This window comes from Pseudomonas campi, from assembly GCF_013200955.2.
Lineage (GTDB): Bacteria > Pseudomonadota > Gammaproteobacteria > Pseudomonadales > Pseudomonadaceae > Aquipseudomonas > Aquipseudomonas campi.
This window is the reverse complement of the sequence record NZ_CP053697.2, coordinates 3,118,474-3,171,746: the sequence shown is the minus strand read 5'-3', so window position 1 is coordinate 3,171,746 and position 53,273 is coordinate 3,118,474. Positions and strand designations below refer to the sequence as shown.

Here is a 53,273-nt window from a genome sequence, read left to right as displayed (position 1 = left end):
TTACCGAGTGGCTGTTTGCCCAGGATCGCACGGGGGAGTCTGTCGAGCTGATGGGCCCGCTGGGTAACTTGCAGGTGCGCGATGATGACCGTCCCATGGTCTGTATCGCCGGTGGCAGTGGCCTGGCGCCGATCAAGGCCATGCTGGAAGAGCTGTGCGGCCGTGAACGCGCTCCGGACCTGACCCTGTTCCTGGCCGCGCGCAGCCAGCGCGACCTGTATTGCCAGGCTGAACTGGCTGATCTGCAAGGCCGCTGGCCGGGCCCCGGGCGTCTGCTGGTAGTACCGGTACTGTCGAGCGAGCCGGAGAGCTCCGGCTGGGATGGCCTTACCGGCTATTGCGGGGAACACCTGAGCAGCTTCTGCAGCCCCGCGGACAGCAGCTTCTACCTCTGCGGGCCGCCCGCGATGATCGACGCCATTCTGCGGCAATTGCAGGGCGAGGTCGCCGCCGAGCATGTGCACCATGACCGCTTCCTCGATCGCAGCAGCCTGCCGGCTGCCGCCCCCCAGACCACCACCCAATCCCTCACGGAGATGACTGTATGAAAGCCGTACTGATTACCGCCCTCGCGGCGCTGCTGGGCAGCCTGCAAGCCCATGCGCAAGGCCCGATTGAGGCGGCGAACTACGACCTACAGGTTGGCGCGGCCATCAAGTCCATGTCCGCGGTGGAAGTCGCGCCGGGAATCTCCAGCTTGAACATCATTGCCGAAGGTGCCGGCAGAATCGCGGCGGCGGGTGCGGTCCTGCGCTTCCATGCGCTGTGCGCCATAGTCGATACCCAGGAAGGCAAGCAGATCACCGCGGGCAGCGGTGACTGCGAGCTCACCTCGCTCGGCGGCGGCAAGCTCTATGCGCGTTTCCATACCCTGCCGGGCATGGGTGATCGCGGTCATCTGACCTTCAGCGGCGGCACCCAGGAGTTCGCGGCTGTCTCGGGCAAGCTGCCGGTGCAGGTGACGGTCAATCCGCTGCTGGTCGGCAAGCCGGTGTTTTTCTTGGAAACACTCCAGCCCGCTGACGCCGAGGCGCACTGATCATGGAAATCGGACTGAGCGTTTTCATGCTGTTGCTGCTGCTCGACTTCTTCGCCGGCGAATTCCGTAAGCCTCATGCCCTGAGCATGAACGAGCTGGGCGTCAACCTGATCAGCATGGCCATCGCCTTCACGATCCGCGCCGTGCCGTTTGCCGCCATCATGTTCGTGCTGGTGCATGGCCTGCCGGAGCTGCAAGGCATGCTGGCCGAGAGCAATGTCGGGCTGGTCTTCCTGCTGGTTCTGCTGCTCGATGACTACGGCAACTACTGGCTGCACCGCAGCGCGCACAAGGTGCCGTGGTTGTGGCGCCTGCACAAGCCGCATCACATCCCGACGCAGATGAACGTGCTGATGGGGGTGCGCGAGAACCTGTTCTACTACTTCCTGTTGCCGGTCAACATCATGGCGCCGCTGCTGGTGTTCATGGGGGCGGAAGAGGCCGGAGCGCTGATGCTGGCACTCAAGTTGACGGTGGTGTACCTGCAGCATGCCAGTTACCGCTGGGACCTCTGGCTGCGCCGCTCCTGGCTGGGAGGCGTGCTGCTCGACGGCCTGGAAAACCTGTTCGCCCTGCAGGACTTCCACCATGTGCACCACGGCATCGGTCGCTACGGCAATGCCTCGTCCAACTACGGCAATGTGCTGAATATTTGGGATGATTTGCATGGCACCAACAGCGGCCACCCCCGCCGGCCCCAGGACGCTTATGGCCTGCCGGTTGGGGTGAAGGTGGAGTCCTGGCCCGTGCAGTTGTTCTGGCCGCTGGTGCGCGAGAAACAGACCCAGCGCGCCGCCGCACCAGCGCTGACGCCGAGCTCAGCGGCCGAATTGGCCGAGGCCCGGGCGGTGATCTATACCGCCGATGGCGTCGCGGTAGCGGTGAGATAGCCAGGCGCGGCGACTCTTTCTTTACCCGCCTCAGTGTTCCGCACGCAGCCCCTGCTGGGCGCGCCACTGCCGTGGCGACAGGCCAGTCCAGCGTTTGAAGTGGCGGCTGAACACCGCGACCTCGGCATAGCCCAGGTTGAGGGCCAGGTCGGTGATGCTCATCTTCTGTTGCTGCAGGTGCTGGCGGGCGATACCGAGGCGGGTCTCCTGCAGCAGTTGGCTAAAGCTGCTGCCCTCCTGCTGCAGGCGCTTCTGCAGGGTGCGCGGGTGCAGGCCGAGGGCCGCGCCGACCCGTTCGACACTGCCTTCGCCGGCCGGCAGCAGGCTGCTGATGATGTGACAGACCTGGTCCTGCAGCTTGTCCGGGTAGCGGGCTGCGAGCATCTGCATGCGCTGCTGGAAATACTGGCGAGTCAGCGCTTCGTCGCGACTGGGCGGGCGCTCGCGCCAGTCGGCCGGGAAACTCACGCCATTGATAGGGCTGTCGAAAACCAGCCGGCCCGGCTGCCAATCGGCCAGCCAGGCGCAGTCGGACGGGCGCGCCTGCTGCAGATGCAGGCGCAGCTGGCGGCTGGTACTGCCGGTGAGAAAGCCCAGGGCGTTGAACAGCTGACCCACGCCCAGCTGGTTGAGCTGCCACAGGCCGCTGGCGTTGCTGAAGGCGAAGCTCAGGCTCAGCTCATAGTCATCCGCGGCCAGAGTGCCCTGCAGATTGACCCCCTGGGCGTGCAGGTGCAGGTAGCGCTTGGCGAACTCCAGGGCCTCGCCGAGGCTCGGCTGCTGGCTGCCTGGCAGCGCCATCTCGCCGATAGCCAGCAGGCTCTGCCCGGCCGCCAGGCGCAGACCGAACAGCGGTTCGTGACAGAGCAGCGCGCAGTCGTCCAGCAGGTCGGCCAGTTTCAGGTAGGAGAGGTAGCTGTTGGGTTCGCGCAACTGGGCGCTGCTAAGGCCGTGCTGGCGCAGCAGTTGGGCGGGATTCTGGCCCAGTTGGCCGAGCAATCGCTCGAAGCCATCGAGGGCACCGCTGCGGATCAGAAACATGCTGGTCGATTGCCTGTGCGGCGTGGCTGTTCGTGAATAGTCAAATTATGTTCGTGATTAGTCAAGTTTATAGACCGAAGCTTGATTAGGGTTGCACCTGTCCTTTTAACGCTTCACGGTCCATCGACATGAACGAGAAAACCAAGATCAGCGACATCTTCAGCCGCGACGAGATCAAGATGCTCGCCGCGCGCTCCGACGCCTGGGGTGCCTGGGCGGTGGGTTCGACCTGGGCGGTGCTGGCCCTGACCTTCGCCGCCCTGGCCTGGGCTCGCGAGCAGCTTCCGCTGTGGGCTTTCCTGCTGGCGCTGCTGGTGGGCCTGGTGATCATCGCCGGGCGTCAGCTGTGCCTGGGCATCCTGCAGCACGATGCGGCCCACGGCACCCTGTTCAAAAACAAGTGGGCCAACGACGTGCTGGTGGACTGGCTGTGCTCGCGGCCGATCTGGAACGAGCTGCACAAGTACCGTCCCTATCACCTGACTCACCATGCCAAGACCGCCACCGCGGCGGACCCGGACCTGTGCCTGGTGGCCGGTTTGCCGACCACCCGCGCCTCGCTGACGCGCAAGTTCCTGCGTGATTTGTCCGGCATCACCGGGCTCAAGTTTCTGATCGGTCGCCTGCTGATGGATGCCGGCGTGCTCGGCTGGTCGCTGACCAGCGACATTCGCCGCCTGCCGCAGGCTGGGCGACGCTGGTGGGACTATCCGCGGGACCTGCTGGGCAATGCCGCCGGCATGCTGATCAGCAACGGCGTGCTGCTGGGCCTGTTCTGGGCCTGCGGCGAGACCTGGCTGTATGGCGTCTGGGTGCTGGCCTACGTCACCCCCTTCCCGCTGTTTATCCGCATCCGCTCGATGGCCGAACACGCCGCCCTGGAGGACAGCCGCGACGTGCTGCGCAACACCCGCAGCACCCATGCCGGCTGGCTGGCCCGGGCCTGCGTGGCGCCGATTCGGGTCAACTACCATATCGAGCATCACCTGATGGCTTCGGTGCCGTACTTTCGCCTGCCGCTGATGCACCGCCTGCTGCGCGAACGTGGCCATGTACCGCCGCCGCCGAGCTACTGGCAGGTGTTGCGGCTGGTCAGCGGTGGCGCTGCTAAGGCCGCCGCGCGCTAATCGCGGCGGTAGGCCCGCTGTTCCAGTAACTGCCGCCGCCGCTCGCCAGGCGTCAGGGCGAACCAGCGGCGACAGGCGCGGTTGAACACGCTCTGCTCGCTGTAGCCGAGCATGCCGGCGATCTGCGACATGGGGATGTCGCGCTCGGCCAGGTAGAAGTCGGCGCGGTCGCGGCGAATGCCTTCCACCAGCTCATCGAAGCGCTGGCCCAGCTCGGCCAGCTGGCGCTGCAGTGCCCGCTCGTGCAGGCCGACCTGCTCGGCGATCAGCGGCAGGCGGCACTGCTGGGTCGGCAACATGCGCAGCACCAGACGGCGCACCTGATCGACCAGGTCCGAGGAACTGTGCAGGTGGATATGGTCGAGGTACTGCACCAGCATGCGGTGCAGGTGCGGGTCCTGCTGTTCTATGGGTTGCTGCAGTTGCTGCGCGGTCAGCACCAGGGCGTTGCAGGCCTGCCCGCTATACACCTGAGTCTGGAAATAGCGCCGGTAGCGCGCCGGCGGCAGCGGGCTGACGCCGCACAGCAGTACGCTTTGCGCGCTGAAGTGGGCACCGCACAGCAGCTTCATGGTGTTGTGCGCCACGCCCATGGCCAGCTCCACCATCTGCCGCTGCGGCACGGAACCGGGTAGCTGCAGGCCGATCACCACGCGCGGGGCCTGCGCCTCGCTGCGGTCCAGGTCGAGCTGCATGCCGGAGCTGTGGTAGCCGATAAAGCGCACGATCTCCGTCAGCGCGTGGCCGACGCTCGCCGAGCTGCGCGCCATTACCGCGATCGGGCCGAGCACGTGCAGGTTCTGGTACTCGGCCATGCGCAGGCCGAAGTCGGCGCAGTCCAGCTCCTGGGCGGCGCACTCCAACAGGCCGACCAGCGAGCGCAACGGCACCCGGGCGTCCTCTTCGTCGAGCAGTTCCGGCTTGATCCGAAAGCGCAGCAGCAGCGCCCAGGGATCGCCGCCGAGCTTGGCGACCAGCTCGCGAAAGCCGGCGAAGGAGGTGGTGCGGATAAAGGGTTCCATGTCGGCAAAGATCAAACATTTGTCAGCAAAGATCAATCTTTCAGCGGTGGCGAAACCAAGAATGCCAGGGCCCCCATCTCCCCTTCGGAGCCCCCATGGAATTCGACTACATCATCGTTGGTGCCGGCTCGGCCGGTTGTGTGCTGGCCAACCGTCTCAGCGCCGATCCGGCAGTTTCCGTGTGCCTGCTCGAGGCCGGCCCGCAGGACTGGTCGCCGCTGGTGCACGCGCCTGCCGGCGTGGCCGCCATCCTGCCGACCCGCCACGTCAACTGGGCCTTCGATACTGTGCCGCAACCCGGCCTGGACGGGCGCATTGGCTACCAGCCGCGCGGCAAGGTGCTCGGTGGCAGCAGCTCGATCAACGGCATGATTTATATCCGCGGCCACCACAGCGACTTCGATGACTGGGCCGCTCTGGGCAACCCCGGCTGGTCGTTCGCCGAGGTGCTGCCGTATTTTCGCAAGAGCGAGATGAGCCACCGCGGCGCCTGTGACCTGCATGGCGAGGACGGCGAGCTGTACGTCGGACAGATCGAGGCCCACGCCGCCACCCACGCTTTTATCGAGGCCGGGAAGCAGGCCGGGCATCGGCATAACCCCGACTTCAACGGCGTGGAGCAGGAAGGCGTCGGCCAGTACGACGTGACCATCCGTGACGGCCGGCGCTGGAGCACCGCCACCGCCTTCCTCAAGCCGGTGCGGGCGCGCCACAACCTGACTGTGCTGACCGGCGCCCATGCCGAGCGCATCCTGCTGCAGGGCAAGCAGGCCACTGGTGTGCAGGTGCGGATCAAGGGCCGCTCCAGCGCCCTCAAAGTGCGCAAGGAGGTGCTGCTCAGCGCCGGCGCCTTCGGCAGCCCGCAGCTGCTGCTGCTCTCCGGCATCGGCACGGAGGCCGAGCTCAAGCCCCATGGCATTGCCGTGCAGCACGAGCTGCCGGGCGTGGGCCAGAACCTGCAGGATCACCCGGATGTGGTGCAGTGCTACAAGGGCACCGACAACTCCCTGCTCGGCTACTCTCTGGGGGGCAGCCTGAAGATGGGCGCGGCACTGGCCCAGTACCTGGCGCGCCAGCGCGGCCCGCTGGCGAGCAACTTCGCCGAGGGCGGCGCCTTCCTCAAGACCGACGCGGCATTGGCCCGCCCGGACGTCCAGTTGCACTCGGTGGTCAGCATGCTCGACGACCATAATCGCAAGCTGCATTGGGGCCATGGCTTCAGCTGCCATATCTGCGTGCTGCGGCCGAAAAGCCTCGGTAGCGTCGGCCTGCAGTCGGCCGACCCCGCTGCGCCGCCGCGTATCGACCCGAACCTCCTCGGCCACGACGACGACGTGCAGACCCTGCTCAAGGGCTATCGCATGACGCGGGAAATAATGGCGCAGGCGCCCATGGCCCGCTTCGGTCTGAAGGATATCCACGCCGCCAATCTGCACAGCGACGAGCAACTGATCGAGCTGCTGCGCCAGCGCAGCGACACCATCTACCACCCGGTCGGCACCTGTCGCATGGGCCACGACGAGGGCGCGGTGGTCGACAGCCAGCTGCGCGTACACGGCATCCAGGGCCTGCGCGTGGTGGATGCCTCGATCATGCCGACCCTGGTCGGCGGTAACACCAACGCGCCGACCATCATGATCGCCGAGCGCGCTGCCGAATGGGTCGCCCAGGCCTGATGTTTTCCCCTACAACAACAATGAGGATGCACAGCATGCACCACTCCCTGAAATGCCTGACTGCCGCCGGCCTGGCCTGCGCCCTGCTGGCCAGCGCCATTGCCCAGGCCGCCCCGGCACCGACCAAACCGGCGACCGATATCACCAAGGCCGCCCAGCAGGCGGTGCTGGCGGCGCTGCCGTTCAACGATAAGCGCGAGTTCGACGATGCCCAGCGCGGCTTCATCGCCAAGCCGGATAGCCTGACCATCAAGGATGCCAACGGCAAGGTGGTGTGGGATCTGGAGAGCTACAAGCAGTTCATCGCCCTGGATAAGCCGGCCCCGGACAGCGTCAACCCGAGCCTGTGGCGCAATGCCCAGCTGAATATCCAGTACGGCCTGTTCAAGGTCACCGACGGCATCTACCAGGTGCGTGGCTATGACGTTTCCAACATTACCTTTATCGAGGGCAAGACTGGCTGGATCGTCTTCGACCCCTTGTTGAGCACGGAACCGGCCAAGGCCGCCTATGAGCTGGTCAGCCAGCACCTGGGCAAGAAGCCGGTGGTGGCCGTGGTCTACAGCCACTCGCATATCGACCACTTCGGCGGCGTGCGCGGCATAGTCGACGAGGCCGACGTCAAGGCAGGCAAGGTGCGCATCATCGCGCCAGAAGGTTTCAGTGAGCATGCGGTCAGCGAGAACGTGATCGCCGGCAATGCCATGGCCCGCCGCGCCATCTATATGTTTGGCGCCTTGCTTCCACGCAACGCCCAGGGCGGCGTCGGTTCCGGCCTGGGGCTGACCGTGTCCAACGGCACCATCACCCTGATCCAGCCCACCGAGTTCGTCCGCAAGACCGGCCAGGAGCTGGAGGTCGACGGCGTGAAGATGGTGTTCCAGATGACTCCGGGCACCGAGGCACCGGTGGAAATGCACACCTACTTCCCGGATCACAAGGCCATGTGGATGGCCGAGAACACCACCAGCACCATGCACAACGTCCTCACCCTGCGCGGTGCCCAAGTGCGTGACGCCCTGCAGTGGTCCAAATACATAGGCGAATCCATCGCCCTGTTCGGCGACAAGACCGAGGTGCGCTTCCAGAGCCACCACTGGCCGCAGTGGGGCCAGGCGCAGATAGACGACTACCTGAAGAAGCAGCGGGCCATCTACAAATACATCCATGACCAGTCCGTGCGCCTGATGAACCAGGGTTACACCGGCGAGGAAATTGCCGAAGCGATCAAGCTGCCGCCTGAGCTGGAAGCCTTCTGGCCAGGGCGCGGCTACTACGGCACCCTCAAGCACAACGCCAAGGCGGTGTACCAACGCTACATGGGCTGGTACGACGCCAACCCGGCCAACCTCGACAAGCTGCCGCCACAACCGGCGGCGAAGAAGTACGTCGAATACATGGGCGGCTCGGCCGCGGTGCTGGAGAAGGCCAAGGTCGACTTCGCCAAGGGTGAGTACCGCTGGGTGGCCGAGGCGGTCAAACAGGTGGTGTTCGCCGAACCGGACAACACGGCGGCGAAGAACCTGCTGGCCGACTCCTACGAGCAGCTCGGCTACCAGGCCGAATCCGGTCCCTGGCGTTCGATCTACCTGCAGGGTGCGTTCGAGCTGCGCAACGGCAAACCGGCCGTCGGCGCCGCCGCCACCGCCAGCCCCGATGTGATCCGCGCCATGACCCCGGAAATGCTCTTCGACTACCTGGCCGTACGCCTCAACGGCGAGCGCGCCGCGGGCAAGAAGCTGGTGCTCAACTACAACTTCACCGACCTGGGCAAGAGCTACGCCCTGACCGTGGAGAACGGTGTGCTGACCTATGAGGCCAAGGCCGACGCCAAGGCCGATGTCGGCCTGACCATGAGCAAGACGGCCCTGGAAGACATCCAGCTGGGCAAGGCCACTCTGGAGCAGAAGGTGGCGGCCGGCGAGCTGAAATTCGACGGTAACCCGCAGGCCTTCGGCGAGTTTATGGGCCTGCTCGACAAGTTCGACTTCTGGTTCGACATCGTCACCCCATGAGAGCTTCGGCGATAGTCGCGACTGGGCTGGCGCTGCTGCTCGGCAGCGCCAGCCCCATGACCCGGGGCTGCGGCTACGACGGCATGGCCGTGGACCTGACCACCGCGCACCCGGCATCGCTGTCGGTGGCGCTGGCCATCCATGACGCCTACCAGGCCAAGCTGCTGACCAAGCCGATTGCGCTGCAGGGCGGTTTCGGCATGCGCCGGGCGCAGATCATGCTGGAAAAGCTGCGCGTTGCCCTCGCCCCAATCGCCATGGGCGAGCGTTTTAGCCTGCTGCTGATCGAGCCGGGGCTGTGGGCGCACTTCGACGGCACGGGCGCGGAGCTGCGGGTAACCCTGCATGTCGCCGCACCCGCCGCTGACGAGCGCGTGGTCATCACCGGCGAAGGCGTGTTGCTGGCCCTGGTACAGGGCAAGCTGGGCGCCGATCAGGCGCTGCAGGCTGGTCTGATCCAGATGCAGGCGACGCTGGTGCAGCGCGAGCGATTGACCGCCAACTGGTCGCAGGCTTTTCCCCCCTATTCTGTTGTGGCCCGCTAGGGGCGCAGAGGGCATAGCAAGTGCGCAATTGAGGCGTTCCGGTGGTCGTGGGTGAACTGCGAGCGCAAGCTCAATACCAACCTGCAGTTCATCCACTGAGCCTTCCTTGTGCTGTTGCGCAAAAGATCGTGAGCTGGCTCTAAGAACCTGTTTACGATCTTTTGGACTAGAGCCAAACAAGGCAAAAACAGCCGAGGAAGCGGAGTTTACGAGCTGTAAATGAGCATTCCGAGGTTGTTTTTAACGCCGTATGGCCGACGGACAGGAGATCGTAAACAGGTTCTTAGGGCCAGCCTGCGACTGTTACTCCCTGATCTTTGGCAGCTAGCTCAAAAGATCCTAAACAAGTTCTAAAGCATTTCTTGCGTAGATGAAGTGGCCTGGCGCTGCCTGAACACCAGTGCCTTCAAGCCCCCCTCGGCCTGGCTGTCGGCGAACTCCGGCGGATTGTCCAGGCGCTCCACGAACACCAGGCCGGGCGCCTCGCTGGCAAAGCCCGCGAGCAGGAAGTCGACGCCAATCGCAGGGTCGTTCATGCAGGCCAGTACCGTGCCTTGTTCCGTGAGCAGGTCAGGCAGGCGGCGCAGGACTTTCTGGTAGTCCTGGGTCAGCACGAAGCTGCCTTTCTGGAACGACGGTGGGTCGATGATGATCAGGTCGTAGGGCCCTTCGCGCTTGAGCTTGCCCCAGGACTTGAACAGGTCATGGCCGAGGAAGCTGACCCGGCTCAGGTCATGCTGATTCAAGCGGTGGTTCTCGCGACCGCGGCTCAGGGCGGCCTTGGCCATGTCCAGGTTGACCACGTGCTCGGCGCCCCCGGCAATGGCGGCCACCGAGAAGCCGCAGGTGTAGGCGAACAGGTTCAGCACGCGCTGGCCTTGCGCCTGTTGCTGCACCCAGCGCCGGCCATGGCGCATGTCGAGAAACAGCCCGGTATTCTGCTTGCGGCCCAGGTCCAGCTTGAAGCGCAGGCCGTTTTCGCTGACCAGCCAGTGCTCGACCGGCTCGCCGCATAGCCACTCGGCAGGGCTGTCCGGGGCATAACGGTGCTGCAGCAGCAGGGTGTGCGCCGTGCTTTCCCGCCAGGCAGGCGACTGGCTGAAGTCCAGCAGCATGTTTTTCAGGGCGAGCAGTTCGTCCGCCGGCGGCTCGCGAAACAGCGCTACCAGGACCACGCCCTGCAGCCAGTCCACCGTCACATGCTCCAGCCCCGGCCAGCAGCGGCCACGGCCATGGAACAGGCGGCGGGCTTCGTCAGGCGCGGCGGCCAGGGCGGCGCTCAGGTGGTGCTGCAGGGTATTGATGGCGTCGGAATTCATGGCTCATGGGTCGGGTTGCGCGGTGGCATAGGGTAAACCGAGAGCGCTGAACCGTGTCGGCTGAGTCAATGACTCTATGGCTGGCGGCCTGTTCTTTCAGGGCACAGACTCAATGTGAGGTCATCGTGCGTTGCCTGTTTTCTTGGCCGCCAGCTTGTAGGCAACGTAGTACTTGTAGATGTTGCCCACATAATCGACGGTTTCCCGGCCCACTATGCGTGCGGCGGTGTGCTCGACATTGCCGAACCAGACATTCGGATTCAGCCCCGACTTCTCCGCCAGGCGCCTGAACTTGCGCAGGTTGCCCGGGCCGGCGTTGTAAGCGGCGAAGGTCATCAGGGTCTTGTTCAGGGGTGTCAGTTCGGGATCGTTGAGGTACTTGTCGGCGAGCAGGCGCATGTATTTGCTGCCGGCCTCAATATTCTTGTCCGCACTCTTGTCGACCCCGTGGATGCCGACGGCTGGGTCGGTAGCCGTGCTTGGCAACAGTTGCATCACGCCCACTGCGCCACGTGGGCTGCGGGCGCTCTGGTTCAGCTGGGACTCCTGAAAGCCCTGGGCCATCAGCATCAGGTGGTCGAAGGCGTAGGTGCCGGCATGCTTCTGGAACAGGCCGACCATAGCCTGGAATTTTTTCATCTCCTCTTCCGAAGTGGCATTGAGTACCCGCTTGCTGTTCTTCACATACTTGTTGCGCAGCGAGTTACCGAACCCGGTACCGACCTTGTGCAGTTTGACGAAGGCCGCCAGCTCTTTCTTCAGCAGTGGGCTGCCCTTGCGGATGGCCCAGGCGAACTGCGAGCCTTCGTGGATATAGAACTCGTCGTGGATCTGCATCTCGGTATACAGCGGGCTCCAGGCCTCGGCGATATAGCGATCGACCACTGTGGTGCCGATAAGACCGGCATTGACCATTTCCAGCAGATCCTCGGACTCCAGGTTTTCGTCCGCCGGAGTGACATTGATGGGCTCCAGCCCCCTTTCCTTGAAGGTCTTGTTGAGGTTGATCAGGTGCTCGAAGTAGCTGCTGGAGGCGCGCACCATGACTTCCCGGCCGGCTAGATCCTCGATCTTGCTCAGCGGCTTGCTGCCCGGCCCGGTGATCACCGCTTCACGAATACCTGAAGCGAAGGGCTCGGCAAAGTCCACCGTCTGCAGACGCCCTTCGGTGATGGTCAGGCCGCCAGCGGCGATATCGCCGACGCCTTCGAGCAGCTTGGGCATGAGCTCATTGCGCGCCACCGGGATGAACAGCACCCGCCACTGCAGCGATTTGCGCTCATAGGGGTGGGTCTTGTTCAGCCAGGTTTCCAGCGCCTTGCCAAATTCGTAGCTGATGCCCTGCTGGCGACCCCGATTGACCGAGAAGAAGGTGCGGCTGTATGGCACCAGTACGCGCACCAGGCGGTACTCGCGCATGCCATCGAAGTCGCCGATCCAGGCATCGGGTACAGGTAGCACCATGGCCTCGACTTCGGCCTCTTCCTGGGCGCTCAGTTCAACATCGGGCAGCGCCGCTTCGTCCGCCTGGGCCGCCATGCACAGAATCAGCAACAGAGTGCTGAATACGGCGACGGTGCATTCCTTGAACCTACGCATACTTGCTCCTACTCATGGGTATCGGTGATTTCAACTCTAGTCGCTCAGTCGCTCAGTCGCGCTAGTCTGCTGTGTTGGTCACCGTAGCCGCCTGCTAGAACTCAGAGGCTTGTCAGCTACATGGCACGAACAGGTGTGCTGAGCCGGGCGGCGGTCGGCAGGCGCTGCTTCAGCTCGGCGAAATGGCGCAGCGAGTCGTGGAAGAAGGTCGCTGGCAGGATGCCGTAGCGCTGCAGTGCCGCCTCCACCTGCGCCAGTCCCGCCTGCTCGGCCATCGCGTAGGCGCGCAGGCCTTTTTCGATGCGCTCGGCGGTCGAGGCGAAGTCGCTGAATTTCATCTCGCGGCTGCTGGCGAAATAGGCGAATTCGATCCGCGGGCGCAACGCCACATGGCGGATCAGCGGCCAGTCGAGCGCCGCCAGTGCCTGCTCGACTGCCGGGCCGACGATGAACGCCTGCTCCCACAAAAAAAACGCCTCGAACAGTTCACGGCGTTGTTCGGCGGGCAGCGGCCGCTGTTCGGCCTGGGCACGGTGGCACTGGTTCAATGCGTCGAGCAGCGGCTGCTGGACATAGGCGGCAGCACCCACGGCAGAGCCATGCCGCTTGCTGAAGTGATAGGCGCAGTAGGCTTCGATGCACACCCGCCGGTTGATGTCGCGAAAGGCATCGGCGAAGGCATGCAAGTGCCGCAGCTTGTCGCGGCGCACGGTGGGCTGGAACAGGTACTGGGCGGAGAGCAGTGCGCCGACCTGCATGCCCAGGGCGAAGTAGCCGGCGCCCCAGAGCGCACCGTGGGCGGCGATCAGCGGGAAGACATTGCGCCTGCCGGAGTCCTCATACAGGTGGTGGTAGACCGAGGCGCGCTGGCAGAGGTCGCTGAGTCCTCCGGCCAGTAGCGTCGCCTCTCGGTGGATCAACTGGTAGTCGCGTGCGAGTACAGCGTCTTCATCGTCCATTTCCTTGGCTCCCGGAGAAAATCTACTGATCTCACTCTAAGAGCCGGGGGCGCACTGCGCCGCGTGGCATATTGCCTCAGGACCTGTTCACGATCTTTTTTGCCAATGCCGAAACGGTGTGTAGGGCGGGTGCGGATCGCTTTTGCTCCCTCTCCCCCGGCCCCTCCTACAAGTGGGAGAGGGGAGTTTCCGAGAGCCGAGACAGGCTCTCAGGTTGCTGTCGTTACAGGCTGAAACCGCCGTCGATGGGAATGATATTGCCGGTCATGTAGGCGCCTGCCGCGCTGGCCAGGCTGATGGCCAGGGCGGCCATTTCCTCTTCGCGGCCCCAGCGCTGCATGGGGATATGCGCGACGTCTTCGGCCATGGCCGCTTCGTCCTGAGCGATGTGCTTGGTCATCTTGCTCGGGAAGCGTCCGGGGGCGATCACGTTGAGGTTGATGTGCTCACCGACCAGCTCCTTGGCCAGGATGCGCGACAGCTGGTGCAGCGCGGCCTTGCTCGGGCCGTAGGCGTAGGCCTGTTCACCGAAGGCGCTGATGCCGGCCACCGAGCCGATATTGATGATGCGCGCCGGGTTCTGTGCGCTGCCGGCCTTGCGCAGCAGTGGCAGCAGTTGCTGGATGCAGCTGAACACCGAGGTCACGTTGAGCTGCATGACTTTCTCCCAGCCTTTCACCGGGTAGGTCTCCAGCGGCCCGCCCCAGGTGGTGCCGGCGTTGTTGACCAGGATATCCAGTTGGCTGAGGCGGCCACTCAGCTCGGCAGCCAGCGCCCTGGCGCCTTCCTCGCTGGACAGGTCGGCAGCCAGGCCGATGCATTCGCCATGTACCGAAAGCTCTTCGGCTGTCTGCAGGCAGGCGGCGCCATCGCGGGCGCAGATGAACACCCGCGCGCCCGCTTCGAGGAAGCCCTGGGCGATCATCCGGCCGATACCACGGGTGCCGCCGGTAACCAGGGCGGTGCGGCCTTGCAGGCTGAAGTAGGGATGCATGGGGGAATCCTCGGGCAGGGCATAGGCACGGAGCAGCCGTAGGAGCGAGCTCTGCTCGCGAATCGGGCAGCGGAAGAAGCTTCGCGAGCAGAGCTCGCTCCTACATGGGCTGTGCAGGTCGTGAATACTGAGCCAACCCTAATCGCACTGGAGGGTACGGATGAAGCGGAAAGTCCTGTTATAGCGACGCGGAATGGTGCGCCATTGCGGTGACCTCAGCCCCGGCGTTGGCGCAGCGGGTCGAGCAGCGGCTTGAGGCCGTTGTGGTCGATCTCCTGCATCAGTGCCAGCAGGCGGCCGATCTCGCCCTTGGGGAAACCGGTGCGGGCAAACCAGTTGAGGTAGTGGCCGGGCAGGTCGGCGAGCAGGCGGTCCTTGTACTTGCCGAAGGGCATGGTACGGGTGACCAGCAGGAGGAGGTCTTCGGGGTTCATTACAGGCTCGAGATGGGCGGCGGGTGGTAGGGTGGATCACGTTTCACCGATCCACCGGGCGCAGATCTGGTGGATGAGAAAAGCGTCATCCACCCTACGGTAGCGGATCCGCTGCCTCACGATAACCGCCGGCCAAACAAAAAAGCGCAGGGCCCCTGGCGGAGCCCTGCGCTTTGGTTGTGACCAGGGTTGATCAGCTCTGGCGGATCAGGTGGTCGAAGGCGCTCAGCGAAGCTTTCGAGCCTTCACCCATGGCGATGACGATCTGCTTGTAGGGCACGGTGGTCACGTCGCCGGCAGCGAATACGCCGGGGATGTTGGTGCCGCCCTTGGCGTCGACGATGATCTCGCCGCGCGGGGTCAGCTCCACCACGCCTTTCAGCCAGTCGCTGTTGGGCAGCAGGCCGATCTGCACGAAGATGCCTTCCAGCTCGACGCTGTGCAGTTCATCGCTGTTGCGATCCTTGTACACCAGGCCACTGACCTTCTGCCCGTCGCCTTTGACCTCGGTGGTCAGGGCGCTGGTGATGACCTTGACGTTGGGCAGACTGTGCAGCTTCTTCTGCAGCACGGCATCGGCGCGCAGCTGGCTGTCGAACTCGATCAGGGTGACCTGGGCGACGATGCCGGCCAGGTCGATGGCCGCTTCCACGCCGGAGTTGCCACCGCCGATCACCGCCACGCGCTTGCCCTTGAACAGCGGGCCGTCGCAGTGCGGGCAGTAGGCCACGCCCTTGTTGCGGTACTCCTGTTCGCCCGGCACGTTCATCTCCCTCCAGCGTGCGCCGGTGGAGAGAATTACGGTCTTGGCCTTGAGGCTGGCACCGCTGTCGAACTTGACTTCGTGCAGACCGCCCTCGCTGCTGGCCGGGATCAGGGCGCTGGCGCGCTGCAGGTTCATGATGTCGACTTCGTATTGCTTGACGTGCTCTTCCAGGGCGCGGGCCAGCTTCGGCCCTTCGGTTTCCTGCACGGAGATGAAGTTCTCGATGGCCATGGTGTCCAGCACCTGGCCGCCGAAACGCTCGGCCGCCACGCCAGTGCGGATGCCTTTGCGCGCGGCATAGATGGCCGCCGCAGCGCCGGCCGGGCCGCCGCCGATGATCAGCACGTCGAAGGCAGCCTTGGCGCTCATCTTCTCGGCATCGCGGTTGGCGGCGCCAGTGTCGATCTTGGCGAGGATTTCCTTCACTTCCATGCGGCCCGAGGCGAACACCTCGCCGTTCAGGTAGATGCTCGGCACGGCCATCACCTGGCGGCGCTCGACTTCTTCCTGGAACAGCGCGCCGTCGATCGACACGTTACGGATATTGGGGTTGAGCACGGCCATCAGGTTCAGCGCCTGGACCACGTCCGGGCAGTTCTGGCAGGACAGCGAGAAATAGGTCTCGAACTCGAACTTGCCTTCGATGGCCTGGATCTGAGCGATGGTGTCTGCGTCCAGTTTGGACGGGTGACCACCGACCTGCAGCAGGGCCAGCACCAGCGAGGTGAACTCGTGGCCCATGGGAATACCGGCGAAGCTGACGCCGATATCGGCGCCCGGACGCACCAGGGCGAAGGATGGACGGCGAGCATCATTGCCGTCGGTCTTGAGGGTGATCTTGTCGGTCAAACCGACTATGTCTTGCAGCAGTCCGAGCAGTTCCTGGGACTTTTCGCCGTCATCGAGGGAGGCGACGATTTCGAACGGCTGGGTGACCTTTTCGAGGTAGGCCTTCAACTGGGTTTTAAGCGTGGCATCCAACATGACGAAGTTCCTTTTATACAAATTGCGGACAAACAAACGCCCGGGCGGATCGCGCCCGGGCGTTCGGGCGCCTGCGGAAGCCTGGTAAGGCTTCGTGAGGCGAAAATGGGATGGAGTGCGTCGCGAGCGACGGCAGTGCAAGGCGAACTAAGGCGAGGGCGCGGAGTTTACGAGCTGTAAATGAGCAGCCCGAGCCTTAGTTCAACGCAGCAATGCCTAGCGCAGCAGCACTACGCCCATTTTTAGATTTTGCCGACCAGGTCCAGGGACGGAGCCAGGGTCTTCTCGCCTTCTTTCCACTTGGCCGGGCAAACCTGACCCGGGTTGGCGGCGGTGTACTGGGCAGCTTTCAGCTTGCGCAGGGTTTCCGACACGTCACGAGCGATTTCGTTGGAGTGGATTTCCACGGTCTTGATCACGCCTTCCGGGTTGATCACGAAGGTGCCGCGCAGGGCCAGGCCTTCTTCCGGGATGTGCACGCCGAAAGCGTTGGTCAGGGCGTGGGTCGGGTCACCGATCAGCGGGAACTGAGCCTTGCCAACGGCCGGGGAAGTTTCGTGCCAGACCTTGTGCGAGAAGTGGGTGTCGGTGGTGACGATGTACACCTCGGTACCGGCCTTCTGGAACTCGGCGTAGTTGTTGGCGGCGTCTTCGATTTCGGTCGGGCAGTTGAAGGTGAAGGCTGCCGGCATGAAGATCAGCACCGACCATTTGCCCTTCAGCGATTGCTCGGTCACTTCGATGAATTCGCCGTTGTGGAAAGCGTTGGCTTTGAAAGGCTGAACTTGGGTGTTGATGAGGTTCATCAGTGAACTCCTTAGGGGGGTTGGTAATTTGATGGCGCCATCCTAACGGCGATGACGCCAATCTGTTAATTGATTGAAAGCATGATATCGATTGCTTCGGCCTATGGCAGCACCGGAAAACCGTTGTGCAGCCTATGGCGACTGGCAGTTTGACTGGCAGTCATGGCAGTTCATCGTCAGCGTGCTGCAGGGTATCAGCTGACTGCCTGCAATTGCGGGTTCTGCTGGCGATACTGCTCGAAGATGAACTGACGGATGCGTTCGGTATGTTCGCTATGGCGCAGCAGCAGGCTGTAGGCCGCTCGCTGTCCAGTCTGGCGGATGCGCCGGGCGTGCACCGGGATGGCTTCCTGGCCGGGGAGAGGGAGCCAGAGGCTGAAGTCCTCGGGCAGGGCTGTTTTACCGCGCGGCCCGATCAGCAGGCTGTCGGGGGCGATTTCGTGCACCAGCAGGCTGCTCGCTGCACCATCTTGTTCCCGCAGGGTCAGTGGCTTGTCCAGCACCAGACGCCATGGGCGGCGGATGGCGCCTTCTTCGTAGATGCTTGGTGCCCCCATTTCCAGCTGCAGGCTGTGCATTTCGTCTTCCACCATTTGCAGGGGGAAAGACATGCGGTAGTTGCCCATGCGCGCTTCCAGATTTAGCTGGGCGTGCTGCCCCAGCCGGCTGAACAGGGCATTGGCCAGTGCCCCACCATCGACCTTGAAGCTGGGAATGTGCAGGGGCTTGCCAATCAGCTGGCTGCTGAATACCTGGCGGAGGAAATCCAGCTCTTCGCTGGACAGTGCACTTTGCTCGGACATGCTGCCCTCCATGGGGCATGTAATGAAGGCCCGTCGCGATCGTTAACGGAACGGGCCCTAGCTAACCGCAAGCAAAAAATGCGCCCCTCTGACCGTTCGGGCTCTGCCGGTTATCGATCTGCTGGGTTCAACGGGCGCTGCAGTGCGCCCGGGCTGGACTCAGTGGGAGGCCTTGAGTGCCGCGAGTTCGTCCTTGAGACGGCTGACTTCGGCCTCAAGTTCCCGAACCCGCTCTTTGGCTTCCACTTCTTCGCTGACATCCTTCTGGATGCCGATGTAGTAGGTCAGCTGGTCGCCTTCGTTGAATACCGGAGTGATCGACAGTTCATTCCAGAATGCACTGCCATCGCGGCGGTAGTTGCGGATGATCTGCCGGCACGGTTTCTGGCTGCGGATCGCTTCGCGAATGACCTGCAGGCCAGGCTGGTCGCGGTCGCTGCCCTGCAGGAAGCGGCAATCCTGATAGAGGATGTCGTCGCTGCCATAGCCAGACAGGCGCTCGAAGGCCGGGTTGGCGTAGATCAGGATGTTGTCGTCGCCTTCCTGTTCGGCGACCACGATGCCGTCGTTGGAGGCATCGATCACCAGTTGCAGCAGCTTGGCATTGATCATGGGATGGGCTCTGGGTGCGCTATTGGCTGCATTCTATGCCATCCCGATGAGCTGTCTACTTGCGGCATAATGCCCGGCGTTTATCAGCATGTTTCGGAGTTCTGCATGAAAGTCGCCATTCTGTCCGGCTCGGTTTACGGTGCCGCCGAAGAAGTTGCCCGTCGCGCCGTCGAGTTGCTCAATGCCGCCGGTTTCGAGGCCTGGCACAAGGCCGGGGCCAGCCTCGCTGAGGTGCAGGCCCAAGCCCCCGAGGCGCTGCTGGCGGTGACCTCGACCACCGGCATGGGCGAGCTGCCGGGCAACCTGCAGGGCTTCTATTACGAGACCCGTGACGTTTTCCCCGCCTGGAGTGGCAAACCCTTTGCCGTGCTGGCCCTCGGTGATTCCAGCTACGACACCTTCTGCGGTGGCGGCGAGCTGATGCGCGAGCTGTTTGCCGAGCTGGGCATGCGCGAGGCGCTGCCGATGTTGCGTCTGGATGCCAGCGAAAGCGTGACCCCGGAAGACGACGCCGAGCCCTGGCTGGGCGAGCTGATCGCGGCCCTGCGCGCCTGATGCACCCGCGTGCCGCCGAGCTGATCCGCGAGCTGCAGCTGGTCGCCCATCCGGAGGGCGGCTATTACCGCCGTCTGTTCACCTCGGCGCAGCAGTCGGCCGACGGCCGCGCGGCGTCCAGCGCGATCCTCTTCCTGCTGCCGGCCGGCGCGGTTAGCCGCTGGCACCGGGTGGATGCCGACGAGTTGTGGCATTTCCACGAGGGCGAACCGCTGCAGCTGTTGAGCGCAGCGAGTCCGCAGCAGGTGCAGGTCGAGCGGCTGGGGCCGGTGGCGGCGGGGCAGTTGCCGCAACGGGTGGTGCCGGCGCATGCCTGGCAGGCGGCGCGCAGCCTCGGCGCCTTCAGCCTGGTCGGTTGCACGGTGGCGCCGGAGTTCCGTTTCGAAGGCTTCCGCCTGCTCGCCGATGATGCTCAGGCGCAGCAGGACTGGCCGCTGCTGGTGCGGGGCTATCCCGAACTGCTCTGACCTTTAGAACCTGTTTACGATCTCCTGGCTCGCGGCCATACCGCGTTAAAAGTGGCCTCACAGCTGAAAGCTGAACGCGCTTTAGCGCGACCCCGGAGGGGTGAGCAAAGCGAATCAAATGCTCATTTACACGTCGTAAACTGCGCTTTTTCGGCCACTTTGACTCGCTAGCGCTCACCCTAAGGGTCAGCCTTGCGGCTGTTACTCCCGTTGGTCGTTGCGCCTTGTCTGGCTCTAATCCAGAAAATCGTAAACAGGTTCTCAGGGCCACTAAGCTGGCCTACAAGGCGACTAGCCGGCCACTCGGTGAGCGCTAGACTCCTCGGCACAACCACTAGCCGAGGATTGCCCGATGACCGCTGCCCAAGCCCTGCCTCAACTGAATGTGCGCGACCAGGTTTCCGCCGCCGAGTGGCAGACCCGCGTCGACCTGGCTGCCTGCTACCGGCTGATCGCCCTGTATGGCTGGGATGACCTGATCTTCACCCACATCTCGGCGAAGATTCCCGGCACCGAAGAGTTCCTGATCAACCCTTTCGGCCTGATGTTCCACGAAATCACCGCCTCCAGCCTGGTGAAGATCGACCTGGCCGGTCACAAGCTGATGGACAGCCCGTTCGACATCAACCCGGCCGGCTACACCATCCACAGTGCGGTGCATGAGGTGCGTCACGACGCTGCCTGCGTGCTGCATATCCACACCCCGTCGGGCATCGCCGTGTCCGCGCAGAAGCAGGGCCTGCTGCCGCTGTCGCAGCAGTCGCTGTTCGTCCTCTCCAGCCTGGCCTACCACGGTTACGAGGGCGTGGCCCTCAACCATGACGAGAAGGCCCGCTTGCAGGCCGACCTGGGCGACAAGAACTTCATGATCCTGCCCAACCACGGCCTGCTCACCGCCGGTGGCAGCATCGCCGACACCTTCCTGATGATGTTCACCCTGCAGCGCGCCTGCGAAGTGCAGGTCATGGCGCAGAGCGGCGGCGCCGAGCTGATCCATATTCCGCAGCAGATCCTCGCGGGCGCCAAGGCCATGGTCGCCGGGGTGATGAAGACTCCGCAGGGCATGGGTGGCCAGCTGGCCTGGCCGGCCCTGCTGCGCAAGCTCGATGCGCAGATGCCGGGCTACGCCGCGTGACGGCGCTGCCAGGCATCGCCCTGGATGAATGGCGGGCGCAGGGGCAGGGCTTCACCTTCAAGGGCCACGCCATCCGCTACTGGGTGGCCGGGGCGCTGGACGCCGAGCCGCTGCTGCTGATCCATGGCTTCCCCACTGCCAGCTGGGACTGGCACTACCTATGGCAGGCGCTGGCGCAGCGTTATCGGGTGATCGCTTGCGACATGCTCGGCTTCGGCTATTCCGCCAAGCCGCGCGGGCATGCCTACAGCCTGCTGGAACAGGCCGACCTGCAGCAGGCGCTGCTGGCCCACCTGAGCATTAGCGGGCCGGTGCATGTGCTGGCCCACGATTACGGCGACAGCGTTGCCCAGGAGCTGCTGGCACGGCACCACGAGGGGCGCATCCAGCTGGCCAGCTGCGTGTTCCTCAATGGTGGGCTGTTTCCGGAAACCCATCGCCCGGTGCTGATGCAGAAATTGCTGCTCAGCCCACTGGGTCCGCTGCTCGGCAAGCTGTTCTCGCGCGGCAAGCTGAAGGCCAACCTGAATAAGGTGTTCGGCCCGCACACCCCGCCCAGCGAGGCGGAGCTGGATGCCTTCTGGAGCTTGATCGCGCACAACGACGGCCCGGCGGTGATGCACCGGCTGATCCGCTACATGCCCGAGCGCCGCCAGCAGCGCGAACGCTGGGTGGCGGCCATGCAGAAGGGTGGGGTGCCGCTGCGGGTGATCGATGGCGCACTCGACCCGATTTCCGGGGCGCACATGGTGGCGCGCTACCGCGAGCTGATTGCCAACGCCGACACCGTGTTGCTGGAGCAGATCGGCCACTATCCGCAGACCGAGGCACCCGCAGAGGTGCTCGCTCACTACCTGCAATTCCGTGAATGGCTGGAGGCCAAAACATGCAGCGACGTACTGTCTTGAAGGGGGCCGCCGTGGGCGGTGCAGTGGTGCTGGGGGCGGGATTCTGGGCGTTGCCCACGGGCGTGGCGCCTGCCGCGCTGACGCTGGAGGGCGCGCAGCAGGCGCTGGTCGCGCTGGCCACCCGCGAGCTGACCAGCCTCAAGGGCTGGAGCCCGAGCGAGGTATTCAACCACTGCGCGCAGAGCGTCGAGTACTCCATGGATGGCTACCCGCAGCTGAAACCGGCCTGGTTCCGCCACAGCGTCGGGCCGCTGGCCTTCAGCGTATTCAGCGCCCGCGGCGCCATGCGCCACCCGCTCGATGAAGTGATTCCCGGCGCCGCCCCCCTGCTCGAGCCAGCCAGCACGGTGGCCGCCATCGCCCGCCTGCAGGCGGCGCTAGTGCGCTTCGACGCCCACAGTGGCGACTTGCACCCGCACTTCGCCTACGGTGCCCTCAGTCATGCCGAGTACACCCAGGCCCATGTGCTGCATCTGTATAACCATCTGAGCCTGATTCGCGTGGTGGATCAATCTGCCTGATCTTTGTGGCTTGTGATTATCCCGCTGCCTTATTGCCCACCATTCAGTCGCGCCGCAGATGATTGCCGAGTGCTAGCACCTGCTGGACACTCGAAGCCTTTCCCACCTGCCGAGGTAGCTGTTTCATGAGCGAAGCCATCCGTTTCGAAGACAAGGTCGTGATCGTCACTGGCGCCGGTGGCGGCCTCGGTCGGGCCCATGCGCTGCTGTTCGCCAAACACGGTGCGCGGGTGGTGGTCAACGACCTGGGCGGCAGTGCCCACGGCGAAGGTGCCAACGCCTCGGCGGCGGACAAGGTGGTGGCCGAGATCCAGGCGGCCGGCGGTACGGCCATCGCCAACCATGATTCGGTCACCGATGGCGGCAAGATCGTGCAGAACGCCCTGGACGCCTTCGGTCGCATCGACGTGGTGGTCAACAACGCCGGCATCCTGCGCGACAAGTCCTTCGTCAAGATGGAAGACGCCGACTGGGACCTGGTCTACAAGGTCCACGTCGAAGGCGCCTACAAGGTCACCCACGCCGCCTGGCCGCACCTGCGCGAGCAGAACTTCGGCCGGGTGATCTTCACCGCCTCCACCTCGGGCATCTACGGCAATTTCGGCCAGTCCAACTACGGCATGGCCAAGCTCGGCCTGTACGGCCTGACCCGCACCCTGGCGATCGAAGGGCGCAAGAACAACGTGCTGGTCAACGCCATCGCCCCTACCGGCGGTACGCGCATGACCGAAGGCCTGATCCCGCCGCAGGTATTCGACCAGCTCAAGCCTGAACTGGTCAGCCCGCTGGTGGTGTACCTCGGCAGCGAGCAGTGCCAGGACACCGGCGGTCTCTTTGAGGTCGGCGGCGGCTGGGTCGGCAAGGTACGTTGGGAGCGCAGCCTGGGCGCCGGTTTCGATCCGCGTGCCGGCTTCAGCCCGGAAGACGTGGCCGGCCACTGGAAACAGATCGGCGACTTCGAGGGGGCCGTGCATCCGGATGACAACGTCACCGCGCTGCGCGAGATGATGGCGAACCTGCAGAAGCACATGAAGCTCGGCTAAGAACCGGCCTCGGATCTCTTGATCGTCAGCCATGCTGCGTTGAAATTGAGCTCGGACTGCTCATTTACACTTCGTAAACTCCGCGTCCTCGCTCAATTTCGCCTTGCCTGGCTCTAGCTCAAAAAATCCGAGACAGGTTCTATACACGTAGCACTCCAGAGATTGGCCAGAAGGCCGGCGCATGCGCCGGCCTTTTTGTTTTATGGTGCTGCGAGTCCTGCAGGAGCGACGCCGCCATGAATGTTCTGGTCGAGAAGCACGGCCCGGTTACCACCCTGATCCTCAATCGTCCCGAAGTGCGCAACGCCGTCGACCGGCCGACGGCCGAGGCCCTGGCCGATGCGTTGCGCGAGTTTGAGCGCGACGAGTCGGCGCGGGTGGCGGTGCTCACCGGAGCCGGCGGCACCTTCTGCGCCGGCGCCGATCTGGGCGCGGTGGCGGCAGGGGGCGAGCGGGCCAATCGCCTGCAGGAGGAGGGCGACGGGCCCATGGGGCCGAGTCGGATGCTGCTGAGCAAGCCGCTGATCGCTGCCATCGAAGGCCATGCGGTAGCGGGTGGTCTGGAACTGGCGCTGTTGGCTGACTTGCGGGTGATGGCGGCGGACGCCGTGCTCGGGGTGTTCTGTCGGCGCTTCGGCGTGCCGCTGATCGATGGCGGCACAGTGCGTTTGCCGCGCATCGTCGGCCAGGGCCGGGCGCTCGATCTGATCCTGACCGGACGTGCCGTGGCGGCCGAGGAAGCCTTGCAGATGGGCCTGGTCAATCGCGTGGTGCCGAGTGGCAGTGCGCGTGCCGTGGCCGAACAGCTGGCCGCGCAGCTCGCCGAGTTCCCCCAGCTGTGCATGCTTGCCGACCGCGCCAGTGTCTATGGCCAGTGGCAGTTGCCGCTGGATGCGGCGCTGCGTGCGGAGTTTCGCGCTGGCATGGCGGTGGTGGCGAGTGGTGAAACCCGCGCCGGTGCCCAGCGTTTCAGCGCGGGAGCGGGCCGGCACGGGGCGTTCAACAAACCGCAGGCCTGATTGCCCTGGATCGGGCTGCGGTCAACTCCTAGGTTTGGTTGCCGCTTCGCTCACGGCTCGCGAACGAAACGGCAGCAGACCCTAGCGGGCTTGCAGCTTGAAGTTATCGTCCGAGGGTTCCTTGGTGTAGGCGCCCTGGTCATGCACCAGCTTCTGCGTGCCATTCATCAGGGTGGTGATGCGGCTGTCAGACGTCTTGGCCGAGGCGGCCTGGTTGCTGGTGCCGGTTACCAGCGGTGGATTGAAACTGAAGGACCAGAGGTAATGCCAGACCGCGGCATTGTGCTTCTCGGTGACTTGCGCGGCGTTGAAGTACCAGGGCTTGAGCTCGCTGAAGGCGGTCATGTTCATCAGCCCGGCGTTGGCATCGCCGACGAAGACAGTGCTGGTGACCGCCGAGGTACGGTAGGCCTCGAAGATCACGCCCTTGCCCTTCAACGCGCTGACATAGCTACGGCTGACCGCACCAGTCCACTGGTTGCCGAGCCAGCTCTTGGCGTTGTTGGAATAGAAGGGGTCAAGCAGCGCCACACGCTTGGGCAGCAGCTTGCTGTTGACGGTGCCGGCAGTGACCGCATCGCTGATCTTCTTGGTCAGGACGATGGCCACCTGGTTGCCCAGGGAGTGACCGAGGATGCGGATGTTGCTGCCGGTGTAGCCAGCCATGTTGTCTTTGTAGCTCTTGAACAGCAGGTCGCCGACTGACTGGGTCGGGCCGGTGGCATACACCCCGCTGCTGTTGCGCCAGCGCATGGCACGCGGGCCAGTGGCGCTCCAGATCTTGGCTTCGGCATCGGTGACTTCGCCTTCATCGGCGAACTGGTTCCAGTACAGCACGCCGACGTTATAGCCGGCGTTGCGCCAGGCCGCAGCCAGGTCCAGCGTCGGGCCACCGGCACCCTCACGGTTGAAGGTTTCGCGGTCCTTGCGTGCGGTCGTACCGTTTTGCCAACCATGGATGTAGATCACTGTTGGTTTGCTGGCGCCGTAGTAGGCGTTGCTCTGGCCAGGCACAGCCTTTTGCCAGGTGTCGCCAGAGCCGAACCAGTACAGACCGTAGTCGAGGTTGTTGAAGGTGGAGTCGGGGAAGACGCCGGGGGCGGCGTTTAGCAGCGATGAAAAACTTAGCAGGCACAGCAATATGAGCTTGCGCATCGTGGACGTCCCTAATGTTGTTATTGTGTGGGGGCGTGCCGATTAAGCCGAGAGTTTTCCGGGTTGTCCAGACCCTCGTCAGTGCAATGCCGGCGAGCGCTCTAGCTCGTGCAGACGCTGGCTCAGGCGCAGGCTTTCCTGCGGGTCGTCGCACAGCAGCAGGGCGCGTTCGAGGTCGAAGCGCTCGGCCTGCGGACAGTCCAGCTCGCGATAGATCATCGCCCGCACCAGGTGGTCGGTGACATTCGGTGGCGCCAGTTGCAGCACCCGTTCGGCATCCTTGAGCGCGGCCAGAGGCTCGCCCGCGGCGCCATGCAGATGGCACAGGTTGCGCGACAGGCGCAGCAGCAGGGCGCGGGCGTCGCAGCTCAGCAGATGGCCGGCGTTGAGTTCGGCGGCCGGGCCGGCAACGCGCTGCAGCAGTTCACGGCAGTCCCGCGGGTACAGGCGGCGCCCGCTGCAGGGGTCGAGCAGGTGGTCGGCGCCGGGCACGCGTAGCAGCAGGTGACCGGGAAAATTCACCGCGTGCAGCGGAATCTCTAGTTGCCGGGCCAGCTCCAGGGCGATCAGCGCCAGCGACAGCGGTTGCCCACGGCGGCGCTGCAGCACCCGGTGCAGCAGGGCGGCCTGGGGGCGGGTGGGCAGGTCGTCGTCTTCGTGGAAATCCAGCTCGTTGAGGCGGCGCAGCAGCGGCTGGGCCAGCTCGCCCGCAGGCAGGTTGGGCAAGCCGGCTTGCACCTGTTGGCGCAGGTTGGCGAAGTCACGCAGGATCGCTGCAGGCTGCAGTTGGGCATCGTGTTCGGCGGCGATGCACAGGGCGGCTTCGAACAAGGCGGGCGGCTGTGCATCGAGGCAATCGAGCCAGGCCGGGCGTGAACTCATTGCGGTCTCCTGTGATGGGGAGCGGTCTGCCTAGCTTGTAGCGCGTGGCGTCAGGCTCGTCCAGTCACAGCGAATACCCAGGCTGGTCGTCGGATGCTCTTCACGGACTTTTACCACCGCTGGCAGGCTGCGCGCACCACGGGCCTGGGCGTGATGGGCGGTGCGCACGGCGCACCCTACGGCGGTCGTGAGCCGGCTCTCAGGCGTAGACGCGCTGGCCGCGGTACATGCGCACCGACCCACGCGGGGCTTCTTCCTCGCGCACCACCGGGGCTGCGGCAGCGACGGGCGTGACGTGGTCGATGGAGCGCACATGGCCGCGGTACTGCTGGGCCGGAACACTCGGTTCGCTCACTTTGGCCTGGCTCTGGAAGTCACTCATTTCCGCCAGGCGGATACCCAGGTTGCGGGTTTCCTGGTCGGAGGAGCGCAGGCAGGCCATCAGCATGGCTTCCACCGCGTCCGGCTGGCTCAGGCGGATATCCACGCAGAGTTCGTCGCGCAGGCGTCGACGCAGTGCCTGCATGCAGTCCAGTACGGCCTTGTTGAGTTCCATAGCACTTCCCCCAGACAGTTGAACCTTGCCAGCCGAATGGTCCGGCGGCGCTTTTGCAGTTCCCCGCCAGAGCTTTAGCAAGGGCCGTACCAGCTGCGCAACGCCACGAACTGTGCGGCTTGTCACGTTGTCTGGTGGTTGCAACTGCCCGCGGCTGGTGCAGGTTGCACTCGTCTGGCGCGACGCTGAAGGCGGGTCCAGTAACCGGTATACTGCCGACTCTGTTTTTTGCCGCCGTGCTTTTCCCTGAAGGTTTACCCATGCGCAACGATGCTCGCGACGAACTCGACCATATCCCCAGCCTGACCGCCGGAGGGCGTAACCAGGACGATTTCGCACCGGTGCATGCGGCGCCAGCCGATCATGCCCAGCCACACCACGGCCGCGTCCAGGCTGCGCCGGCCAAGTCTTCCGGCGGCACCGGTGCGCTGTGGGCGCTGGTCGGCGCCCTGACCATCGCTCTGGGCGCGCTCAGCTGGTGGAGCCTGCAACAGATTTCCCGGATAGATGCGTCTGTGGTGGCGACCCAGGAGAGCTTCGTCAAGATCAGCGAAGATGCCGACGGGCGTATCAAGGACATCTCCGGCAAGGTAGTGGCCACCGAGTCCAGCGTCACCACCGACACCGAGCAGCTCAAGCTGCGGGTCAAGCAGCTGGAGAACAAGCTGGCTGAGCTGGGCAAATCGCAGCAGAACGTCGCGGTCCAGCAGACGGGTCAGGGCAAGCGCATCGAGCAACTGGCCACTGAGCTGAAGAGCCAGAAGACGGTGACCGGTCAGTTCGACAGCCAGCTGGAGAAACTGGCCAGCGAGCAGAAGACCGGCCTGGCCGGGGTCGGCAAGCTGGAAGGTCAGCTGAAGAGCCTGAGTGGCGATATCGCAACGCTGAAGAAGCAGGGCAACCCGAGCCAGGCCATCGGCCGTCTGGAACAGGACCTGCTGGTGCTGCGCAGCGAGCTGGACAACCGCCCGGCGCCGACGCAGAACACCGCCGAGTTCGACGCCTTCCGCGCGCAGATGACCCGCAACATCAGCACCCTGCAGTCTCAGGTGCAGAATCTGCAGCAGCAGATCAACGCCCGCTGAGTGTTTGCTGCATGAAAAAAGCCCCGCATCGGCGGGGCTTTTTCGTTTCAGTCGGAGATCGCCGTGGTAGCCCGGATGCAATCCGGGAGCGGAGCGGCCTGCTTCCCGGATTGCATCCGGGCTACGACTGTCTGAAAGAACCGTTGCAACGCTATGGAGGCAGGTAAAGCCCCAGACCGTAGGAGCGAGCTCTGCTCGCGAAGCTTTATGGGGTGCCCCGTTCGCGAGCAGAGCTCGCTCCTACAGTTGGTCGTGCGCAGAAAAACGCCGCGATTCCTGGGCGAAATCGCGGCGCTTTCTTCAATAAACCGCATTGCCGCAGCTACGGGGCTCTTCCGTTTCAGTCGGCCATCACAGCCGCGGATAGTCGATATAGCCCGCCGGGCCCTGGGCGTAGAACAGTTCCGGACGCGCCTCGTTCAGCGCTGCGTCACTGGCCAAGCGCTCGACCAGGTCCGGGTTGGCGATATAGGGCACGCCAAACGCCACCGCATCGGCCTTGCCCTCGACCAGCCAGCTGTTGGCCTGGGCCTTGGTGAAGCGCTCGTTGGCGATGAACACGCCGCCGAAGGCCTCCTTGAGCTGCGGGGTCAGGCTGTCGTCGTCGATCCGCTCGCGGGCGCAGATAAAGGCGATCTGGCGTTTGCCCAGTTCGCGTGCGACATAGCCGAAGGTCTCGGCGCGGTTGCCGTCGCCCATGTCGTGCAGGTCCGCACGCGGTGACAGGTGCACGCCGACGCGGCCGGCATCCCATACGCCGAGCACCGCATCGGTGACTTCCAGCAGCAGGCGCGCGCGGTTCTCCAGGCTGCCACCGTACTGGTCGCTGCGCTGGTTGGTGCTGTCCTGGAGGAACTGGTCGAGCAGGTAGCCATTGGCCGCGTGGATTTCCACACCGTCGAAACCGGCGGCCTTGGCGTTTTCCGCCGCGCTGCGGTAGGCCTCGACGATCTCGGCGATTTCCTCGGTTTCCAGGGCGCGCGGGGTGACGAAGTCCTTGATCGGTCGCACCAGGCTGACATGCCCGGCCGGTTTGATCGCGCTCGGCGCCACCGGCAGTTCGCCGTCCAGGTACAGCGGGTCGGAGATGCGCCCGACGTGCCACAGCTGCAGGACGATGCGCCCGCCGTGGGCATGCACGGCGCTGGTCACGTTGTGCCAGCCACGCACCTGAGCGTCGGACCAGATGCCGGGGGTGTCCGGGTAGCCGACGCCCATCGGCATGACCGAGGTGGCCTCGCTGATGATCAGCCCGGCCGAGGCGCGCTGCACGTAGTACTCGGCCATCAGCGCGTTGGGCACGCGGCCTGCGTCGGCGCGGCAACGGGTCAGCGGGGCCATGATGATGCGGTTCGGCAGTTCGAGGTCGCCGATCTTGATGGGGTCGAAGAGTGTGGGCATGGGATGGATCTCCGCGGGTGGGTCAGTTGGGGACGGCGATGGCAGCGCCAGAGGCGTTGCCGACAGAGAAGGTCAGCAGAGTGGCGAGCAGGGCCAGGCCGGCCAGCACGGCGGCGGCCAGCGGCACGCTGCTCAGGCCCAGGCCCTGGCTGATGACCAGGCCACCGACCCAGGCGCCGAGGGCGTTGCCCAGGTTGAAGGCGCCGATATTCAGGGTCGAGACCAGGTTCGGCGCGGCCTGGCCGAAGGTCATCACGTTGATCTGCAGCGCCGGCACGGCGGCGAAGGCGGCGGTGGCCCAGAGGAACAGGGTGATCTCGGCCGGGATCAGCGCCTGGCTGGTCCAGCTGAACAGGCTGGAGAGCAGCGCCAGGGCGATGAACACACCGCACAGGGTGGTCGCCAGGCGCCAGTCGGCCAGCTTGCCGCCGAGCAGGTTGCCCAGGGTCAGGCCGAGGCCGATCAGCAGCAGGCTCCAGGTGATGCCGCTAGGCGACACGCCGGTGACTTCGCCGAGCAGCGGGGCGATGTAGGTGAACAGGGCGAACACCGCGGCGGAGAACAGTACGGTGGTGGACAGCGCCAGCCAGAAGCCGAGGCCACGCAAGGCCGCCAGCTCGCTGCGTAGGTCGGCTGGTTGTTCGTCGCGCTTGGCCGGCAGCACCCGCCACAGGCCGATCAGGGCCAGCACGCCGATGGCCGTCACTGCCCAGAAGGTCGAGCGCCAGCCGGTATACTGGCCGAGGGCGGTACCCAGCGGCACGCCGAGTACGTTGGCCAGGGTCAGGCCGGTGAACATCAGCGCCACCGCCGAAGCCTTGCGGTTTTCCGGTACCAGGCTGGCGGCGACCACCGAGCCGATGCCGAAGAAGGCGCCGTGGCAGAGGGCGGTGACCACCCGGGCGATCATCAGTAGCTCATAGTCGCCGGCCGTGGCACACAGCAGGTTGCCGAGGATGAAGATGCCCATCAGTGCCAGCAGGGCGGCCTTGCGCGGCCAGTTCGAGGTGACCATGGCCATGAACGGCGCACCGATGGCCACGCCGAGGGCGTAGCCGGTGACCAGCCAGCCGGCGCCGGGAATGCTCACGCCGAGGTCGGCGGCGACCTCCGGCAGCAGGCCCATGATGACGAATTCCGTGGTGCCGATGGCAAACGCGGACAAAGCGAGGACGAGAAGCGAAAGCGGCATGGGCCGGCTCCTGAAACGAGGTGAACGGATTGGCCTGGCGGGGCAGGCTGGGCGTTTAGAGTTGAGTGCTGAAGTCTTTCAGAAAGGCCTGAATGACCTCCTCGTTGCGCTTGAAGAAACTCCACTGGCCGACCTTACGACTGGTCACCAGGTTGGCCCGCTGCAGGGTGGCGAGGTGGGCCGACACGCTCGACTGCGACAGGCCGCAGCGTTCGAACTTGCCGGCGCAGACGCCGAATTCCAGCGGGTGTTCCTGGTCGGCGAAATGCTTCTGCGGCTCCTTCAGCCACTGCAGGATCTCCCGGCGTACGGGATGGGCCAGGGCCTTGATGATTTCGTCGAGGTCGAGCGGGGTATCCATGGCGCGGGTTACCGGTATATCGAGATGGGACGAACTCTATATCGGCTCAGTCCGATATGGGGATCGTTTGCGCCGATACTGATTATCGACAGGGCTGATGCGATCGGCGTGGGTAGTGCAGGCAGGCGCATGCTGGCAGCGAATTGATTCGCGATAGCCGGCAGCACTGGGCCGCCACGCTTACGAATAAATTCGCTGCAGCAGAAGAGGGGAGAAGGACTGCGTGCTAGTCCTCCAGCTTGGAAAAGTCCGCCTTCACCCGCACCGCGCAGTCCGGGCAGGTGAAGGTGTCCGGCAGTTCCTCCCAAGTGGTTCCAGGCGCGTAGCCTTCATGGGGTTCGCCATGGCTCTCGTCGTAGCGGTAGCCGCATTCCGGGCACTGGTACTGGCTCATGCCGCGTGCTCCTGCAGGCCATAGCGCTGCATCAGCTGCTCGCGCAGGCCGGGCTGAAAGTTGATCCGCGACGCATCGCCGTGCACCGCCGCCAGCAGGCGCGGGTTCATTACGCGGAACCACAGCGGCGGGCAGTAGGCCAGCAGGTACATGCCGAAGTAGCCGCTGGGCAGGCGCGGCACATCGGCGAAGTTGCGCAGCGACTGGTAGCGCCGGGTCGGGTGGGCGTGGTGGTCGGAATGCCGTTGCAGGTGGAACAGCGCCCAGTTGGAGAACAGGTGGTTGCTGTTCCACGAATGGTGCGGCTGGCAGATCTCGTAGCGGCCGTTGTCCAGCTTGCGCCGCAGCAGGCCGTAGTGTTCCAGGTAGTTGGCCGAGGTCAGCTGGAAACCGCCCCAGAAGGCCGTGAGCAGCAGGTAGGGCAGCAGCACCAGGCCGAACACGGCGAGCAGGCCTCCATACAGCACCAGGCTGATCAGCGCCGGCTGCAGTACCTCGTTGTCCAGGCTCCACACCGATTTGTTGCAGCGCGCCAGGCGCTCCTTCTCCAGTTGCCAGGCGCGGCGGTAACCACCGGGCATCTCACGCAGGAGGAAGCGGTAGATGTGTTCGCCCATGCGCGAGGATGCTGGGTCCACAGGCGTGGCCACGTCGCGGTGATGGCCGCGGTTGTGCTCGACGAAGAAGTGTCCGTAGCAGCACAACGCCAGTGCCAGCTTGCCCAGCCAGCGCTCCAGTTCGCTCTTCTTGTGGCCCATCTCGTGGCCCAGGTTGATGGCGAAACCCAGGCCGCCGCCGGTGGAGATGATCATCGCCAGCACGCCGTACCAGGGCAGCGCCTGGGTGGCGACGAACATCGCGTTGAGGATGAAACCGAGCCACAGCAGCGGCACCAGCAGGTAGGTGATCCAGCGGTAGTAGGCGTCGGCTTCCAGGCCCGGCACCGCCTGTTCCGGCGGATTGCTCTGGTCCTCGCCGATCAGCGCATCGAGCAGCGGGATGCCGAAATAGAAGAACGCGGGCGACAGCCACAGCCAGAACACGTTGGCCGAAACCAGCAGGTACAACGCCGGGCCGAGCAGGCCGAGGGTGGGGACGAACAGCGACATCAGCCACAGGTAGCGCTTGCGGTCGCGGTAGGGCTGATCCATGGCCGGGGTGGGAACGAGGGTCGTCATCTTGTTATCTCCAGAGGTTCTTTGACCTGTAGCCAGAGTGCGCCTGTGCGGGAAGATGACGTACCGTTGTGCCGGGCAAATAATCGTCATATGGTGACAGCTCGACTGGCTGGTGCTGGATCACTCCATGAGCTCGACCGTCTCGCCGCTGCAACCCTGCCTGCACCCGATCTACGCGCGGCTGCTGTGCGCCGCGTTGTGCCAGCGTGGCTTCGACGAGGCGCAGATCCTGCTCGGTACCGGGCTGGACTGGGCCCAGCTGCACAGCGACAACCGCTCCCTCAACTTCGCCCAGGTGCAGCGCCTGGTGCGGCGTGCCGTGCAGCTCACCGACTGCCCCTGGCTGGGCCTGCAGGTGGGCTGCGCGACCCAGGTTTCCGCCCACGGCCCGGTCGGCTATGCGGCCCTGGCCTGCGCCGATCTGCGAGGCGTGTTGCAGGTGCTCGAACGCTTCAGCGTGTTGCGCCTGAGCAGCCTGCGCCTGACCGGTTACCTGGAAGGCGAGCGCTATTGCGTGCGCGCCGACGAGGAGTTCGATCTGGGCGATGTGCGCGAGCACATCCTGGCGACCATCGCCGGCACCTTTCTGCGTCTGCTCGAGGCGGTATGCGGCACGTTGCCGGTGGGCGAGCTGCGTTTCACTTTTCCCTTCGCCGAGCCCGCCTGGGGCGCGCGCTACCGCGAGCTGCTCGGCCCCGGCGTGGACTTTGCTGCCGACTGCTACAGCGTCAGCCTGCCGCTGGCGTGGCTGGATCGGCCGAGCCTGAGTGCCGACCCGCAGGCCGCGCGCATCGCCCTGCGCGACTGCGAACACCAGTTGCTCGGCGTGCGCGAAGGCGGCGACTGGACTACCCGCGTGCAGCTGCGACTGCTGGCCTGCGAGGGACGCTACCCGACCCTGGGCCAGCTGGCCGACGAGTATCACCTGTCCGAACGCACGCTGATCCGCCGCCTGCGCGACGAGGGTGGCAACTACCAGCAGCTGCTCGACGAGGTGCGCCAGGAACTGGCCTGCTGGCTGCTGCTGAACACTCCGCTGAGCGTCGAGGCGGTGGCTGAGCGCCTGGGTTACCAGGACACCAGCAACTTCAGCCGCACCTTCCGCCGCTGGCTGGGCATGACGCCCAATGCCTGGCGCAACGGCCAGCTCGCCGTGCCCGCGCCATGAACTACCTGGCCCATCTGCATCTGGGCGGCGACCAGCCCGCGCAACTGCTGGGCAGCCTGTATGGCGACTTCGTCAAAGGTCGGCTGGAGGGGCGCTTCCCGCCAGAGATCGAGGCCGCCATCCGCCTGCACCGGCGCATTGATGTCTTTACCGACAGCCACCCGCTGACCGCGCAAGCCCGTGCGCGCTTCCCGGCCGAGCGCCGGCGTACCTCGGGGATTCTGATCGACCTGTTCTTCGACCATTGCCTGGCCCGCCACTGGCACGACTATGCCGCCGAGCCGCTGCCGCAGTTCACCGCGCGGGTCTATGCCGTGTTGGCCGAACAGCCTGAGTTGCCCGCGCGCCTGGCACATATCGCGCCGCGCATGGCGCAACAGGACTGGCTGGGCAGCTACCGCGATTTCGCCGTGCTGGAGCAGGTGCTGTGGGGCATGAGCCGGCGCCTGTCGCGCCCGCAACTGCTGAATGGGGCGATGGCCGAGCTGGAGCGCCTGTATGAGCCGTTGCAGGAGGATTTCCGCGCCTTCTATCCCGAGCTGCGGGCGTTTGCCCGTACGCAGGTTCAGCCGTGGGTAGGAGGCTCTGAGGCGTAGGGCGGGTGAAACCCGCGTTGCTCGCTACGCGGGTTTCACCCGCCCTACCTTAACTGCAAGCCTTCCACTGCGTAGGGCTCGTAGGGTGGATGACGCTCTGTTCATCCACCAAATGCACCGTCCGGTGGATCGGTGAAGCGTGATCCACCCTACGCCGCTGCCTGCTCGCGCTCTTCGATCTCGCCGAACAACGCCACTTGCACCGCACGCTGCGCCTGGCGGGCCAGGGCGTTGCGTTCCAGGCCGTGGCTGGCGATCGGTTCGAGCAGCTGGATCTGCACCGTACTGCGCTGGCTGGCGAACAGACGCAGCAGGTGCGAGGGCAGGTCGTCGTCGCCGATAAAGGGTGCGATCGGGTCGGTCTGGCCGTCGCGCAGGTAGCGGATCGCCACCGGTTGCACGGGCATGCCGGCCTCGATGGCGCCGGTCAGCAGGCGGCCGTGGAAAGTGCGCACCTGCTGGCCGTCGGTGGTGGTGCCCTCGGGGAAGATCAGCAGCGCATGGCCGCCCTGCAGATAGCGCTGCAGCTGGCGGGCGAGCAGGGCGCTATCTCCTGAGCCTCTGCGGATAAACAGCGTGCCGGCCTTGTGCGCCAGCCAGCCGGCCAGCGGCCAGGTGCGCACCTCGGCCTTGGACAGGAAGGACAGCGGCAGCAGCTGGCCGAGCAGCGGGATGTCGGTCCATGACACATGGTTGCTGAGCCACAGCATCGGCTCACTGGGCAGCGTGCCCTGCACCTCGACGTCGAAGGGCAGGGCATTGCTCAGGCGGCGCAGGAACCAGCAGGTCAGGCGCTGGCGCAGGCCGAGCAGGTCGTGGCGGCGCAGGCGCTCGGCCAGGGCGACGCCACTGGCCAGCAGCAGGCCGAGCATCAGCACGGCGGCCAGACGGGTTAGGCGCAGATAGATACGAAGTCGGTTCATCGTGGCTCTCGTGTGAGGGAAGCGAGGGCCTGAAACCTGTTTCGGGTCTTTTGAGCTAGAGCCAGGCAAGGCGCAACGACCATCGGGAGTAACAGCCAAAGGCTGGCCCGAAGGGTAAGCGCCAGCGAATAAATCGGGCGAGGACGCGGAGTTTACGAAGTGTAAATGAGCAGTACTCGCTTCACTCGCCCTCCGGGTCGCGCTAAAGCGCGTTAGCGGCAAGCCGCTTTCCGAGTCCGATTTCAACGCAGCATGGCCGACGATCAAGAGATCCGGGACAGGTTCTCAGACCGCGGCCTTGAAGTGGCGGGCATAGCGCGGACACAGCTCGTCGCGCTTGAGCAGGATGAACACGTCGGCTACCTGGAAGTCCTCGTCCCAGCAAGGTTCGCCGCAGATCTTCGCGCCCAGGCGCATGTAGGCCTTGAGCAGGGGCGGCATCTCGGCGATGACGTTGCTCGGCACATCCAGGCTCGGCAGCGGTTTCTTCGGTTCGGCGCGCAGGTGCTCATTGCACAGGTAGCGTTCGCGCAGGCGCTGCATGATCGCCTGGGCCTGGATGCCGCCGTCCTGCATGGGGATGCTGGCGCAGCCCATCAGGTAGCGGTAGCCGCCTTCGTTGAGCACTTCGGCCAGCTCGCTCCACAACACGGCGATGGTGCCGCCGTTGCGGTAGGCCGGGTCGACGCAGGTACGGCCCAGTTCCAGCACCGGCCCTTCGAGATGAGCCAGGCCGTGCAGGCAGAACTCTTCCTCGCTGTAGAAACGGCCCAGGCTGGCCGCGGCGTGGTGGTCGAGCAGGCGGGTGGTGGCCACCAGGCGGCCGCTGTTGAGGTCGCGCACGCCGATGTGCTGGCAGTGCGGGTCATAGTCATCCATGTCCAGGCCGAGCTCGGCGCCATTTAGCTTGGCGTCGAATTCGCTGCTGAAGACGCTGTAGCGCAGAGCCTGGGCCTCGCGCAGGGCATCGGCCCCGAGCAGGCGTTCGGCGTGCAGACGGCGTTCGGCAGTGGTGTCGCGGGTGCGTGCGCTCTCGGTCATCATGTAGCCTCCGTAAGCCGGCCTTCAAAGAGTTGCGGCCAGTCGACTTTGTTGGGCAAGCTCAGGCTAGGAAGCGCCGGTGTCACCTCCGTGAAGCTTTGGTGATGCTTGCGTGACAGCACGTTTCAGTAGTGCCCGCCGCTCAGCGTCGATTCGATAACTAGGAGTCCCTCCATGCCTTGGCAACCCTTGCTGCAAACCCGCGATCGCCTGCCAGCCAGTGATCTGGAAAGCTGGTACGCCGCCTTGCTGGAACGGGTCGGTGAGGCCACGCCATTCGCCCTGGCTGTGCTCGGAGGACGTCTGGCGGCGACGCCGGGGCTGGCCTTTCTGGCCGGTTACCAGGCCGCGTTGCGCGCCCTGTGGCCGGCGGCGCCCTGGTCGCTGGGCGCGCTGTGTGTGACCGAGAACAAGAGCACCCGCCCGGCGGACATGAGCACGCGCCTCACTGATCTGCACCTGTCCGGGCGCAAGGATTTCGTCACCGCCGCCGAGGCCGCCGACTGGTTGCTAGTGGCGGCGCGCTGTGAGGAGGCCGGCAGCCCGCCGCGCCTGGCTCTGGGCGTGGCGCGCAATGGCGCTCCAGGGGTGCGCATCGAGCCGTTGCCGGCGTTGCCGCTGATGCCCGATATCGGCCACGCCCGCCTGCACCTGGACCACGCGCTGTGCGAGCTGCTGCCCGGCGATGGCTGGGATGCCTACGTGAAGCCCTTCCGCAGTATCGAAGACGTGCACGTGCTGACTGCCGTGACTGCCTGGCTGTTCGGCGTGGGCCAGGACAGCGCCTGGCCGCAGGCCCTGCAACTGCGACTGTTGGGCCTGCTCGGCGGTTGCGCCGAGGTGGCGCGACACTGCCCGAGCACCCCGGCCAGCCATGTGTTGCTGGCCGGGCTGTTTGCCCAGTTCGCCGCCCTGCGTGGCGAGGTCGATGCCGCCATGGCTGGCGGCCCGGCCGAGTGGGCGGCACTGTGGCAGCGTGATCGCAACCTGCTGGAAATCGCCCGCACGGCCCGCGAAAAGCGCCTGGAGAAGGCGTTGGCGGCACTGCAGTTGTAGGGTGGATCGCGCTTCACCGATCCACCGAGCAGTGGTTGTGGTGGATGAAGAAAGCGTCATCCACCCTACGCACCGCAGTAGTAGGGTTGATCGCGCTTCACCGATCCACCGAGCAGTGGTTGTGGTGGATGAAGAAAGCGTCATCCACCCTACGCACTGCAGTAGTAGGGTTGATCGCGCTTCACCGATCCACCGAGCAGTGGTTGTGGTGGATGAATAAGGTGTCATCCACCCAACGCACCGCAGTTGTAGGGTGGATCACGCTTCACCGATCCACCGAGCGGTGTAGTGGTGGATGAACAGAGCGTCATCCACCCTACGGTCTGCTTGAGTTGCAGTGCTGCGTATCGCAAAGCCTTAGTCAGGTGGATCGAGCTGTGCCGATCTAGCGAGCTGATGGTGGTCGATGAGCCGAGAGTCACCCAGCCGACGGTGAACCCCTGCTTGATCCAGGTCAGTAAGCGTCACAGGGCTTTCGACTATGGTCGCCTCGCGTTTTTCCTGTGAGGTTTCCATGCGCCGCGAGCCCATCGTGCTGTTTGATAACGGCACTCACCAATGCCTGATGTTCGATGACCTGGTCAGCGGCGAAGGTGTGCAATCCAACCAGTTCCTGATCACCGACAACGAGCAGTACCTGCTGCTCGATCCGGGCGGTGACCTGACCTATACGCCGCTGTCGCTGGAGCTGTCCAAGCACATCCCGGTGCAGTCGCTGACCTATATCTTCGCCTCGCACCAGGACCCGGACATCATCGCCTCGCTGGACAAGTGGCTGCTGCACACCAAGGCGCGGGTGATCTGCTCCAAGCTGTGGGCGCGCTTTCTGCCGCACCTGACGGCCAACTACCTGGCGCTGAGCCATGGCATCAACACCTACGACCGCATCATCGCCCTGCCGGATCGCGGCCAGTCGTTCACGCTCGGCAAGTGCAAGCTGCAGGCCGTGCCGGCGCATTTTCTGCACTCGGTGGGCAACTTCCAGCTGTACGACCCGGTCAGCCGCATCCTCTTCTCTGGCGACATGGGCGCCTCGATGGTCGACGACGCCAGCCCGGTGCACGACTTCGTCAACCACATCCCCAACATGGCCGGCTTCCACCGCCGCTACATGGCCAGCAACAAGGCCTGCCGCTTCTGGGCGCAGATGGTGCGCGAGATGAACGTGGCGATGATCGTGCCGCAACACGGCCGGCCCTTTGTCGGCGAGGCGATGATCAATGCCTTCCTCGACTGGATCGAGCGCCTGGACTGCGGCCTGGATCTGCTGACCCAGGAAGACTATCGCTTGCCCGATTGAGCCCATTTCGGTCGCAGCGGCCATGTTATCTGTCACCTGACCCGTGCTAGGGTCGCGGCTTTCGATTGCCGCGAGAACGCCCGATGTCCCTTGCCCTGATGCGTCGCCTGAGCCTGGCTGGCCTCTGCGTGCTGGCTGCTAGCCAGGCGCTGGCCGAAAGCTGGCCGGCTGCCGACTGGTCCAGCCAGCCAGTCACCCCGAGCTCCGCGCTCGACGCGCTGGAGGCTTACGCCTTTCCCGCCCGTGATGACAGCAGCCGCTTGGGTGTGCGCACCGATGCGCTGCTGGTGATCAAGGATGGCGTGCTGGTCTACGAGCGCTATGCCGGGCCGAACAATGCGCAGACCCCGCACCTGGCCTGGTCGATCAGCAAGAGCCTGTTCGCCAGTGTGCTCGGCGTGGCCTACGGCGAAGGCCGCTTCAAACTGGATGACCCGGTGGCGCAGCACTATCCGCCGTTCGCCAAGCACCCGGCGGTGAAGATGGGCCACCTGCTCAACTGGGCCTCGGGCCTCGACTGGCAGGAAGGCTACGAATACGCGCCGCTGAGGTCTTCGGTGGTGGCCATGCTCTACACCCGTGGCCGCGGTGACAGCGCCGCCTTCGCCGCCACCCATGAGCTGGATGCCGTACCCGGCACGCGCTTTCGCTACTCCAGCGGTGACAGCAATGTGCTGTCTGCGGCCCTCAAGCAGATGCTCGGTGAGCTGAGCTATCGCGACTATCCCTGGACCGCGCTGTTCGAGCCGCTGGGCATCACCTCGGCGACCTGGGAGCGCGACGCCAGCGGCACCCTGGTTGCTTCGTCCTACGCCTACCTGAGTGCCCGCGACCTGGCCCGTGTCGGCCTGCTCATGCAGCGCGACGGTCGCTGGGGCGAACGCCAGCTGCTGCCGGCGTCCTGGGTGGCGTTCAACCGCACGCCGTTCGCCAACTACCAGCCCGATCCGCAGAAACCCAATGGCGCCGTGCCAGGTGGCCAGTGGTGGCTCAACGTGGCCCTGCCGCAGAGCGCCCAACCCTGGCCGGACGCGCCGGAAACCACCTTCGCCGCCCTCGGCCACTGGGGCCAGGGGCTGTATGTGCTGCCCGAGCAGAAGCTGGTGATCGTGCGTTACGCCGATGACCGTGACCGCAGCTACCAGCACAACGAATTGCTCAAGCGGGCCCTGGCCGCTTTCGCCGGAGAACAGCCATGATCAAGCGCCATCCGTTTCTTGCCGTTGGTTTGTTGGCACTGCTGATCCTGGCGTTGCTCGGCTGGAGCAACCGCGTCCATCTGGCGGCTTTCCCCGGCATCATCGGCGCCTACTCGGCCAAGGAGTACTGCTCCTGCCGCTACGTGGTTGGCAACCCGGCCGACTATTGCACCGGCTACATCAAACAGTACCTGCCGCTCAGCGACTTCCTCGACGATGCCGCCGGCAAGCAGGTAACCGCCCGCAGCCTGGGCAGCAGCCACACGGCACTGTGGCTCGGGGTGCGCGAAGGCTGTCAATTACAGCCCCAGGCCGCTGCGCTGCCTTGAGCCTGTTCAAAGGCTGCTGCGCGTCGGCCATGCTGCGTTGCAACGCAGTAACAGCCGCAGGCTGGTCAATCGGCTCAGAAAGCCGCTTGCGGCTAACGCGCGGCAGCGCGACCCGAAGGGCGAGTGGAACGAGTCATGCTCATTTACAGCTTGTAAACTGCGCTTCTTCGCCCGATTCCGCCTTGCCTGGCTCTAGCTCGCGAGCCCTTGAACAGGCTCAAAACAGCGCAAACGCCGGGCCGGCAGGCTTTGCATTGCTGGCCCGGGCCGCTATCGTTGCGCTGAAACAGCCAAGCCCAGTGAGCCCATGTCCAAGCTCTATGCCTTTCTGATAGCCGCCTGCCTGGCCCTGCCGGCGCAGGCCGACTGGTACCTGGATAACGAGTCCTCGCGCCTGTCGTTCATTTCCACCAAGGCCGGCAACCTTTCCGAGGTGCACCGTTTCCTCACCCTGCACGGCAAGGTCGATGCCAAGGGCGCGGTGCGCCTGCGCGTGGAACTGGAGTCGGTGAGCACCGGCATCCCGGTGCGCGACGAACGTCTGCGTAATCTGCTGTTCCAGGTCGACACCTTCCCCGAGGCGAAGATCATGGCCCAGCTCGGCCTGGCGCCGATCACCGACCTGGCGCCCGGCGCGCAGCTGGAGCTGAGCCTGCCGATCCAGGTGGAAATCAGCGGGCGCAAGCACGGCTACATGGTCGAACTGCTGGCCACCCGCCTGGATGACCGGCGCTTTCAGGTGGTGACCCTGGCGCCACTGGTGCTGCATGCCGATGAGTTCGGCCTGGCCGATGGCGTCGAGGCCCTGCGCAAGACGGCGCGGCTGTCAGCCATCAGCCTGTCGGTGCCGGTGGGAGCCGTGCTGATTTTCACCGCGCGATGACGGGCAGCATTTTCCCCTGGAAAGGTGGTAACCACTTTCAGCTGCTGGTCGACGGGCCGGCGTTCTTTCCCGCCATGCTGGCGGCCATTGCCACCGCCGAACGGCGGGTGGCGCTGGAGCTGTATCTGGCCGAAGACGGTCGCTGCAGTGAGGCCCTGGTCAGCGCCCTGGTCGATGCGGCGCGGCGTGGCGTGGCGGTGCATTGCCTGTTCGACGACTTCGGCTGCCTGGGCTTTGGCAAGGTATTGCGCCAGCGCCTGGCCAGCGCCGGTGTCGAACTGCGCCTGTACAACCCGCTGCGCTGGCGGCGCGGGGTACGCAACCTGTACCGCGATCACCGCAAGATCCTGCTGGTGGACGAGCGCGTCGCCTTTGTCGGCGGCACCGGCGCCACCGATGAGTTCTGGGACCCGCTCGCCAGCAGCAGTGCCTGGCATGAGGTAATGGTGCGCATCGAGGGGCCGCTGGTGGCGCACTGGCTGCTGTTGTTCGATTTCCAGTGGCTGGCCAGCGAGGGGCGCCAGCCCTGGCGCGCCGATGGCAACTCCGGGCTGGCCCATCTGCCGCCCAGCCCGCAGGCGGGGCAGGGCATGGGCCGGGTGGCCTATGCCAACGCCCGTCAGCACCGCGATATCGCCCAGTCGCTGTTGCGCAGTGTGAGTCGTGCCAAGCAGCGCATCTGGCTGGCTACCCCGTATTTCCTGCCCAGCTGGAAGGTCCGACGTTACCTGGTCAAGGCCGCCAGCCGTGGCGTGGAGGTGCGCCTGCTGCTCACCGGCCGGCATACCGACCATCCGCCGATCCGCTACGCCGGCCAGCGCTACTACCCGCGTTTGCTCAAGGCTGGGGTGCGCATCTTCGAGTATCAGCCGCGCTTCCTGCACCTGAAGATGGTGCTGGTCGACGACTGGGTCAGCGTCGGCTCGTGCAACTTCGACCACTGGAACCTGCGCTTCAACCTGGACGCCAACCTGGAGGCCCTCGACCCGGCGTTCAGTGGCGAGGTCGCCGAGTGCTTTGTCAGCGATTTCGCCGCCAGCCGGGAAGTCACCCTGCAGGACTGGCACCAGCGCCCGTTGCTCAGTCGTCTCCGCCAGCGCCTGTGGGGCTGGCTGGATCGCCTGGTGGTCAATCTGTTCGACCGTCGGCGGTAAAGCATCGATAGCAAAGCGCGCCCACTAGGCGGATGCTCGGGACAGCTGTTCCCCTTTTTCCAGAGCCTTGCGCCATGTCCGTCGCCTTCTGGTTTTTCCTGCTGGGCGTACTGCTGATCAGCATGGTGCTGGTGCGCACGCTGCTGGCCCGCCTGCTGCTCAGCAGTGCCATGGTCTACCTGGCGGTGGGGGTGGCGCTGGGGCCGCTGGGGCTGGCGGTGCTGCGCCTGGACCCGGCTGCGCATGTCACGCTGCTGCTCTGGGCTGCCGAGCTGGCGGTGCTGATTTCCCTGTTCAATGTCGGCCTGAATATGGGCGCGGTGCCCTTGCGCAATCGCCGTTGGTTGCTGCCGCTGCGCCTGGCCTTTGTCTCCATGGCGCTCACCGTCGGCCTGATCACCCTGGTCGGCGTCTGGGGCCTGGGCCTGTCGCTGGGCGGCGCGGTGCTGCTTGGGGCGATCCTCGCGCCGACCGATCCGGTGCTGGCTTCCGGGGTGCAAACCCAACTCAGTGCCCATCCGGATCGTCTGCGGTTCAGCCTGTCGGGCGAGGGCGGTCTCAACGATGGCACGGCCTTTCCCTTTGTCATGCTCGGCCTCGGCCTGCTCGGGCTGCATGAACTGGGCGCGGGCGGCTGGCGCTGGTGGCTCATCGACCTGCTCTGGGCTACCTTCGCCGGCCTGCTGATCGGCGCCCTGGCCGGGGCACTGATCGGCAAGCTGGTGGTCTACCTGCGTACCCGTCACCACCTGGCGCTGGGCCTCGACGAATTTCTCTCGCTCGGCCTGATCGCCGTGGCTTATGGTGCCGCGCAACTGTGCCTGGCCTACGGCTTTCTCGCGGTGTTCGCCGCCGGTCTGGCCTTGCAGCGGGTCAAGGAGCAGCCGCAGCGCGGCACCGCCTCCCTCGGTGCGGCGCCGCGGCAGCGCGGGCACAGCGAGGAGGAGCTGGCAGCTCATTCGCACCATGCCAGCGAGGCCATGAGCCATGCGGTGCACGGGTTCAATGAGCAGCTGGAAAGCCTCGCCGAGCTGGCGCTGGTGCTGCTGGTGGGGGCGATGCTGGCCTACACCCAGCCCACCCTGAACATGCTCTGGTTCATTCCGCTGTTGCTGCTGGTGCTGCGCAGCGTGGCGGTGCTGCTCGGGACCCTGGGCGAAGCCATGCTGCCGCGTCAGCGCAGCATGACCTGCTGGTTCGGTATTCGTGGTATTGGTTCGCTGTTCTACCTGATGTTTGCCCTGCAGCAAGGGGTGAGCGGGGCACTGGCCGAGCAGTTGGTCAGCCTGACGCTGCTGACGGTGGCGGCCTCGATTGTGCTGCACGGGATTTCGGTAGAGCCGCTGATGCGCTGGTATCAGCGCCGCGATAAAGCATGAGTGACTTGGAGCGTATGGCCTGATGGCAAAGATTGAATCCCTGCTGCTGACTGCCGCGCGCATCAGCACCTTCGACGGCAGTTACCTGCTGACCAGTGCCAGCGGCTTCTTCTTCGCCCGTGACGAGCGCCTGTTCCTGGTCACCAGCCGGCACGTGATGATCGACGAGCCGAGCCAGCACTTTCCCGATCGCATCGAGATCGAAGTGCATACCGACCTGCACAACGTGGCGCAGTCCACCGGCTTCTCCATTCCGCTGTATCGCGACGGCAAGAGCCTGTGGCGCCAGGGCGAGGATGGCGCCGGCGAGATCGATGTGGCGGTGATCGAGATCGAGCGCGCGGCGCTGCCCGCGGCGATGATCTATTACGCCTTCACCCCGGACCATCTGCCCCGTGCCGACCAGCCCGTCGAGGTCGGCACATCGCTGCTGGTGGTGGGTTTCCCCCTGGGCTTTCACGACACCCTGCACCACATGCCCGTGGTGCGCCATGCGGTGGTGGCGTCTTCGTTCGGTCTGCGCTTCCAGGGGCAGGGCTATTTCCTCACCGATGCGCGCACCCACCGTGGCACCAGCGGTGCGCCGGTGGTCATGCGCATGCCAGGGCAGGCCGAGCTGCCCTGGCTGCTGCTCGGCGTGCATTCGGCGCGCCTCGATCTGGGTACGCGCGACCTCGCCCTGGATGAAGCCCTGGGCCTCAATTGCACCTGGTATGCCGACATCCTGCTGACCCTTACCGCGTGAGTCATTGCTTCGCCGCTGGCAGCCGTCAGGGTGGATAAGCAGAGCGTTATCCACCCTACAAAGCTGGCCTGTGCTTTCACCGCCGCTCGTGTCAGTGGAATTGCAAGCCGGCTCTAAGCTCGGTAGCGCACCGACAGCCTTCCCCCCGCCTGCCATTGTCCTCTACCCGGATTGCCGCATTTTCGCGGCGCTCAGGACTACAGAGGTCACCATGAACAAGCCTATCGATCAACGCACTCCCGGCAGCCCGAGCAAAGCGGCTGCGCCTACCCAGAAGGGCGGCAACAGCAGCACCCAGCCGTTCTACAGGGCCAATACGCTGAACAAGCAGGACGGCAATAAGGGCCCCGTCAATGACAACCGCCAGGCTCAGCAGCCTCTCGCCAAGGACCCGCTCAGTGCGCCGGCGCGTGCGGCCAAGCCTGCTGACGAGGCGAAAAAATCATGAGCCTGCCCAGCGCGGACGAACTCAAGGGCAAATGGCAGCAGCAGGTTGGTGCCGCCAAGATTGCCTGGGGCAAGTTGACCGAGGATGAGCTGCTGAAATCCGAAGGTCATGCACAGAAACTCGCCGGCCTGGTGCAGGAGCGCTACGCCATCACCCGTGAAGAAGCGGATGAGCAGGTCAAGAGTTTCATCAAGAAATGCAAATGCTGAAGTAAGCCCGTTTCACCGTTGTGCTCAGGTACAGCGGTGGGCCCGCGGGTTCGTCGGGAACAGTCACCTGACTGCTCTCAAGGCATCACGTCTTTTCCCGAGTGGAGAAACACCATGAACATGATCAAGCAACCGCGCCAACTATTGCTCGCCGCCGCCATTGCCATGGCGCTAGGCACTACCAGCTTTGGCGCCATCGCGGCCACGGCTTCCCAGGAAGTCACCAATGCCCGCCAGGAAACCCAGATCTGGACCACCTACGCGCTGAGCCCTTACCTGCGCGCCAATGACCTCAAGGTCACGGTGGAAAACGGCAAGGCTACGCTCACCGGCCATGTCGCCGAAGACGTCAACAAGGACCTGGCCAACGAGATCGCCCTGGGCGTCAAGGGCATCACCGAGGTCGACAACCAGATCGTCGTCGATGCCGACTACCAGCCGGCCAAGCCCGGCACTGAACGCAGCTTCGGCGAGACTATCGATGACGCCAGCATCACCGCGGCCATCAAGTCGAAACTGATGTGGGGCAAGAGTACCGACGGCATGTCCACCAATGTCGATACCAAGTATGGCCGGGTGACCCTGCGCGGCACGGCTCAGACTGCCGCCGAGCGTGACCTGGCCGGGCGCATCGCGAAGAATACCCAAGGGGTAGTCGCGGTGGATAACCAGATCAAGGTCAATGCGCTGAAGCCCACCATGGCCGAAAGCGGCAAGAACATGGCCGATGAAGCCGGCGACGACATATCCGACAGCTGGATCACCACCAAGGTCAAGTCGACCCTGCTCTACTCCAGCAATGTGGCCGGTACGGCCATCGATGTCACCACCAACAATGGCGTGGTCAGCCTCAGCGGTCAGGTCAATAACGGTGCCGAGCGCGACCTGGCGATCGAACTCGCGCAGAACGTGCGCGGGGTGAAAAGCGTGCAGTCCAAAGAGCTGATGTTTTAACGCAGCGCAGCCTTGCTGCGGGGTCATCACGCCGTCGTATAGGCGGCGTGGCGATCCGTTTGTAGCGATTCTCGGGAGAGGCTGCTGTCACGCACCGGGCCTTGCCGGCCGGGTCGCGCTAACTCCATAGCCCTCCATTGTTCGGAGGGTTTTGCATGTCCAGCACCGGCTGCTTGAGGCTGCTGCCCGCACTGCTGTGCCTGGCGCAGCTGGCGGCGTGCAGCGTATTGCCGACCCTGGTGCCAGACATGGCGCACAACCCGCCGCCCGTGGCCCTGGACGGCAGCAACGGGCCGCTGTCGGCCGCCCGCAGCAAGGCCATCCTCGAGCGCTTGCAGGCCAGCGGCGCGCCGACCCATATCTTCGACCTGCACCTGGCTATCGAGGAGTCGATCAGCGGCAGCCCGCTGCTGACCGGCAACCGGGTCGACTTGCTGCAGGACGGACCGAACACCTACCAGGCGATGCTCGCGGCGATCGACGCCGCCCGCGACCATATCAACCTGGAAAGCTATATCTTCGACGGCGACGAGGTTGGCCAGCGTTTCGCCCAGGCGCTGATCGCCCGGCAGCGCGCCGGGGTGCAGGTCAACCTGATTCACGACAGCGTCGGCACCCTGGGTACGCCGCAAGCGTTCTTCAAGGAGTTGAGCGAGGCCGGTGTGCAGATCGTCGAGTTCAACCCGGTCAACCCGCTGACGGCCAAGGCCGGCTGGGAGATGAACCAGCGCGACCACCGCAAACTGCTGATCGTCGATGGCCGCATCGCCTTTCTCGGCGGGGTCAATATCAGCAGCGTGTACTCCGGCAGCTCGCTGCGCCTGGGCAGCCAGGCTGACCCCGAGCAAGGGTTGCCCTGGCGCGACACCCACCTGCGCCTGGAGGGCCCGGTGGTCGGCGAGCTGCAGAAACTGTTCATCATCACCTGGGCCAAGCAACGTGGCCCGCCGCTGCTGGCGCGGCATTACTTCCCGCCGACGGAGCCGCGCGGCAAGGAGGTGGTGCGCGCCATCGGCAGTTCGCCGGACGATCCCTACAGCCTGATCTACGTCACCCTGATCTCCGCCCTGCGCAGTGCACAGAGCGAAATCTGGCTGACCAACGCCTACTTCGTGCCCGATCCGCAGCTGCTCGCCACCCTCAAGGAGGCCGTCGCGCGCGGCGTCGACGTGCGCCTGGTACTGCCCAGCAGCACCGACTCCTGGCTGGTGTTCCACGCCGGCCGCGCCTACTACGACGAACTGCTGCAGGCCGGCGTGCGCCTGTACGAGCGCCACGATGCGCTGCTGCATGTGAAGACCGCGGTGATCGATGGCGTCTGGTCGACCGTCGGCTCGACCAACCTCGACTGGCGCAGCTTCCTGCACAACCAGGAAGTCAACGCCGTGGTGCTCGGCAGCGACTTCGGCGAAAAGATGCGCGCGGCCTTTCGCGCCGATCTGGCCCAGTCGCGTGAAATCACCCTGGCGACCTGGCAGGAGCGTGCCTATCAGGTGCGCGCCCAGGAACTGTTCGCCCGCCTCTGGGAATACTGGCTATGACCCCGACCCGCCTGCTGTGCCTGATGCTGCTGTGTGCCCCGACCAGTCTGTTGCAGGCGGCCGATGCGCCGACCCTGCGTGCCCGCCACCAGGCGCTGGCGGCGCAACTGGCGAGCAACCAGTTCCAGCGTCCGCTGTACCTGGAATCCACCCAGACCGACAACCAGCTGCAGGGCGATATCTACGCCGAAGTGGCCCAGCCCTTCGCCCAGGCCGGCCCGGCGCTGCAAGGTATCGAACAGTGGTGCGAGCTGCTGATCCTGCACCTCAACGTCAAGGGCTGCCACGCCTCGGCGGCGGGCGCGCAGGCCGTACTCACGCTGCACGTCGGGCGCAAGTTCGATCAACCGCTGGCCGCTGCCTACCCGTTCGAGTTTCGCTACCAGGTCCAGGTCGCGACGGCCGACTACCTGCGCGTGGCGCTGCAGGCCGCCGAGGGGCCGCTGGGTACCAGCGACTACCGCATCGTCCTCGAAGTGCTGGCGCTGGATGAGCAGCGCAGCTTTCTCCACCTGTCCTATGCCTACCGCTACGGCACCGCGGCCAGCCTGGCCATGCAGGGCTACCTGGCCACCACCGGGCGCGACAAGGTCGGCTTCAGCATCATCGGCCAGACCGCCAGCGGCGAGCCGGTCTACCAGGGCGACATGCGCGGCGTGGTCGAGCGCAACACCATGCGCTACTACCTGGCGGTGGATGCCTACCTGGGCGCTTTGGCGCTGCCTGCCAAGGCGCGCCAGGAGCAGCGTTTGAACGACTGGCACAGCGGCGTCGAGCGTTATCCACGGCAGCTGCACGAGCTGGAGCGGGCGGACTACCTGGCCATGAAGCAGCAGGAGATCGAGCGCCAGCAGGCGCTGCAACAGGGCGCTGCCGTCGAGTGAAAGAGTCCCTGTGTGTGCGACGGCGTACAGATCGACCGGGCGGCTTGCGCCCATGCTGTGGGCATGTAGAGCACTGCTGCAACGCCTGCTAAACCCGTCCATTCCTTCACGCTGCAAGGGGAATCCCATGAGCTTGGGTACCATACTGCTGATCGTCCTGATCCTGCTGTTGATCGGCGCCATCCCGGCCTGGCCACACAGTCGCAGCTGGGGCTACGCGCCCAGCGGTGGCTTGGGCCTGGTAGTCATCATCCTGATCATTCTGGTGTTGCTCGGGCGTATCTGAACGCCGCCCATGCCTGCGCATACGCGCAGGCGGGGCGTTACTCCCCACTATTCGAGGCGGACTTCGCGCGGTGTGATGACCATGTCGATGTCCTTGAATTCGCCTGCCGATGCCTTGATCACTTCACGGGCGATGCTGGTTTCCTGCTCGTTGTGGGTTTTTGCCACCAGCACCACATCACCATGAGTGATCGCCCCGCTGATCAGTTCGGCGAAACGCCCAGCATGCTTGCCCGAGCCCCGCGCCGCAGCAATCGCGCTGCCGAGAAAAGCCCCGATGAACGCGCCCCAGCCCAGCAGCATCAGCGGTGCCAGCAGCGGGCTGGCGGTGAACAGGTTGATGTCGTTGGCGATCAGCATGACCTCCACCGCGGCGCCCAGGCCGATACCGATGCCGGCGCCGATGGCACCCACGATCAGTATGTCCTTGAGTACGCCATTGCTGCGCCGCTGGGGTGTGGGGGCGGGCGGGGCATGGCTGTCGCCGGTGAAGATCTGCAGGTCTTCGTTGTGCAAACCACGTTGAATCAGTTGCACCAGGGTGCTTTCGGCCGGCGCGCGCTGGGGGAAGAAACCCGAGACGTTGTGGCAATAACGATCCATGGTGGTACTCCCGATTGAGAACCGTCCGCGACGGTTGAGCCCCGAGCCTGAGCGCGCTGAGTGGCCCCGTCTGTGCGCCCGCGAACGCTGGCGCGAGCGGCCGGCCTGGGTGCGCTGGCGCACGGTGGAGCCCGGCGCTGTCGGTGCATGCTGGAGTGTATCGATCTGGGGCCATGGGGTTCCGGGCGTCGGCACCTTCGCGAGGGTATGCCCATGCACAAGCCACATCTTCTCCTTCTGCCGGGACTGCTTTGCGATGCGCGGCTCTGGCAACACCAGGCGGCGGACTTGGCCGACCTGGCCCATATAACGGTCGCCGATCTGAGCCAGGCCGACTCCATTGCCGGGCTGGCCGAGCAGGTGCTGGCCCAGGCACCTGACGAATGTTTTGCCCTAGCGGGCTTGTCCATGGGCGGCTATGTCGCCCTGGAGATCATGCGCCGCGCCCCGCAGCGCGTGCTCGGCCTGGCCTTGCTGGATACCAGCGCGCAGGCCGACAGCGACGCAGCCAAGCGGGCCCGCGTCGACCTGATGGGGCAAGCCGAAGAGGACTTTGCCGCGCTGGTCGCCAGCCTGCTGCCGAAGTTTGTGCACCCTGCGCACCTGAGCGACCCGGCGTTGATCGAGGTGATCACGGGCATGGCCCACAGCCTCGGTCGAGACGTGTTTCTGCGCCAGCAGAAGGCCATGCTCGGGCGCATCGACAGCCGCCCGGGGCTGGTGCAGATCCGCTGTCCGACCCTGGTGCTGTGCGGCTGGGAAGATGTCATCACGCCGCTGACCCTGCATCAGGAGCTGGCCACGGCCATCGTCGGCGCGCAACTGGTGATGATCAAGGAATGCGGCCACCTGTCCTGCCTGGAGCAGCCGCAGGCGGTCACCCGCGCCCTCGAGACCTGGCTGCAGCGTTTGCCAGGCTGAGCGCGAGCAGGTAGCCGCGTAGGGTGGATCGCGCTCCATCGATCCACCGGGGGAGCCGGTGGTGGATGAACAGAGCGTCATCCACCCTACGATTTCTGCAAACCCGCGTCGGCCCCGGTGATTCGAGCCCTTGAGACCTGGCTGCAGCGCTTGCCAGGCTGATGCGCGAGCGGGTAGCCGCGTAGGGTGGATCGCGCTTCACCGATCCACCGGGGGAGCCGGTGGTGGATGAACAGAGCGTCATCCACCCTACGATTTCTGCAAACCCGCGCCGGCCCCGGTGATGCGTGCCCTTGAGACCTGGCTGCAGCGCTTGCCAGGCTGATGCGCGAGCGGGTAGCCGCGTAGGGTGGATCGCGCTTCATCGATCCACCGGGGGAGCCGGTGGTGGATGAGCAGAGCGTCATCCACCCTACGATTTCTGCAAGCCCGCGTCGGCCCAGGTGCGCGTGGCGTACCCTGCGGGAGGGTGCAGTCAGTTTGTTTGTTACATCAGTTGATCGATGAGCACCGCGTTGCTGTAGATCAGGCTGCCATCGTTGAGGCGATGGCCGACCAGGTGGAACTGGCCGCGCTGGTCATCCTCGCGCAGATAGACGCGCAGCTTGCAGTCGGCCAGCGGGCCGTAACCCACGGGCAGGTGCAGGTCCAGCGTGTCCAGGTCGACCTCGACCATGACTTCCTTGGCGTGGCCCTGCTGCAGCTGTTCTTCGGCCTGTTCAAGGTGCCGGTGGTCGTCGCCGTTCAGATAGAACTCGATGTGCTCGATCGGCGTGGATTGTTCTGCACCACTGGGTTTGCACCAACCTTCGATACTGAAGCTGCTCATGCTCATACCTCATGCTGTAGGGGCAGGGTGCCGGAGCGCCTTGCCGGGTAGGAAGTGGCCAGGTTTGCCTGCCTAGGGCAGCAACTGCCAGACCTCGGAATTGGCCAGCTCCTGGATGCTGGCGTGCTGCGACTCGCCGTGGATCGGGCTGAGCTCGTAGCTGCAGGTCGACTCGTAGGTGGCCGCGTAGCGGATACCGCTGAGTTTGTGCAGATAGAGCAGCTGTGGATGGCACTGTGCGTTGATGTGCTGAACCAGGTGGGATTCGATCATGCCGTTCATTGCGTGACCTCCTGCAGCGCTTGCTGCTGTGGTTTGTTTCATCTTGGGCGGCCGCTATGGGCACGGTCTGTACGCCATCGAACTGAGTCCGCCAGGCACCGAGCCGGGCCCGCTAGCCGCAGTGGCTGTTGCGCACGCCAGCGCCGTGGCAAGGCGCTGAACTCTGTACGCCGGCGCACCGACTGGGCCAGGCGCCGCGGGCAAGCTGGACAGCCCACAGACAAGGTGACCGTCATGCAGAGCAAAGCGCTTTTAAGCAGTGTCGAAACCCTGCGCCAGCAGGCCCGTGAACATATCGAACAAGGTGCAGTGACCGCCGGTTACAGTGCTGATCGCAGCGAGGTGCTCAGGTTGCTCAACGAAGCCCTGGCCACGGAAATCGTCTGCGTGCTGCGCTACCGACGCCACCATTTCATGGCGCGGGGGATTCACGGCAAAAGCGTCGCCGATGAGTTCCTCCTGCACTCCAACGAGGAACAGGCACATGCCGACCTGTTGGCCGGGCGCATCGTGCAGCTCGGCGGCGAGCCGGATTTCGCCCCGGACAGCCTGAGCCGCCGCAGCCATGCGGAGTACGTGGCGGGCGCTTCTCTGCTGGAGATGATTCGAGAGAATCTGGTGGCCGAGCGCATCGCCATCGACAGCTATCGCGAGCTGATTCAGTACCTCGGCGATGAGGACCCGACCACCAGCCTGTTGCTCAAGGGCATTCTTGCGGTGGAAGAGGAGCACGCCGACGAACTGGCCGACCTGCTGGAAACCCTGCCGGTCAAACCCTGGACGCCGCACGCCTCGACCCTTGAGTGACAATGCCAGGGTCTGTTGCCGTTCCGTCGCGGTCGCGGCGAAACGGCAACAGACCCTAGCGCTCGTCGTCGGGTGCGGGCAGTCGCGGCGGGTTGTGCGTCGCCGAATGCAGCAGCTTCGCCAGCAGCAGGGCACCCCCCAGGCCGCGCACCAGGCGCGGGCCGAACAGCACCAGGGCCACTTGCGAAGCCAGGCGCAAGGCCGCGGCCGGGCGCTGGGTGATCAGGCGCATGGTCACGCTGCGGGGGAATACATCGTCAGCCGGGCCGCTGGGCGCGAGCAGGTGGCGGATGCGTTGGCGTTGCAGGAACAGGCGCTGACGCAGAGCCAGGCGTAGTTCGCTGAGGGGCATGTCGGGATTTTTGCTCATAACCGGCTCTTGAGTAGGGCGAGGTCCGCGGCCAGCTCTTCGCGGGTAGCGGCAAAGCTCTCGCTGCTGCGTGCGGCCAGCAGCCGCAGGCGGTACCAGGCGATGGCGCAGCCGAGCCCATGCACCAGCAGCAGGCCGAGCAATGCGGGGATGCGATACGGGGTAGCCCAGCTCAGCACCAGTACCAGGGTGCTGCACAACAGCAGCAGCATCAGGACACAGGCGAAGCCGAACAGGAGGGTCAACAGCATCTGCAGCAGGCGATTGCGTTCTTCTGCCCACTCCACGCGCGCCAGTTGCCCATGCAGGGCCGTTTGCGCCAGCAGCGCACGGCCTGCCGAGCGCAGCAGACGCAGCACTGCGAACAGACTCAGGTCGTTAGGGGGCGGGCCCAGGTGGGCTTGCGCATCGGCGCGCGTCTCATCGACGGGCGCCGCTTGCTCCTCAGGTTGATGGGTCATTGCACAGGCAGGCTATGGCTAGTTGCGACGAGCAATCACGAGACCGAACAGGAAGGCGATGGCGGCGCTGGCGCCGACAGCTTTCCAGGGTTGCTCGTGGACATACGCGTTGGTCACGGTGGCGGTCTGCCGGGCACGTTGCACAACAGTTTCTCCCATGTCCTCGGCGCTGGCCTTGGCGCTGGCGATCCGGGCATTGATCTTGGCCCGCGCGCGGGCCAGGTCTTCGCCGGTCAGCGAGGTGGTTTCCTTGATCAGGTCCTCGATGTCCGCGAGAAAGTTGTGAAACTCGCGCGAAACGCTGGACTGCTGGCCTGCATGGTTGCTTTTGGAACTGTTGCTGCCTTGGCCGATGTTGCCGGGCTCGTTGGGATTGGTCGGATTTTGCATGGTTGACTCCTTCTGGATGGCATCGCCGCCAGG

Annotated in this window: 60 protein-coding genes (1 of these 60 running past the window's edge); 33 read left to right on the top strand and 27 right to left on the bottom strand. The window is 65.0% G+C overall.

Features of this window, described 5'->3' with window-relative positions:
• The 3 genes in view from HNE05_RS14780 to HNE05_RS14770 are tightly spaced (at most 2 nt apart) and all read left to right on the top strand, a layout consistent with a single transcriptional unit that may run on beyond the window.
• On the top strand, nt 1-548 hold the 3' end of the coding sequence (locus HNE05_RS14780) for a 2Fe-2S iron-sulfur cluster-binding protein (RefSeq protein WP_173208736.1). The gene continues 571 nt to the left of window position 1, outside the view; 548 of the gene's 1,119 nt are visible here — the last part of the coding sequence; the start codon falls outside the window, past its left edge; it ends in the stop codon at nt 546-548.
• Complete coding sequence (locus tag HNE05_RS14775) at nt 545-1,039, top strand: hypothetical protein (RefSeq protein ID WP_173208734.1); 495 nt, start codon at nt 545-547, stop codon at nt 1,037-1,039. The genes HNE05_RS14780 and HNE05_RS14775 overlap by 4 nt, the downstream gene beginning before the upstream one ends.
• Nucleotides 1,040-1,041: 2 nt before the next feature.
• The gene (locus HNE05_RS14770; protein ID WP_173208732.1) at nt 1,042-1,929 is read left to right on the top strand and encodes a sterol desaturase family protein; all 888 of its coding nucleotides are present in this window, start codon (nt 1,042-1,044) and stop codon (nt 1,927-1,929) included.
• Nucleotides 1,930-1,959: 30 nt separating this feature from the next.
• On the opposite strand, the gene HNE05_RS14765 is transcribed toward HNE05_RS14770, so the two are convergent.
• Nucleotides 1,960-2,970, bottom strand: coding sequence for a helix-turn-helix transcriptional regulator (locus HNE05_RS14765; RefSeq protein ID WP_173208730.1), 1,011 nt, complete (start codon nt 2,968-2,970; stop codon nt 1,960-1,962).
• A gap of 128 nt (nt 2,971-3,098) precedes the next feature.
• Between HNE05_RS14765 and HNE05_RS14760 the strand changes: the two genes are divergently transcribed.
• Nucleotides 3,099-4,097 carry a fatty acid desaturase family protein gene (locus tag HNE05_RS14760; RefSeq protein WP_173208728.1) on the top strand — a complete coding sequence of 333 codons (999 nt, stop codon included), beginning with the start codon at nt 3,099-3,101 and terminating at the stop codon, nt 4,095-4,097.
• Here HNE05_RS14760 and HNE05_RS14755 read toward each other — a convergent pair.
• Nucleotides 4,094-5,134 (bottom strand): AraC family transcriptional regulator, encoded by a 1,041-nt coding sequence (locus tag HNE05_RS14755; RefSeq protein WP_240008764.1) that lies wholly within the window; start codon nt 5,132-5,134, stop codon nt 4,094-4,096. The two genes, HNE05_RS14760 and HNE05_RS14755, sit on opposite strands and share 4 nt — an antisense overlap.
• Nucleotides 5,135-5,214: 80 nt before the next feature.
• Between HNE05_RS14755 and HNE05_RS14750 the strand changes: the two genes are divergently transcribed.
• Genes HNE05_RS14750 through HNE05_RS14740 form a run of 3 tightly spaced genes read left to right on the top strand, consistent with a single transcriptional unit; the run spans nt 5,215 to nt 9,355 of the window.
• On the top strand, nt 5,215-6,795 hold the full coding sequence (locus HNE05_RS14750; RefSeq protein WP_173208727.1) for a GMC family oxidoreductase: 1,581 nt from the start codon (nt 5,215-5,217) through the stop codon (nt 6,793-6,795).
• A 35-nt stretch (nt 6,796-6,830) separates the two neighbouring features.
• On the top strand, nt 6,831-8,810 hold the full coding sequence (locus HNE05_RS14745; protein WP_173208726.1) for an alkyl/aryl-sulfatase: 1,980 nt from the start codon (nt 6,831-6,833) through the stop codon (nt 8,808-8,810).
• Nucleotides 8,807-9,355 carry a hypothetical protein gene (locus HNE05_RS14740; RefSeq protein ID WP_173208725.1) on the top strand — a complete coding sequence of 183 codons (549 nt, stop codon included), beginning with the start codon at nt 8,807-8,809 and terminating at the stop codon, nt 9,353-9,355. Before HNE05_RS14745 ends, HNE05_RS14740 begins: the two co-directional genes overlap by 4 nt.
• Before the next feature lie 350 nt (nt 9,356-9,705).
• Here HNE05_RS14740 and HNE05_RS14735 read toward each other — a convergent pair whose 3' ends face one another.
• The 9 genes from HNE05_RS14735 to HNE05_RS14695 form a co-directional block, all read right to left on the bottom strand.
• Entirely contained in the window at nt 9,706-10,674 is a 969-nt protein-coding gene (locus HNE05_RS14735; RefSeq protein ID WP_173208724.1) for a class I SAM-dependent methyltransferase, read from the bottom strand.
• Between the two features lie 120 nt (nt 10,675-10,794).
• Entirely contained in the window at nt 10,795-12,273 is a 1,479-nt protein-coding gene (locus HNE05_RS14730) for an MltF family protein (RefSeq protein ID WP_173208723.1), read from the bottom strand.
• A 116-nt stretch (nt 12,274-12,389) separates the two neighbouring features.
• Nucleotides 12,390-13,232 (bottom strand): hypothetical protein, encoded by an 843-nt coding sequence (locus HNE05_RS14725; RefSeq protein WP_173208722.1) that lies wholly within the window; start codon nt 13,230-13,232, stop codon nt 12,390-12,392.
• Nucleotides 13,233-13,455: 223 nt separating this feature from the next.
• Nucleotides 13,456-14,226, bottom strand: coding sequence for an SDR family oxidoreductase (locus HNE05_RS14720; RefSeq protein WP_173208720.1), 771 nt, complete (start codon nt 14,224-14,226; stop codon nt 13,456-13,458).
• A gap of 215 nt (nt 14,227-14,441) precedes the next feature.
• On the bottom strand, nt 14,442-14,660 hold the full coding sequence (locus HNE05_RS14715; RefSeq protein WP_173208718.1) for a DUF3820 family protein: 219 nt from the start codon (nt 14,658-14,660) through the stop codon (nt 14,442-14,444).
• A 193-nt stretch (nt 14,661-14,853) separates the two neighbouring features.
• Nucleotides 14,854-16,410 (bottom strand): alkyl hydroperoxide reductase subunit F, encoded by a 1,557-nt coding sequence (gene ahpF / locus HNE05_RS14710; RefSeq protein ID WP_173208716.1) that lies wholly within the window; start codon nt 16,408-16,410, stop codon nt 14,854-14,856.
• Nucleotides 16,411-16,652: 242 nt separating this feature from the next.
• Nucleotides 16,653-17,216: an alkyl hydroperoxide reductase subunit C gene (gene ahpC / locus HNE05_RS14705; RefSeq protein WP_173208714.1), complete on the bottom strand. Its 564-nt coding sequence runs from the start codon at nt 17,214-17,216 to the stop codon at nt 16,653-16,655.
• 194 nt (nt 17,217-17,410) lie between these two features.
• Nucleotides 17,411-18,019 carry a PilZ domain-containing protein gene (locus HNE05_RS14700; RefSeq protein ID WP_173208712.1) on the bottom strand — a complete coding sequence of 203 codons (609 nt, stop codon included), beginning with the start codon at nt 18,017-18,019 and terminating at the stop codon, nt 17,411-17,413.
• Between the two features lie 159 nt (nt 18,020-18,178).
• Nucleotides 18,179-18,631, bottom strand: coding sequence for a PAS domain-containing protein (locus HNE05_RS14695; protein ID WP_173208710.1), 453 nt, complete (start codon nt 18,629-18,631; stop codon nt 18,179-18,181).
• Between the two features lie 105 nt (nt 18,632-18,736).
• On the opposite strand from HNE05_RS14695, the gene HNE05_RS14690 reads away from it, so the two are divergent.
• The 7 genes from HNE05_RS14690 to HNE05_RS14660 all read left to right on the top strand — a co-directional run bounded on the left by HNE05_RS14690 (nt 18,737) and on the right by HNE05_RS14660 (nt 24,279).
• Nucleotides 18,737-19,186, top strand: a complete 450-nt coding sequence (locus tag HNE05_RS14690) for a flavodoxin (protein ID WP_173208707.1) — start codon at nt 18,737-18,739, stop codon at nt 19,184-19,186.
• Complete coding sequence (locus HNE05_RS14685) at nt 19,186-19,653, top strand: cupin domain-containing protein (RefSeq protein WP_173208705.1); 468 nt, start codon at nt 19,186-19,188, stop codon at nt 19,651-19,653. Before HNE05_RS14690 ends, HNE05_RS14685 begins: the two co-directional genes overlap by 1 nt.
• 352 nt (nt 19,654-20,005) lie before the next feature.
• Nucleotides 20,006-20,788: a class II aldolase/adducin family protein gene (locus tag HNE05_RS14680; protein ID WP_173208703.1), complete on the top strand. Its 783-nt coding sequence runs from the start codon at nt 20,006-20,008 to the stop codon at nt 20,786-20,788.
• Complete coding sequence (locus HNE05_RS14675) at nt 20,785-21,696, top strand: alpha/beta fold hydrolase (RefSeq protein ID WP_173208701.1); 912 nt, start codon at nt 20,785-20,787, stop codon at nt 21,694-21,696. Before HNE05_RS14680 ends, HNE05_RS14675 begins: the two co-directional genes overlap by 4 nt.
• Complete coding sequence (locus HNE05_RS14670; RefSeq protein ID WP_173208699.1) at nt 21,675-22,217, top strand: DUF1569 domain-containing protein; 543 nt, start codon at nt 21,675-21,677, stop codon at nt 22,215-22,217. Before HNE05_RS14675 ends, HNE05_RS14670 begins: the two co-directional genes overlap by 22 nt.
• Before the next feature lie 125 nt (nt 22,218-22,342).
• Nucleotides 22,343-23,260: an SDR family oxidoreductase gene (locus HNE05_RS14665; protein ID WP_173208697.1), complete on the top strand. Its 918-nt coding sequence runs from the start codon at nt 22,343-22,345 to the stop codon at nt 23,258-23,260.
• A 236-nt stretch (nt 23,261-23,496) separates the two neighbouring features.
• Entirely contained in the window at nt 23,497-24,279 is a 783-nt protein-coding gene (locus HNE05_RS14660; RefSeq protein ID WP_173208695.1) for a crotonase/enoyl-CoA hydratase family protein, read from the top strand.
• An 81-nt stretch (nt 24,280-24,360) separates the two neighbouring features.
• Here HNE05_RS14660 and HNE05_RS14655 read toward each other — a convergent pair whose 3' ends face one another.
• The 3 genes from HNE05_RS14655 to HNE05_RS20685 form a co-directional block, all read right to left on the bottom strand.
• Entirely contained in the window at nt 24,361-25,434 is a 1,074-nt protein-coding gene (locus HNE05_RS14655) for a hypothetical protein (protein ID WP_173208693.1), read from the bottom strand.
• 78 nt (nt 25,435-25,512) lie between these two features.
• A complete protein-coding gene (locus tag HNE05_RS14650) occupies nt 25,513-26,316 on the bottom strand; it encodes a SirB1 family protein (RefSeq protein ID WP_173208691.1) in 804 nt (267 codons plus the stop codon).
• Between the two features lie 199 nt (nt 26,317-26,515).
• The gene (locus HNE05_RS20685) at nt 26,516-26,872 is read right to left on the bottom strand and encodes a hypothetical protein (protein WP_173208689.1); all 357 of its coding nucleotides are present in this window, start codon (nt 26,870-26,872) and stop codon (nt 26,516-26,518) included.
• 260 nt (nt 26,873-27,132) lie between these two features.
• Here HNE05_RS20685 and HNE05_RS14640 point away from each other — a divergent pair, with 260 nt between their 5' ends.
• Nucleotides 27,133-27,957, top strand: coding sequence for an ATPase (locus HNE05_RS14640; protein WP_173208687.1), 825 nt, complete (start codon nt 27,133-27,135; stop codon nt 27,955-27,957).
• Between the two features lie 351 nt (nt 27,958-28,308).
• On the opposite strand, the gene HNE05_RS14635 is transcribed toward HNE05_RS14640, so the two are convergent.
• The 5 genes from HNE05_RS14635 to HNE05_RS14615 all read right to left on the bottom strand — a co-directional run bounded on the left by HNE05_RS14635 (nt 28,309) and on the right by HNE05_RS14615 (nt 32,483).
• Nucleotides 28,309-29,358, bottom strand: coding sequence for an alkene reductase (locus tag HNE05_RS14635; protein WP_173208685.1), 1,050 nt, complete (start codon nt 29,356-29,358; stop codon nt 28,309-28,311).
• A gap of 22 nt (nt 29,359-29,380) precedes the next feature.
• The gene (locus tag HNE05_RS14630) at nt 29,381-30,550 is read right to left on the bottom strand and encodes an MFS transporter (protein ID WP_173208683.1); all 1,170 of its coding nucleotides are present in this window, start codon (nt 30,548-30,550) and stop codon (nt 29,381-29,383) included.
• A 55-nt stretch (nt 30,551-30,605) separates the two neighbouring features.
• The gene (locus HNE05_RS14625; RefSeq protein WP_173208681.1) at nt 30,606-30,911 is read right to left on the bottom strand and encodes an ArsR/SmtB family transcription factor; all 306 of its coding nucleotides are present in this window, start codon (nt 30,909-30,911) and stop codon (nt 30,606-30,608) included.
• A gap of 226 nt (nt 30,912-31,137) precedes the next feature.
• Complete coding sequence (locus tag HNE05_RS14620; protein WP_173208678.1) at nt 31,138-31,305, bottom strand: rubredoxin; 168 nt, start codon at nt 31,303-31,305, stop codon at nt 31,138-31,140.
• Nucleotides 31,302-32,483 (bottom strand): alkane 1-monooxygenase, encoded by a 1,182-nt coding sequence (locus tag HNE05_RS14615; protein ID WP_173208676.1) that lies wholly within the window; start codon nt 32,481-32,483, stop codon nt 31,302-31,304. The genes HNE05_RS14620 and HNE05_RS14615 overlap by 4 nt, the downstream gene beginning before the upstream one ends.
• Before the next feature lie 127 nt (nt 32,484-32,610).
• On the opposite strand from HNE05_RS14615, the gene HNE05_RS14610 reads away from it, so the two are divergent.
• Nucleotides 32,611-33,651, top strand: a complete 1,041-nt coding sequence (locus HNE05_RS14610; protein ID WP_173208674.1) for an AraC family transcriptional regulator — start codon at nt 32,611-32,613, stop codon at nt 33,649-33,651.
• The gene (locus HNE05_RS14605) at nt 33,648-34,247 is read left to right on the top strand and encodes an acyl carrier protein phosphodiesterase (protein ID WP_173208672.1); all 600 of its coding nucleotides are present in this window, start codon (nt 33,648-33,650) and stop codon (nt 34,245-34,247) included. The genes HNE05_RS14610 and HNE05_RS14605 overlap by 4 nt, the downstream gene beginning before the upstream one ends.
• A gap of 149 nt (nt 34,248-34,396) precedes the next feature.
• Here HNE05_RS14605 and HNE05_RS14600 read toward each other — a convergent pair whose 3' ends face one another.
• Nucleotides 34,397-35,170, bottom strand: coding sequence for a lysophospholipid acyltransferase family protein (locus tag HNE05_RS14600; protein WP_173208670.1), 774 nt, complete (start codon nt 35,168-35,170; stop codon nt 34,397-34,399).
• A gap of 285 nt (nt 35,171-35,455) precedes the next feature.
• The gene (gene olsB / locus HNE05_RS14595; protein ID WP_173211689.1) at nt 35,456-36,211 is read right to left on the bottom strand and encodes an L-ornithine N(alpha)-acyltransferase; all 756 of its coding nucleotides are present in this window, start codon (nt 36,209-36,211) and stop codon (nt 35,456-35,458) included.
• Between the two features lie 174 nt (nt 36,212-36,385).
• Here olsB and HNE05_RS14590 point away from each other — a divergent pair, with 174 nt between their 5' ends.
• From HNE05_RS14590 to HNE05_RS14525, 14 genes are all read left to right on the top strand, one after another.
• Nucleotides 36,386-37,267 carry an acyl-CoA dehydrogenase middle domain-containing protein gene (locus HNE05_RS14590; protein ID WP_173208668.1) on the top strand — a complete coding sequence of 294 codons (882 nt, stop codon included), beginning with the start codon at nt 36,386-36,388 and terminating at the stop codon, nt 37,265-37,267.
• Nucleotides 37,268-37,781: 514 nt separating this feature from the next.
• The gene (locus tag HNE05_RS14585) at nt 37,782-38,567 is read left to right on the top strand and encodes an oxygen-binding di-iron domain-containing protein (RefSeq protein ID WP_173208666.1); all 786 of its coding nucleotides are present in this window, start codon (nt 37,782-37,784) and stop codon (nt 38,565-38,567) included.
• Between the two features lie 83 nt (nt 38,568-38,650).
• Nucleotides 38,651-39,766 (top strand): serine hydrolase domain-containing protein, encoded by a 1,116-nt coding sequence (locus HNE05_RS14580; RefSeq protein WP_173208664.1) that lies wholly within the window; start codon nt 38,651-38,653, stop codon nt 39,764-39,766.
• Entirely contained in the window at nt 39,763-40,095 is a 333-nt protein-coding gene (locus HNE05_RS14575; RefSeq protein WP_173208662.1) for an amidase, read from the top strand. The genes HNE05_RS14580 and HNE05_RS14575 overlap by 4 nt, the downstream gene beginning before the upstream one ends.
• Nucleotides 40,096-40,402: 307 nt before the next feature.
• Nucleotides 40,403-40,978 (top strand): YceI family protein, encoded by a 576-nt coding sequence (locus tag HNE05_RS14570; protein ID WP_173208660.1) that lies wholly within the window; start codon nt 40,403-40,405, stop codon nt 40,976-40,978.
• Nucleotides 40,975-42,132, top strand: coding sequence for a phospholipase D-like domain-containing protein (locus HNE05_RS14565; RefSeq protein ID WP_173208658.1), 1,158 nt, complete (start codon nt 40,975-40,977; stop codon nt 42,130-42,132). Before HNE05_RS14570 ends, HNE05_RS14565 begins: the two co-directional genes overlap by 4 nt.
• A gap of 74 nt (nt 42,133-42,206) precedes the next feature.
• Nucleotides 42,207-43,511 (top strand): cation:proton antiporter, encoded by a 1,305-nt coding sequence (locus HNE05_RS14560; RefSeq protein WP_173208656.1) that lies wholly within the window; start codon nt 42,207-42,209, stop codon nt 43,509-43,511.
• 22 nt (nt 43,512-43,533) lie between these two features.
• Nucleotides 43,534-44,256 carry a S1 family peptidase gene (locus HNE05_RS14555; RefSeq protein WP_173208654.1) on the top strand — a complete coding sequence of 241 codons (723 nt, stop codon included), beginning with the start codon at nt 43,534-43,536 and terminating at the stop codon, nt 44,254-44,256.
• Nucleotides 44,257-44,467: 211 nt separating this feature from the next.
• Nucleotides 44,468-44,704 carry a hypothetical protein gene (locus HNE05_RS14550; protein ID WP_173208652.1) on the top strand — a complete coding sequence of 79 codons (237 nt, stop codon included), beginning with the start codon at nt 44,468-44,470 and terminating at the stop codon, nt 44,702-44,704.
• On the top strand, nt 44,701-44,913 hold the full coding sequence (locus tag HNE05_RS14545) for a CsbD family protein (protein ID WP_173208650.1): 213 nt from the start codon (nt 44,701-44,703) through the stop codon (nt 44,911-44,913). The genes HNE05_RS14550 and HNE05_RS14545 overlap by 4 nt, the downstream gene beginning before the upstream one ends.
• A gap of 114 nt (nt 44,914-45,027) precedes the next feature.
• Entirely contained in the window at nt 45,028-45,867 is an 840-nt protein-coding gene (locus HNE05_RS14540; RefSeq protein ID WP_240008763.1) for a BON domain-containing protein, read from the top strand.
• 155 nt (nt 45,868-46,022) lie between these two features.
• Nucleotides 46,023-47,408: a cardiolipin synthase gene (gene cls, locus HNE05_RS14535; protein WP_173208648.1), complete on the top strand. Its 1,386-nt coding sequence runs from the start codon at nt 46,023-46,025 to the stop codon at nt 47,406-47,408.
• Entirely contained in the window at nt 47,405-48,292 is an 888-nt protein-coding gene (locus HNE05_RS14530) for a hypothetical protein (protein WP_173208646.1), read from the top strand. Before cls ends, HNE05_RS14530 begins: the two co-directional genes overlap by 4 nt.
• Nucleotides 48,293-48,419: 127 nt before the next feature.
• Nucleotides 48,420-48,578, top strand: coding sequence for a DUF3309 family protein (locus HNE05_RS14525; protein WP_173208644.1), 159 nt, complete (start codon nt 48,420-48,422; stop codon nt 48,576-48,578).
• Nucleotides 48,579-48,625: 47 nt separating this feature from the next.
• Here the strand turns inward: HNE05_RS14525 and HNE05_RS14520 are convergent, their stop codons facing one another.
• Complete coding sequence (locus tag HNE05_RS14520; RefSeq protein WP_173208642.1) at nt 48,626-49,180, bottom strand: hypothetical protein; 555 nt, start codon at nt 49,178-49,180, stop codon at nt 48,626-48,628.
• A gap of 213 nt (nt 49,181-49,393) precedes the next feature.
• On the opposite strand from HNE05_RS14520, the gene HNE05_RS14515 reads away from it, so the two are divergent.
• On the top strand, nt 49,394-50,101 hold the full coding sequence (locus HNE05_RS14515) for an alpha/beta fold hydrolase (protein ID WP_173208640.1): 708 nt from the start codon (nt 49,394-49,396) through the stop codon (nt 50,099-50,101).
• A 487-nt stretch (nt 50,102-50,588) separates the two neighbouring features.
• Here the strand turns inward: HNE05_RS14515 and HNE05_RS14510 are convergent, their stop codons facing one another.
• Both HNE05_RS14510 and HNE05_RS14505 read right to left on the bottom strand, forming a co-directional pair.
• A complete protein-coding gene (locus HNE05_RS14510; protein WP_173208638.1) occupies nt 50,589-50,930 on the bottom strand; it encodes a hypothetical protein in 342 nt (113 codons plus the stop codon).
• Nucleotides 50,931-51,002: 72 nt separating this feature from the next.
• On the bottom strand, nt 51,003-51,212 hold the full coding sequence (locus HNE05_RS14505; RefSeq protein WP_173208636.1) for a hypothetical protein: 210 nt from the start codon (nt 51,210-51,212) through the stop codon (nt 51,003-51,005).
• Between the two features lie 234 nt (nt 51,213-51,446).
• Here HNE05_RS14505 and HNE05_RS14500 point away from each other — a divergent pair, with 234 nt between their 5' ends.
• Nucleotides 51,447-52,019: a ferritin-like domain-containing protein gene (locus HNE05_RS14500; protein ID WP_173208634.1), complete on the top strand. Its 573-nt coding sequence runs from the start codon at nt 51,447-51,449 to the stop codon at nt 52,017-52,019.
• 55 nt (nt 52,020-52,074) lie between these two features.
• Here the strand turns inward: HNE05_RS14500 and HNE05_RS14495 are convergent, their stop codons facing one another.
• From HNE05_RS14495 to HNE05_RS14485, 3 genes are read right to left on the bottom strand one after another with little or no spacing between them, the layout of a single operon-like run.
• On the bottom strand, nt 52,075-52,389 hold the full coding sequence (locus HNE05_RS14495) for a hypothetical protein (RefSeq protein WP_173208632.1): 315 nt from the start codon (nt 52,387-52,389) through the stop codon (nt 52,075-52,077).
• On the bottom strand, nt 52,386-52,850 hold the full coding sequence (locus tag HNE05_RS14490; RefSeq protein WP_240008762.1) for a phage holin family protein: 465 nt from the start codon (nt 52,848-52,850) through the stop codon (nt 52,386-52,388). The genes HNE05_RS14495 and HNE05_RS14490 overlap by 4 nt, the downstream gene beginning before the upstream one ends.
• 18 nt (nt 52,851-52,868) lie before the next feature.
• Complete coding sequence (locus HNE05_RS14485; RefSeq protein ID WP_173208630.1) at nt 52,869-53,240, bottom strand: ElaB/YgaM/YqjD family protein; 372 nt, start codon at nt 53,238-53,240, stop codon at nt 52,869-52,871.
• Nucleotides 53,241-53,273 lie beyond the last annotated feature (33 nt).

What these genes read in the sequence shown, in the direction of transcription:
- HNE05_RS14775 (WP_173208734.1), top strand. Translation starts at nt 545, where the DNA reads ATGAAAGCCGTACTGATTACCGCCCTCGCGGCGCTGCTGGGCAGCCTG.
- HNE05_RS14770 (WP_173208732.1), top strand. Translation starts at nt 1,042, where the DNA reads ATGGAAATCGGACTGAGCGTTTTCATGCTGTTGCTGCTGCTCGACTTC.
- HNE05_RS14765 (WP_173208730.1), bottom strand. Translation starts at nt 2,970, where the DNA reads ATGTTTCTGATCCGCAGCGGTGCCCTCGATGGCTTCGAGCGATTGCTC.
- HNE05_RS14760 (WP_173208728.1), top strand. Translation starts at nt 3,099, where the DNA reads ATGAACGAGAAAACCAAGATCAGCGACATCTTCAGCCGCGACGAGATC.
- HNE05_RS14750 (WP_173208727.1), top strand. Translation starts at nt 5,215, where the DNA reads ATGGAATTCGACTACATCATCGTTGGTGCCGGCTCGGCCGGTTGTGTG.
- HNE05_RS14745 (WP_173208726.1), top strand. Translation starts at nt 6,831, where the DNA reads ATGCACCACTCCCTGAAATGCCTGACTGCCGCCGGCCTGGCCTGCGCC.
- HNE05_RS14740 (WP_173208725.1), top strand. Translation starts at nt 8,807, where the DNA reads ATGAGAGCTTCGGCGATAGTCGCGACTGGGCTGGCGCTGCTGCTCGGC.
- HNE05_RS14735 (WP_173208724.1), bottom strand. Translation starts at nt 10,674, where the DNA reads ATGAATTCCGACGCCATCAATACCCTGCAGCACCACCTGAGCGCCGCC.
- HNE05_RS14730 (WP_173208723.1), bottom strand. Translation starts at nt 12,273, where the DNA reads ATGCGTAGGTTCAAGGAATGCACCGTCGCCGTATTCAGCACTCTGTTG.
- HNE05_RS14725 (WP_173208722.1), bottom strand. Translation starts at nt 13,232, where the DNA reads ATGGACGATGAAGACGCTGTACTCGCACGCGACTACCAGTTGATCCAC.
- HNE05_RS14720 (WP_173208720.1), bottom strand. Translation starts at nt 14,226, where the DNA reads ATGCATCCCTACTTCAGCCTGCAAGGCCGCACCGCCCTGGTTACCGGC.
- HNE05_RS14715 (WP_173208718.1), bottom strand. Translation starts at nt 14,660, where the DNA reads ATGAACCCCGAAGACCTCCTCCTGCTGGTCACCCGTACCATGCCCTTC.
- ahpF (WP_173208716.1), bottom strand. Translation starts at nt 16,410, where the DNA reads ATGTTGGATGCCACGCTTAAAACCCAGTTGAAGGCCTACCTCGAAAAG.
- ahpC (WP_173208714.1), bottom strand. Translation starts at nt 17,216, where the DNA reads ATGAACCTCATCAACACCCAAGTTCAGCCTTTCAAAGCCAACGCTTTC.
- HNE05_RS14700 (WP_173208712.1), bottom strand. Translation starts at nt 18,019, where the DNA reads ATGTCCGAGCAAAGTGCACTGTCCAGCGAAGAGCTGGATTTCCTCCGC.
- HNE05_RS14695 (WP_173208710.1), bottom strand. Translation starts at nt 18,631, where the DNA reads ATGATCAATGCCAAGCTGCTGCAACTGGTGATCGATGCCTCCAACGAC.
- HNE05_RS14690 (WP_173208707.1), top strand. Translation starts at nt 18,737, where the DNA reads ATGAAAGTCGCCATTCTGTCCGGCTCGGTTTACGGTGCCGCCGAAGAA.
- HNE05_RS14685 (WP_173208705.1), top strand. Translation starts at nt 19,186, where the DNA reads ATGCACCCGCGTGCCGCCGAGCTGATCCGCGAGCTGCAGCTGGTCGCC.
- HNE05_RS14680 (WP_173208703.1), top strand. Translation starts at nt 20,006, where the DNA reads ATGACCGCTGCCCAAGCCCTGCCTCAACTGAATGTGCGCGACCAGGTT.
- HNE05_RS14670 (WP_173208699.1), top strand. Translation starts at nt 21,675, where the DNA reads ATGCAGCGACGTACTGTCTTGAAGGGGGCCGCCGTGGGCGGTGCAGTG.
- HNE05_RS14665 (WP_173208697.1), top strand. Translation starts at nt 22,343, where the DNA reads ATGAGCGAAGCCATCCGTTTCGAAGACAAGGTCGTGATCGTCACTGGC.
- HNE05_RS14660 (WP_173208695.1), top strand. Translation starts at nt 23,497, where the DNA reads ATGAATGTTCTGGTCGAGAAGCACGGCCCGGTTACCACCCTGATCCTC.
- HNE05_RS14655 (WP_173208693.1), bottom strand. Translation starts at nt 25,434, where the DNA reads ATGCGCAAGCTCATATTGCTGTGCCTGCTAAGTTTTTCATCGCTGCTA.
- HNE05_RS14650 (WP_173208691.1), bottom strand. Translation starts at nt 26,316, where the DNA reads ATGAGTTCACGCCCGGCCTGGCTCGATTGCCTCGATGCACAGCCGCCC.
- HNE05_RS20685 (WP_173208689.1), bottom strand. Translation starts at nt 26,872, where the DNA reads ATGGAACTCAACAAGGCCGTACTGGACTGCATGCAGGCACTGCGTCGA.
- HNE05_RS14640 (WP_173208687.1), top strand. Translation starts at nt 27,133, where the DNA reads ATGCGCAACGATGCTCGCGACGAACTCGACCATATCCCCAGCCTGACC.
- HNE05_RS14635 (WP_173208685.1), bottom strand. Translation starts at nt 29,358, where the DNA reads ATGCCCACACTCTTCGACCCCATCAAGATCGGCGACCTCGAACTGCCG.
- HNE05_RS14630 (WP_173208683.1), bottom strand. Translation starts at nt 30,550, where the DNA reads ATGCCGCTTTCGCTTCTCGTCCTCGCTTTGTCCGCGTTTGCCATCGGC.
- HNE05_RS14625 (WP_173208681.1), bottom strand. Translation starts at nt 30,911, where the DNA reads ATGGATACCCCGCTCGACCTCGACGAAATCATCAAGGCCCTGGCCCAT.
- HNE05_RS14620 (WP_173208678.1), bottom strand. Translation starts at nt 31,305, where the DNA reads ATGAGCCAGTACCAGTGCCCGGAATGCGGCTACCGCTACGACGAGAGC.
- HNE05_RS14615 (WP_173208676.1), bottom strand. Translation starts at nt 32,483, where the DNA reads ATGACGACCCTCGTTCCCACCCCGGCCATGGATCAGCCCTACCGCGAC.
- HNE05_RS14610 (WP_173208674.1), top strand. Translation starts at nt 32,611, where the DNA reads ATGAGCTCGACCGTCTCGCCGCTGCAACCCTGCCTGCACCCGATCTAC.
- HNE05_RS14605 (WP_173208672.1), top strand. Translation starts at nt 33,648, where the DNA reads ATGAACTACCTGGCCCATCTGCATCTGGGCGGCGACCAGCCCGCGCAA.
- HNE05_RS14600 (WP_173208670.1), bottom strand. Translation starts at nt 35,170, where the DNA reads ATGAACCGACTTCGTATCTATCTGCGCCTAACCCGTCTGGCCGCCGTG.
- olsB (WP_173211689.1), bottom strand. Translation starts at nt 36,211, where the DNA reads ATGACCGAGAGCGCACGCACCCGCGACACCACTGCCGAACGCCGTCTG.
- HNE05_RS14590 (WP_173208668.1), top strand. Translation starts at nt 36,386, where the DNA reads ATGCCTTGGCAACCCTTGCTGCAAACCCGCGATCGCCTGCCAGCCAGT.
- HNE05_RS14585 (WP_173208666.1), top strand. Translation starts at nt 37,782, where the DNA reads ATGCGCCGCGAGCCCATCGTGCTGTTTGATAACGGCACTCACCAATGC.
- HNE05_RS14580 (WP_173208664.1), top strand. Translation starts at nt 38,651, where the DNA reads ATGTCCCTTGCCCTGATGCGTCGCCTGAGCCTGGCTGGCCTCTGCGTG.
- HNE05_RS14575 (WP_173208662.1), top strand. Translation starts at nt 39,763, where the DNA reads ATGATCAAGCGCCATCCGTTTCTTGCCGTTGGTTTGTTGGCACTGCTG.
- HNE05_RS14570 (WP_173208660.1), top strand. Translation starts at nt 40,403, where the DNA reads ATGTCCAAGCTCTATGCCTTTCTGATAGCCGCCTGCCTGGCCCTGCCG.
- HNE05_RS14565 (WP_173208658.1), top strand. Translation starts at nt 40,975, where the DNA reads ATGACGGGCAGCATTTTCCCCTGGAAAGGTGGTAACCACTTTCAGCTG.
- HNE05_RS14560 (WP_173208656.1), top strand. Translation starts at nt 42,207, where the DNA reads ATGTCCGTCGCCTTCTGGTTTTTCCTGCTGGGCGTACTGCTGATCAGC.
- HNE05_RS14555 (WP_173208654.1), top strand. Translation starts at nt 43,534, where the DNA reads ATGGCAAAGATTGAATCCCTGCTGCTGACTGCCGCGCGCATCAGCACC.
- HNE05_RS14550 (WP_173208652.1), top strand. Translation starts at nt 44,468, where the DNA reads ATGAACAAGCCTATCGATCAACGCACTCCCGGCAGCCCGAGCAAAGCG.
- HNE05_RS14545 (WP_173208650.1), top strand. Translation starts at nt 44,701, where the DNA reads ATGAGCCTGCCCAGCGCGGACGAACTCAAGGGCAAATGGCAGCAGCAG.
- HNE05_RS14540 (WP_240008763.1), top strand. Translation starts at nt 45,028, where the DNA reads ATGAACATGATCAAGCAACCGCGCCAACTATTGCTCGCCGCCGCCATT.
- cls (WP_173208648.1), top strand. Translation starts at nt 46,023, where the DNA reads ATGTCCAGCACCGGCTGCTTGAGGCTGCTGCCCGCACTGCTGTGCCTG.
- HNE05_RS14530 (WP_173208646.1), top strand. Translation starts at nt 47,405, where the DNA reads ATGACCCCGACCCGCCTGCTGTGCCTGATGCTGCTGTGTGCCCCGACC.
- HNE05_RS14525 (WP_173208644.1), top strand. Translation starts at nt 48,420, where the DNA reads ATGAGCTTGGGTACCATACTGCTGATCGTCCTGATCCTGCTGTTGATC.
- HNE05_RS14520 (WP_173208642.1), bottom strand. Translation starts at nt 49,180, where the DNA reads ATGGATCGTTATTGCCACAACGTCTCGGGTTTCTTCCCCCAGCGCGCG.
- HNE05_RS14515 (WP_173208640.1), top strand. Translation starts at nt 49,394, where the DNA reads ATGCACAAGCCACATCTTCTCCTTCTGCCGGGACTGCTTTGCGATGCG.
- HNE05_RS14510 (WP_173208638.1), bottom strand. Translation starts at nt 50,930, where the DNA reads ATGAGCAGCTTCAGTATCGAAGGTTGGTGCAAACCCAGTGGTGCAGAA.
- HNE05_RS14505 (WP_173208636.1), bottom strand. Translation starts at nt 51,212, where the DNA reads ATGAACGGCATGATCGAATCCCACCTGGTTCAGCACATCAACGCACAG.
- HNE05_RS14500 (WP_173208634.1), top strand. Translation starts at nt 51,447, where the DNA reads ATGCAGAGCAAAGCGCTTTTAAGCAGTGTCGAAACCCTGCGCCAGCAG.
- HNE05_RS14495 (WP_173208632.1), bottom strand. Translation starts at nt 52,389, where the DNA reads ATGAGCAAAAATCCCGACATGCCCCTCAGCGAACTACGCCTGGCTCTG.
- HNE05_RS14490 (WP_240008762.1), bottom strand. Translation starts at nt 52,850, where the DNA reads ATGACCCATCAACCTGAGGAGCAAGCGGCGCCCGTCGATGAGACGCGC.
- HNE05_RS14485 (WP_173208630.1), bottom strand. Translation starts at nt 53,240, where the DNA reads ATGCAAAATCCGACCAATCCCAACGAGCCCGGCAACATCGGCCAAGGC.